Here is a 56,863-nt window from a genome sequence, read left to right on the forward strand (position 1 = left end):
CTCGAAGCCGCCATTTTCGGCGGCCGGGTTTTTCCAGGGCCCGGACTTAGGGCTCGTCACCAGACAGCGCCACCGTTAGCGCTGCCAGTCCGGCACCGGCGCCCTCCCTGATACCCGGTGCGCACCAGGTTCCCGTGAGGGCGATGGGCTGATTGTCGTGCAAGCCCCGAACGTGTGGGCAAATCCGGGCGTGGTTTTCGTGCGGTTTTCGGCAAGGGATTGAAGGGACAGCGTACTTTCTTTGAGCTTGCGTCTTCCTCCACGCATCCAATCCACATCCTGCACCGCGCCGGTGAAATCGCCGACGACACGGCGCCGCATGCCAGCCAGGGCGCGGAAACGGATGCTACCCGCAAACCGGACCGTCGGCGGCGATTCAGGATCATGGGGCATGCGCCAGGTGCCCGCTCGGGCCGTGGTGCGAAAGCGATCCCCTTTTGTTCCATATTTTGCTTGGCTGGCGCCCACGCTCGCGCTAGGTCTGGGGCGTGAAAGCCGAACCGCGCCTTGTTGCCGAAGACAGCCTGCTCCCCGAACCCTTCATTCGGTGGTTCGGGGCCAAGGGCTGGTCGCCGCGCGCGCATCAGTTGGAGCTCTTGGCCAATGCGCGGTCGGGCCGCTCGATGCTGCTGATCGCGCCGACCGGCGCCGGCAAGACGCTGGCCGGTTTCCTGCCTTCGCTCACGGAACTGGCCGAGCGGCCAAGGCATAAACCCGGCATGCGCCCTCGCGGCGTGCACACGCTTTACATCTCGCCGTTGAAGGCATTGGCCGTCGACATCGAGCGCAACCTCGGCAAGCCGGTGGAGGAGATCGGCTTGGCTGTCACGATCGAGACGCGCACCGGCGACACGCCCGCTCACAAGCGCCAGCGTCAGAAGCTGGCGCCGCCGGATATACTGCTCACCACGCCCGAGCAGCTGGCGCTGCTGATCGCGTCGAACGGCGCCGACCGTTTCTTCGAGGATTTGCGCTACATCGTGCTGGACGAGCTGCACTCGCTGGTGACCTCCAAGCGCGGCCATCTTTTGGCGCTGGGGCTGGCGAGACTGCGCAGCTTCGTGCCGGAGCTGACCGCCATCGGCCTTTCCGCCACCGTGGCCGAGCCGGACGAATTGCGCCGCTGGCTGGTGCCGCAGGTTGCTTTGGAGAATAGCGTCGAGCGCGTTCCCCCTCTCCGGTCTGCTCCGCAGACCACCTCTCCCCCACATTCGTGGGGGCGAGGAACCCAGGCTGGAGAAGCGCAGGCGTCGCGGCAGCGATTCCTCGCCCCTGCCGGAGGCGGGGGAGAGGTGGCTCGCCCGCAAGGCGAGACGGAGAGGGGGTATGGCGCCAACTCTCCTTCAACGACCACCGCCCCCATGGCCGGCCTCATCACCGTCGCCGGCGGCGCCAAGCCAAACATCTCGATCCTCGATTCGCGCGAGCGCGTGCCATGGTCGGGCCATTCGGCGCGCTACGCCATTCCCGAGGTCTACGAGGCGATCCGCCGCCACAAGATGACGCTGCTGTTCGTCAACACGCGCAGCCAGGCCGAACTCCTGTTCCAGGAACTGTGGCGGGCCAACGAGGACGCGCTGCCGATCGCGCTGCATCACGGCTCGCTGGAAGTGGGCCAGCGGCGGCGCGTCGAGAAGGCAATGGCCGACAACGCCTTGCGCGCCATCGTCGCCACCTCCACCCTGGATCTTGGCATCGACTGGGGCGATGTCGACCTTGTCGTGCATGTCGGCGCGCCGAAAGGCGCGAGCCGGCTTGCCCAGCGCATCGGCCGCGCCAACCACCGCATGGACGAGCCGTCGAAGGCCATCCTCATTCCGGCCAACCGCTTCGAGGTGCTGGAATGCCGGGCAGCCCTCGACGCCAATTATCTCGGTGCGCAGGACACGCCGCCGCTGCTGGCCGGCACGCTGGACGTGTTGGCGCAGCATGTTTTGGGTTCCGCCTGCGCGGCGCCCTTCGATGCCGACCAGCTCTATGCCGAGGTGTGCTCGGCCGCGCCCTACGCCGCGCTCGCGCGCGAGACCTTCGACCGTGTCGTCGATTTCGTCGCCACCGGCGGTTATGCGCTGAAGAGTTACGAGCGTTACGCCCGCATCCGTCGCACCAAGGAGGGACTGTGGCGGGTAACGCATCCGCGCATCGCTCAGCAATACCGCCTCAATGTCGGCACCATCGTCGAGATGCCGGAGCTCAACGTGCGCTATGTGCGCCAGGGTCGCGGCATGGCCGGGCGCGGCGGGCCGGTGCTTGGCAAGATCGAGGAATATTTCGCCGAGACGCTGCGGCCGGGCGACAATTTTCTGTTTGCCGGCAAAATATTGCGCTTCGAAGGCATCCGCGAAAGTGAGTGCATCGTCTCCAACGGCACCGGCGCCAACATCATCGTGCCGTCTTATGCCGGCGGCAAGTTCCCGCTTTCGACCTATCTGGCCGAGCAGGTGCGCGCCATGCTGGCCGACCCCGGGCGCTGGCAAAAACTGCCCGAGCAGGTGTCGGAGTGGCTGGGCATGCAGAAGCTGCGCTCGGTGCTGCCGAAACAGGGCGATCTTTTGGTCGAGACCTTTCCGAAGGGCAACCGCCACTACATGGTGTGTTACCCCTTCGAGGGCAGGCTGGCGCACCAGACGCTGGGCATGCTTTTGACGCGCCGGCTGGAACGCGCCAATGCGCGCCCGCTCGGCTTCGTCGCCACCGACTATTCGCTGGCCGTGTGGGCGCTGGACGACATGGGCGCGCTGTTCAAGGCAAGGCAGCCGTCGCTGGCCGAACTGTTCGACGAGGACATGCTGGGCGACGATCTCGACGCCTGGCTGAACGACAGCTGGATGCTGAAGCGCACCTTCCGCAACTGCGCCGTCATTGCCGGGCTGATCGAGAAGCGGTTTCCCGGCCAGGAGAAGAGCGGCCGCCAGGTGACGGTGTCGGCCGACCTGATCTATGATGTGCTGCGCAGCCACGAGCCGGACCACATCCTTTTGCAGGCGACCCGAACGGACGCCGCCGCCGGCCTGCTCGATGTCGCGAGGCTGGCCGACATGCTCTCGCGCATCCGCGGTCGAATCGTGCATAAGACGCTCGACCGCATCTCGCCTCTGGCCGTGCCGGTGATGCTGGAGATCGGCAAGGAGCCGGTCAATGGCGGCGCCAATGAATCGCTCTTGATGGAGGTGGCCGATCTGGTCGAGGAAGCGATGGGACCACGATGAATTTTTCCGCCGTGCGCGCATCGACAGCACCCGCCGCCGAGATGGTCGCCATCTCGGGCGAGCGTGCGCTGTGCGATCCGCGCGGTACCTTGTTCTTCCCCGACCTTGCCCTGCTCGCCGTCTCCGACCTGCATCTGGAAAAGGGCTCGTCCTTCGCCCGGCGCGGCAAGCTGATCCCGCCCTACGACACCGTCGCCACGCTGTCGCGCCTCGAGGCGGTGATCGAGGATTACCGGCCGAAGATCGTCGTCAGCCTGGGCGATTCCTTTCATGACGGTGAAGGCGCCGAACGCCTGCATCCCGATTTTCGCGCCCGGCTGGAAGGGCTGATGACCGGGCGCGACTGGTTCTGGATCGCCGGCAACCATGACCCGGAAGCGCCGGCCGACCTGCCCGGCGAGACTATACTGGAGCTGGCGGTCGGCGCCGTGCTGTTCCGCCACGAGCCGTCGAGGCAGCGCGTCGAAGGCGAGATCGCCGGCCATCTGCATCCCTGCGCGCGCATCGTGCAGCGCGGCCGCTCGGTGCGCCGCCGCTGCTTTGCCGGCGACGGCGGACGCATGATCATGCCTGCCTTCGGCGCCTATACCGGCTCGCTCAACGTACTCGACCCGGCCTATCGCGGCCTGTTCAACCGCGACGCGCTGATGGTCTATATGCTGGGCACTGACCGCATCTTCGCCATTTCCAGCGCCATGTTGCGGCCAGGGTAAGGTAGAGCGCTGGTTGGACGTGCCGCAGCCACGCCGGCTGCTATCGCCCAGCGGTTCATACGCCGCCCGCCTATGCCGGCCGCCGTTTCGCGTCCATCATGGTGATGACCCAGAGCACGAGCCCGGCCAGCGACAGGCCGCAGCCGACATAACCCGCCGAAGGGAAACCGTAGCCGGCGGAAATGGCGAGGCCGGCGAGCCAGGGGCCGAGGGCGTTGGCGACGTTGAAGGCGCTGTGGTTGGCGGCGGCAGCAAGCGTCTGCGCGTCGCGCGCGACATCCATCAGATAGGTCTGCAGCACGATAGCGAGGCCCGTTGTGCAGCCGACGAGAAAGACGACGAGCGAGATCGACCACAGCGCGCCGACCGAATAAGGGAAAGCGAAGAGGGCGGCAGCACTGGCGATCAAAAGCACCGTCGCCGTCGGCTTCAGCGCCTTGTCCGCGGCCCAGGCCGAAACCAGATTGCCCAGCGTCATGCCGACGCCGAACAGGCCGATCACCAGCGGAACCAGGCGCGGATCGACCTTGGTGACTGCGAGCAAGGTCGAAGCGGTGTAGGAGTAGACGGCGAAAAGCCCGCCGAAGCCGACGATGGCGGTTGCCAGCGTCAACAGCACCTGCCGGTTGCGGAAGGCGCCGAGTTCGCGCAGCGGGCTGGCGTCTTCGTCGGGCCTGTCGCGTGGTGCGAACAGGGCAACCATGATGAAGGTCGCCAGCGCCAGAAAGCCGGTCAGGGCAAAGCCCGCTTGCCAGCCGAATACCTGGCCGAGATAGGTCGCCGCCGGGACGCCGATGATCGTCGCCACTGTCAGGCCAAGCATGACGCGTGCGATGGCGGTGGTCCGTTCCTTCGGGCCAACCAGCGATGCCGCGACGAGTGCCGCGACGCCGAAATAGGCGCCGTGCGGCATGCCGCTGAGGAAACGCAGGACAAGCAGCCATTCATAGTTGGGCGCGAGCGCGGTCAGGCAGTTGGTTATGCCATAGGCGGCCATCAGGGCCATCAAGAGGGTGCGGCGCGGAACGCGGGCCGACAACACGGCAATGATCGGCGCGCCGACGACCACCCCCAGCGCATAGGCACTGATCGCGTGCGCCGCCTTCGGCTCATCGATGCCGAGCCCGGCCGCGATATAGGGCAGCAGGCTCATGGCCGCGAATTCGGTCGAGCCGATGGCGAAGCCGCCGATGGCGAGCGCCAGCATCACCAGCCAGGGCTGCACCGCCGGTTCGCCTTTGAGGATTGCTGCGTCGGACATCGGGCCGCTCCTGCGCTGCGTTGCGCAACGTTATGCTGCGCCGCAATATCGCCTTGCGCGTGGGAGGGCAATGCTGCCAGTGCCTTGGAGCGCATGGTGCAGAACCGCTGCTCTCGCCAGGCTGCTGCCGCTGCGTCGCCGGCGACGGCGGCGGCCGCGGCCGTGGCCGCACGATCATGTCAGCCTTCGACGCCTATACCGGCTCGCTCAACGTGTTCGACCCGGCCTAAGCGTCAGAATCTCATCGACAGGTGCGAGGCCTATGCCGACGCCATGGCCGATACGTTTTGCGCCTATCTGCACAAGTTGCAGCAAGGCTGAGTGAAAAGGCTGGCCCTTTGACAGCCCAGCCAGGCGATTGGGCAGCAACTCGCGTCGTTGCGACCGTGGCAAAAGGCCATGTGCCCGCGGCCTGGGGTCTCCAAGGCTTCGTTTGATCAATCCTTGCGGAAGATGAGCCTTCCGAGCCAGCCGGTGATCATGGCGAGGCTGATGGCGAACAGGCCGTAGAGGAAGGAATAGTCGTGCGCGGCGCGGAAGATCGATTGTTCGAAACCGGATTTGCGGATTTCCAGCTGCGCCGAACTTTCCTTCACGAAGACGCCGTTCTTGAACAGGAAGGCGCGCGCCTTGTGCGTGCCCACCGGCACGTTGGGGGCCAGTCGCACGGAGGCGCGGAACAGGTTCTGCGACAGGAACTGCACGCCGCCGACATTTTCGCTGTAGAGGCCGGTCGCGGTCTTGCGCTCGCGCAGCGCGGCGGTGAATTCCTCGATGGTGGCGGGGCTCTGGCCGGTATCGGCCGGCTGCATGAAGATGTTGTTGGCGCCGAGCGACAGCTGCTTGTAGCTGGCCGGTTCGGTGACGTCCTGGAACGGCCGCGTCGTGGCGATCGAATAGGAAACCGGCACGTTCTCGAAGGTTTCGGATTCGAGATTGATCCAGACGCCGAGCACACGATCCTTGCGCCGCACCACCACGGGGCGCGCCGGCCCTTCCAGCACCACGATGACGTCGTAGCGGCCCTGGCGCGCCACTTGCGCATCGGCGTCTTCCAGCGCGCCGAAAATGGTGAGGTCGGCGCCGCTGAAGCCGGCGGTGATCATCACCTTGTCGGTGGAAAGGCCGATCTGGATGCCTTCCTGATGCGGCGATTGCGCGGCCGTCGGCATTGCGGTGGCGAGCACCAGCGCCAGAGCAATTCCAGGAAAAGTGTGTAGCGCTTTTCCGCGTTTCCGTGAAAAACGGAAACGCTCCAGCAGCGCGGCCGGCGGGGCGAACCGCGCCATCAGATCAATCCCGCCCCGGTCAGCGAGTAGAGGTTTGGTGGCGTCACGAACAGGTCTATGGCCAGTCGGATCGCAACCGCCAGCACCAGCAGCGCGAGCAGGGCGCGCAGCTGTTCGCCGCGCAGCCGCTGGCCGGCCTTGGCGCCATATTGCGCGCCGGCGACGCCGCCCACCATCAACAGGAAAGCCAGCATCACATCCACCGTCTGGTTGGTGGTGGCGTGCACCAGCGTCGTGTAGGCCGATGTGAAGATGATCTGGAACAGCGAGGTGCCGATGACGACGTTGGTCGGCACCTTCAGGAGATAGATCAGCGCCGGCACCATGATGAAGCCGCCGCCGACACCCATGATGGACGACAGGAAGCCGATCGCCGCACCCAGCCCCAGCACCGGGATGATGCTGACGAACAGCTTCGAGGCGCGGAAGCGCACCTTCAGCGGCAGGCGGTGGATCCAGTTGTGCTGGCCGGATTTCTTCAACGTCGGCGCCGCACCGTTGTTGGTGGCCCGCAAGGCGTTGACGCTTTCGACCAGCATCAGCCCGCCGACGGTGCCAAGCAGGATCACGTAGAGCAGCGAGATGAACAGGTCGAGCTGGCCGATCGCCCGCAGCAGGCCGAACACATAGATACCGGCCGTCGAGCCGACGATACCGCCGGCCAACAGCACTCCGCCAAGCTTGAAGTCGAGCGTGCCGCGCTTCATGTGCGACAGCGCGCCGGAGAAGGAGGAGGCGATGACCTGGTTGGCGCCGGTGGCGACCGCGATCGCCGGCGGAATGTTGTAGAAGATCAAAAGCGGCGTGATCAGAAAACCGCCGCCGACCCCGAACATGCCCGACAGAAAGCCCACCGCTGCGCCCATGGCGAGCAGCACCACGATATTGACGGATATTTCCGCGATCGGGAGATAGATACCCACCCGTCAGTCTCGATCAATCCAGCGTTGCGGCGACAGAGCCTCTGCCCGTATAGCACCGAAAAGCTAATTCGTTCTTGCGTCGGCGCCGCGGCCGGGAAAACCCGCGCCACGGTGCCGAAACAAAAACCACTTCAATCAGTTGGCAGGCAATTTGATGGCAAGGGCGTCGCGCCGGCGACACCCGCCGTGCTATTTGCGCGCCAGCAGCGCCTTGACCAGCTTCTCGTCGACCGATCCCGTCGCCGGCAGGCCGTTGTCGGTCTGGAAAGCCATGATCGCCTTCTTGGTCCTGTCGCCCATGACACCGTCGGTACCGCCGGAATCATAGCCGTTCTTCGACAGGATGCGCTGGATGTTCTGCACCGCCTTCTTCATGTCGAGGCTTGCCATGGTCGTTGGCGCGTCCTGCCATGCGCTCGGCATGTCGGTGTTGTTGGCCTCGGCATCCAGCGCCTTCGGCTTCCACAGTTCGACGGTCTGACGGGCGCGTTCGAGCTGTTCGGGGCGCAGCGCCTTGGCGATCTCGTCGCGCTTGGCGGTGGCGTCCTTGTCGCCGGTCTTGGCCACCAGCCCGAACCATTTGTAGGACTCTTCCAGATTCTGCGGCATGCCGACGCCCTTGGCGGCGAGGATGCCGAGATTGAACTGGCTGTCCTTGACGCCGAGATCCGCAGCCTGTTGGAACCAGCGGGTCGCCGCCTCGTTGTCGGCGGCGCCGTCGGCGCCCATCGCGAACAGAACCGCCAGATTGTGCATGGCGCTGGCATTGCCCTTCTCGGCGGCGCGCCGGTACCATTCCTTCGACTTGGCGATGTCGCGGGTTACACCGATGCCCTTTTCGTAGAAATTGCCGATGCGGTATTCGGCGGGCGCGAAGCCGCGCTCGGCCGCCTCGCCATACCATTTGGCGGCGGCCACCATGTCTTCCTTGACGCCGCGCGCTTCCGCGTAACGCGAGCCGACTTCGAACAGGGCCTTGGCATCGCCGCCGACCGCTGCGTCACGCAAGGCGGTCGGGCCGATATTCTGCGGAACGTCGATCGCCGCAGTGACCGGAGCGGTTGTGTCGCCCACCGGAGGCAGGGCGCCGGTCTTGTCCGTGTCGGAGACGCCTGGACTGGACATGCCGGGCACATCGACCGTCGGCAAGGTGACCGGGGCCGCGATCAGCGCCGGCGTCGCGGGCTGCGCTTCGACGGATCTGGCGGCCGGCTCGGGCGTCGCGGGGTTTGATGCCGCTCCCTGCAGCATCGCGACATCGTCGGCCGCCTTCGGTTGCCCGAATTCCTGCTTGGCGATGACGCGAACCGATGCATCGTCCGGCATTGGCTTGGCGGCGATTTCGTTCGTCGGCGTCGCAAGGGTCGGAACCGCCGATGCGGTTTCGACCTGGCGTTCGATGGCGGGCAGTGGCGTGTCGTTGACCGCGACTTCCTTGGGATCGGACAGGAAGGCCTTGCCGAGCTGCAGCCCGGCCAGGGCCAGCATGATCGCGGCGGCGGCCATCAGGATCGGCTTGCGCCGCGCCTTGAGCAGATTGCCGAGGCGGAACGATTTGCCCGAGCCGGTCGCCGACGATTGATGCTTGAGTGTCTCGGCCTCGGCGGCCGCTGCCTGTGCTGCACGGCGCGCGGCGGCAATGAAATCGGCCTTCGAGGCGTCGGCGGGGGCTTGTCTGGCCGGCTGGCCGCGTTCGTCGCGCACCCGCTTCATGATCGCGCTGAGGTCGGGCGCACCCGAACCCGGTTCGAGCGGCCGGTTGACCAGCTTCGGCTCGAGCGGCTCGTCGAGATCGACGCTCGGCACCTCGACCGTCGGCGCGGCCGCCATCGGCTGCTGCTCGTCGTTCTCGCGGCGCATCTTGAAGGCGCGGGCGAGGCCGCCGAACATCGACCTGCCCTGGCCGGCGATTTCGGAATCGGGGGCGATGGCTTCGGAGCCCAAAGCGGCCCGAGCGGCTTCGACGGCCGCCTGTGCCGGGGTGCGCGTGGTGTCGCGCATCGTCGGTTCGACCGACAAGGGCAGCGGCTCGTCCATGTCGAGGGCCGGCGCATCCTGCACCGCGATCTTGGCGACCGGGGCCGGCAGGACGGCATCGCCGGTCTCCAGCGAGCCCAGGCGGTCGACGATCTTCAGCAGCGTGTCGTGGATCGCCTCGAAGGTCTTGATGTTGCGCTCGTCGGAGCGGCGGGTGAGCCCCTCCAGCGTCTTCAGGTCCTGCGCCAGGCCGGAGACGGCTACCGTGTCGCCATTGGTGGGCCCAAGCGCCCGCACCGCGTTTTCGGCCGCCTGTCTGGCGGTTTCGAGAATGGTGTCGCGGTTGGCGGTCAGCGATTCCTCGATCTTTTCGAGGCGCGGTCCGAGGTCGTCGAATTCGGGCAGCGGAGCGCCCGGGCGCGACAGATGCGTGGACAGGCCGGAGACCTGCGCCTCCAGGCTGCGGATCAGGTCGGGGTCGATGCCGGAAACCTGCGAAGACGACAATTCCAGCCGGCTCGAAATATCGTCGAGCCGATCTTCGAGGCTGCGGATCGCCTCCTTGCCGGCGCTCTCGGTGGCGCGGCTTTCAAGCCGCTGCGCCAGCGCGTTGAAGCGGGCGTCGATCGCTTCCATGATGCCGGAATTGTCCGGAGCGGCTTGCTGCGGCCGGCGCTCCAGCCGGTCGGCGACGTCGTCCAGTCGCCGCTCCATGTCGCGGAACAGCATGTTGCCCTGCTGCATCGCGTCGTCCTGCCGGCGCTCGATGATGCCGGAAAGCGTCTCGAAGCGCTGTTCGAGACCCTGGAAGAGGTGATCGAGCACTTCGCCGCGCGGGCGTTCGTCGGCGACCTCGTCGATCTGCCGCGCGAGCGCGGCGATGCGCTGCTCGATGCGTTCGAACGGCGCCGGGTCGAAGGCATTGGACTGCGCGGCCACCGTGGAGGCGACGATCGCCCGCGAGATTTCGTCCAGGCGTTCGTCGATCATGCCATAGATGTCGCCGCCACGGCGGCCTTGCTGGCTGGCGAAATGGTCGACGGCGCCGGCCAGAGCACGCACCTTCTCTTCGAGCGAGCGCAACGACAGCGATTCCGGCAGCTTGTTGACGGCGGCGTTGATCTGCTCGAGGCGTTCGGCCAGCGCGTCGGCGCCGTCGCCGCGCTTGCGGTCGTTGTCGTCATACCGGTTTTCGAAGGCCGACCAGCGACGGTCGAATTCCTGCCAGCGCCGGTCGACCGCCTGCACGCTGTCCTCGCGCGCCAGCGTGTCCAGCGCGCCCCTGACCTGCTCGAGTTCGAGCCGCAGCATGTTGACGCTCTTGTCGTCGCTCTTTTCGGCCAGCGTGCGGATGGCTCCCGACAGGCGTTCGAATTCGAAGCCGAGCTCGGCGTTGTCGCCGCCGCGCGGGGCCTGTTGGTAGACGCGTTCGATATCCTTGCGCAACGACTGGAATTCGCGCTGCAGCCCGGCGGTCATCTGCTGGCGCAATTCCTCGCGCAGGCCGCGCAGTTCTCCGGCGATCTTGCCGACCTGGGCGATACCGTCTTCCTGGCCGCGCATGCGTTCGAGGTCGCGCGCGATCGACTGGTAAGGCTGGTCGAAGCTCTGCGCGGGGCGCTGCCGGTAGGGACGGGGCTCTTCATAGGGGCGCTGATAACCGCGCGATCCTTCATACGGCCGCTGCGCATAGGCGGGCTCGCTGTAAGGGCGCTGGCTGGCGCGGGGCGATTCGTAAGGCTGGCCGTAGGGCTGGTTGCGGCCGTAGCGCGGCTCGTCATAGCGGGAGGCGGCGGGCTCTTCGCGATTGTGGTCGAGCCGCTGCTCCAACGCTTCCATCGAGCGGTTGAGTTCTTCCAACGTCGCATGGCGCCGGCGTTGCCGGCCGGCGTTCAACGTGTCGAGATAGGACCGCTTGCTGTTCATCGAACGCCCGTTCCGAATTTGGCTGGCCTTGGCCAACTGCTCCCTAACCCAGTCGGGACCCGAAGCCGCGGGGCGGCGGAAGGCGAACTTCCGGATTTTTGCCCGTGCTTCGGAGACCGTGAGCAAAGCGAGACTGGATAAACACGGATGACCGACAGCCGCACCTTTCCCCCAACGTGGTAAACAAGCCGTTAACCAAGCTTAAGAAGCTTCAGGATTCGTTGAGAAAAGCTTGCGCCCGTCGCCGTGCCGGCGCCGTTCTGGCGGGCCTACTTGCATTTCCAAAGCGATATCGCTATATCCTTTACGTAAACGTAAGGGGCGCGCGGATGCGTCTCTTGCGAATTTTTTTCGCAACCGCGTTCTGGAAGCAAAGCCCCCCGGCGCTTCCGCCACAGGCGACACCGGGCTTTAGGGCCGCGCGTCCCATCGGGGAATATCGATGACTGTTCAACTCACCACCGTCGGCGGGATCGCCGGCAACACCCAGGCCGCACCGAGCGAGGCGGACGACGAGCTGGTTCGCATCGGCGAGATGGCCAAGCAGTATGGCGTCACCTTGCGCACGCTGCGCTTCTATGAAGACAAGGGGCTCTTGAACCCGCATCGCGACGGCGCGACGCGTCTTTATACGCATCGCGACCGTGTGCGCCTGAAACTGATCCTGCTCGGACGCAAGGTCGGTTTCTCGCTGCGCGAGGTCAAGCAGATGATGGATCTGTACGATCCGACCGGCTCGAACACCAAGCAGCTTCGCCTGGCGCTCGACAAGTCGGAGAAGCAGATCCTGCGCCTGCAAAAGCAGCGCGCGCTGATCGATGACGCGATCAACGAGCTGAGCGGCGCCATGGGTTCCGTGCGCCAGATGATCGCCGAGCGCGCCGCGGCGACATCGACCGCGGCCAACTGAAACCGCACAATGCGGACGCCATGTCGTCTGCGATTGGCAAGACAAGATCAGGCGCGTCGCCAGTGGCGGCGCGCCTTTTTGTTGCCGAAAGCGGGTCGGCGGATCGTCAAAGTCGTTGCGCGCTTCCTTTACGGCAGCGAAAAATCATCCAAAAAAGCGGCCGGGCGCAAATATTGACGTTTACGCAAACGTCAATATTTGCTATCCGATCCTTACTATCGGCCCGGACGCCGCTCGGCGCGGGCCTGTCCCGTTGTTGCTTCAGTGGAGGAAGACGCAATGCCGATCTACCAGGCGCCCGTCCGTGACACCCTTTTCGTGCTGAACGAGGTGCTGGGCTACGAGCGGTACACCAATCTTCCCGGCTTTTCCGATGCATCCGGCGACGTGCTGGAAGCGATCCTCGCCGAAGGTGCAAGGCTCGCCGAAAACGTCATCCTGCCGACCAATCGCGTCGGCGACATGGAAGGCTGCGTCCGTCACGACGACGGCTCGGTGACGACGCCCAAGGGCTTCAAGGAAGCCTATCGCCAATATTGCGAAGGCGGCTGGATGGGGCTTGCCGCGCCGGTCGAGCATGGCGGCCAGGGCCTGCCCTATGCCGTGCACACCGCCGTCGCCGAATATATGGTCTCGGCCAATCTGGCGCTGCTGATGTATCCGGGGCTTACCCAGGGCGCGATCGCCGCCATTCTCACTCACGGCACCGACGAGCAGAAGACTGCCTTCGTGCCGAAGATGGTCGAGGGTGTGTGGACCGGTACGATGAACCTGACCGAGCCGCATTGCGGCACCGATCTCGGCCTGCTGCGCACCAAGGCCGTGCCGAACGGCGACGGCACCTACAAGATTTCCGGCCAGAAGATCTTCATCTCGGCCGGCGAGCACGACATGGCGGACAACATCGTCCATCTGGTGCTGGCCCGCATCGAGGGCGCGCCGGAAGGGGTGAAGGGCATTTCGCTGTTCATCGTGCCCAAGCTCAAGCTCGACGCCGCCGGCAATCCGGGCGAGCGCAACACGCTCTCCTGCGGCTCGATCGAGGAGAAGATGGGCATCCACGGCAATTCCACCTGCGTCATGAACTATGACGAGGCGGAAGGCGCCCTGCTGGGCGAGCCGAATGGCGGCCTCAGGGCAATGTTCACGATGATGAACGAAGCGCGCCTCGGCGTCGGCCTGCAGGGCCTGTCGCAGTCGGAGGTCGCCTATCAGAACGCGGTGGCCTATGCCAAGGACCGCCTGCAGGGCCGGTCGCTCACCGGCGTCAAGGCGCCGGAGAAGAAGGCCGACCCGATCATCGTCCATCCCGACATCCGCCGTTCTTTGATGACCATGCGTGCCTTCAACGAGGCCGGCCGCGCCTTCACGCTGTGGACGGCGCTGAAGTCCGACGTCGCGCACCGCTCGGGCGACGACAGCGACCGCCAGGCGGCCGACGACCACATGAGCCTGATGACGCCGATCGTGAAGGGCGTGCTCACCGACAAGGGCTTCGAACACGCCGTGATGGCGCAGCAGGTGTTCGGCGGCCATGGCTACATCGAAGAACACGGCATGAGCCAGTTCGTGCGCGATGCCCGCATCGCCATGATCTATGAAGGCGCCAACGGAATCCAGGCGCTCGACCTCGTCGGCCGCAAGCTCGGCGCCAATGGCGGCCGTGCCGTGCAGGCCTTCTTCAAGGAAGTCGGCGAGTTCTGCGAGGAGAACCGCGCCGACGAGAAGATGGCGCCGTACACCAAGGCGCTGAAGAAGGGTTTGAACGACCTGCAAGCGGCGACGATGTGGCTGATGCAGAACGGCATGAAGAACCCCGACAATGCCGGTGCCGCCTCGACCGACTTCCTGCATCTCTTCGGCCTGGTCGCGCTCGGCTATATGTGGGCCCAGATGGCCAAGACCGCGCAGGGCAAGCTTGCCGACGGCGCCAACGGATCGACATCTTTCTATGACAACAAGCTGGTGACGGGCCGCTACTTCATGGAGCGCGTCATGCCGGAGACCGCGGCGCATCTGGCGCGCCTTTCCTCTGGTGCGGAGACGATGATGGCCCTGCCGGCGGAGGCGTTCTGAGCAATGACATCCGGTCATCTGTTCACGATTGAACAAATGACCTATATCTCTATGGTGCGGTAAACAGGGAGCATTCCATGGCAACCAATCCCGCCGACGTCCTGTCGCTGCCGAAGCCCGCCTGGGCCGGCGAGGATGTCACCATGCTCTACGACATGGCGCGCCGCTTCATGGCGGACGAGATCGCGCCGCATTACGACGACTACGAGAAGAACGAGATCGTCGATCGTTCGGCCTGGGAAAAGGCCGGCGCCAACGGCCTGCTCTGCGCCTCCATGCCGGAGGAATATGGCGGTTCGGGCGGCACGTTCGCCCATGAGAGCGCCATCATCGAGGCGATGGGCCATGTCGGCGTCGACGGTTTCGGCATCGCCCTGCACAATTCGATCGTCGCTCCCTACATCCTCCACTACGGCTCGGAAGAGCAGAAGAAAAAGTGGCTGCCGAAGATGGCGAGCGGCGAACTGATCGGCGCCATCGCCATGACCGAGCCCGGCGCCGGCTCGGACCTGCAGGGTGTGAAAACCCGCGCCGAGAAGGACGGCAACCACTACCGCATCAACGGCTCCAAGACCTTCATCACCAACGGCCAGCATGCCAACCTCATCATCGTCGTCGCCAAGACCGATCCCGCCAAGGGAGCCAAGGGCACGTCGCTCATCGTGGTCGAAACCGACGAGGTCGAAGGGTTCAAGCGCGGCCGCAACCTCGACAAGATCGGCCTGAAGGCCAACGACACCTCGGAACTGTTCTTCGAGGACGTGCGTGTGCCGACGTCCAACCTGCTTGGTTCCGAGGAGGGGCAGGGCTTTATCCAGCTCATGCAGCAATTGCCGCAGGAGCGCCTGCAGATCGGCACCGGCGCGATTGCCATGGCCGAACGCGCGCTGGCGCTGACCATCGACTACGTCAAGGAACGCAAGGCCTTCGGCAAGGCGATCCTCGATTTCCAGAACACCCAGTTCAAGCTGGCCGAGCTGAAGACCGAGATCACCATCGGCCGTGTCTTCTACAATGATTGCGTTACCCGCCACGTTGCCGGCGGCCTCGATCCCGTCACCGCGTCGATGGCCAAGTACTGGTTGTCCGATCTGCAGGGCAAGGTCGTCGACGAATGCCTGCAATTGCACGGCGGCTATGGCTACATGAACGAATATCCCATCGCGCGCATGTGGCGCGACGCCCGAGTGCAACGCATCTATGGCGGCACCAACGAGATCATGAAGATGCTGATCTCCAGGAGTCTGTGAGGCATGGCCGAGTTCACCCTCCATTGTTTTGCGGAGAGCGGCAATTCCTACAAGGTCGCCTTGCTGCTTACGCTCTGCGGTGGTGACTGGAAGCCGGAACGCGTCGCCTTTTTCGGCGGCCAGACCCGCACGGCCGACTATCGCAAAGTCAATGTCATGGGCGAGGCGCCGGTGCTCAGGCATCATCGGCCCGACGGCGATTTCATCCTCAGCCAGTCCGGCGCCATCCTCATCTATCTGTCGCGCCGCTTTGGTAGGTATGGCCATGAGACCGAGGCCGAGGAATTCGAGATCCTGCGCTGGATTCTGTTCGACAACCACAAGCTGACCGGCAACACTGCCTCCGAGCGCTTCATGCGGTTCTTCCGCAAGAAGGTGGGCGATCCAGCCGCCGAATTCATTTATGCGCGCGCCAAGGATTCCTGGAAGATCCTCGACGCGCATCTGTCCGATCGCGACTGGGTCGCGGCACCGCGGCCGACCATCGCCGACATTTCGCTTTGCGGCTACCTGTTCTGGCCAGACCAGATCGATGTGAATTGGAACGATTATCCGGCCATCGCGCGCTGGCTCGACCGCATCCGCAACCTTCCCGGCTGGGCGCCTCCCGAGGCGCTTATGCCGTCGGGGTTGTGACGAGGTCGAGCTTGCGCGGAAAGCCGAGAACCAAAGGAGACTGAAATGGCCGACGCTTATGTCTTTGACGCCGTGCGCACGCCGCGCGGCAAGGGTAAGAAGGACGGATCGCTGCACGAAGTGCCGGCGGTGCGTCTCGGCGCGAAGGTGCTGGAAGCGCTGCGCGACCGCAACGGGCTCGACACCGGTTCGGTCGACGACATCATCTTCGGCTGCGTCGATCCTGTCGGCGAAGCCGGCTCGGTGATCCCGCGCGCCGCCGCCTTCGAGGCGGGCTACGACACCAAGGCGCCGGGCATGCAGCTGTCGCGTTTCTGCGCGTCCGGTCTCGATGCCATCAACCTGGGCGCGGCCAAGATCGCGCAGGGCGCCGACGACATCGTGATTGCCGGCGGCGTGGAATCGATGAGCCGCGTTGGCATGGGTGCCTCGGGCGGCGCCTGGTTCATGGACCCTTCGGTCGGCTTCCCTGGCTGGTTCGTGCCGCAAGGCATCTCGGCCGACCTGATCGCCACCAAGCATGGCTTCTCGCGCGACGACGTCGACGCCTATGCGGTGGAAAGCCAGAAGCGCGCGGCGAATGCCTGGCAGAAGGGCTACTTCAAGAACTCCGTCGTGCCGATCAAGGACCAGAACGGCCTGACCATCCTCGACCATGACGAGCATATGCGGCCCTCGACCGACATGCAGTCGCTGGCTTCGCTCAACCCGTCCTTCGTGATGCCCGGCGAAATGGGCGGTTTCGACGCGGTCGCCGTGCAGCGTTATCCGGAGCTGGAAGAGGTCAACCACGTCCACCACGCCGGCAATTCTTCCGGCATCGTCGACGGCGCCGCAGCCGTGCTGCTCGGTTCCAAGAAGGGCGGCAAGGCGATGGGCCTGAAGCCGCGCGCCCGCATCCGCGCCTTCGCCAATATCGGCTCGGAACCGGCGATCATGCTGACCGGCCCGGTCGACGTGACCGAGAAGCTGCTGGCGCGCGCCAAGATGAAGCTTTCGGACATCGACCTGTTCGAGCTCAACGAGGCCTTCGCCAGCGTCGTGCTGCGCTACATGCAGGCTTTCGACATTCCGCATGACAAGATCAACGTCAATGGCGGCGCCATCGCCATGGGCCATCCGCTCGGCGCCACCGGCGCCATGGTGTTCGGTACGGTGCTCGACGAACTGGAGCGCCGCAACCTCAACACCGCGCTGGTGACGTTGTGCATCGGCGCCGGCATGGGCACCGCGACGATCATCGAGCGCGTCTGATTTCGACCGGAAGGAGAAGACAATGACCTACAAGAACTTTTCGGTCGAGACCGACGCCGACGGCATCGCGCTCGTTACCTGGGATATGCCGGGCCGCTCCATGAACGTCTTCACCGAAGAGGTGATGCGTGAACTCAACGCCATCATCGACCAGGTGGTGGCGGACGCCGCGGTCAAGGGCGCGGTCATCACGTCCGGCAAGGACAGCTTCTCGGGCGGCGCTGACCTCACCATGCTGCAGCAGATGCTGGGCACCTTCGCCAAGGACAAGGTGACGGACAAGGAAAAGGCCACCAAGACGCTGTTCGAGAATGTCGGCTTCATGACCGGCCTGTTCCGCAAGCTGGAAACCTGCGGCAAGCCGTGGGTGTCGGCCATCAACGGCACCTGCATGGGCGGCGCCTTCGAAATGTCGCTGGCCTGCCATGGCCGCGTCGCCGCCGACACCGACAAGGTTAAGATGGCGCTTCCCGAAGTGAAGGTCGGCATCTTCCCGGGCGCCGGCGGCACGCAGCGCGTGCCGAGGCTCACCGACACGCAAGGCGCGCTGGAGATGCTGACCACCGGCAAGAACCTGACCGCTCAGAAGGCCAAGGCGATGGGCCTGATCCACGAAGTCGCCGAGCCGGCCAAGCTGGTCGAGACCGCCAAGGCGATGATCAGGAACGGCCTGAAGCCGGTGGCGCCATGGGACGAGAAGGGCTTCAAGCTGCCCGGCGGCCCGATCTATTCGGTCGCAGGCGCCAATCTGTGGCCGCCGGCCATCGCCATTCTGCGTCGCGAGACCTATGGCAATTACCCGGCCGCGATGGCGATCCTGAAATGCGTCTACGAAGGCCTGCTGGTGCCGTTCGACACCGCGCTGCGGATCGAGACGCGCTACTTCACCGAAATCCTGCAGAGCAAGGAAGCGGCGGCAATGATCCGCTCGCTGTTCGTGTCGCTGCAGGAGCTGAACAAGGGCGCGCGGCGGCCGGAAGGCGTGCCGGAGACGAAGTTCAAGAAGATCGGCGTCCTCGGCGCCGGCTTCATGGGCGCCGGCATCGCTTATGTCACCGCCAAGGCCGGTATCCCGGTCGTTCTGCTCGACCGCGACCTGCCGTCGGCCGAGAAGGGCAAGGCGCATTCGGACGCGCTGATTTCCGAGCAGGTCAAGAAAGGCCGCGCCAAGCCGGAAGAGAAGGACAAGCTGCTGTCGCTGATCACGCCGACCGCCGATTATGCCGACCTTGCCGGCTGCGATCTCGTCGTCGAGGCGGTGTTCGAGGATTCGGAAGTCAAGAAGGGCGCGACCGAGAAGGCCGAGGCCGCGCTGAAGTCGTCCGCGATCTTCGCTTCCAACACCTCGACCATTCCGATCTCGTCGCTGGCCAAGAACTCGGTGCGGCCGAAGAACTTCGTCGGCATCCACTTCTTCTCGCCCGTCGACAAGATGATGCTGGTCGAGATCATCCTCGGCAAGAAGACCGGCGACAAGGCCGTCGCCACGGCGATCGACTATGTGCGGGCGATCAAGAAGACGCCGATCGTCGTCAATGACACGCGCGGCTTCTACGTCAACCGTTGCGTGCTGCGTTACATGGCTGAAGCCTTCCAGATGCTGATCGAAGGCGTGCCGGGGGCGATGATCGAGAACGCCGCCAAGGCGGCCGGCATGCCGGTCGGCCCGCTGGCGCTGACCGACGAGACGGCGATCGACCTCGCCCAGAAGATCATGAAGCAGACCATTCGCGACCTCGGCGAAAAGGCCGTCGACAAGGAGCAGTTCGCGCTGATCAACACGCTGGTCGACAAGCATGAACGCCTCGGCCGCAAGAATGCCAAGGGCTTCTACGACTACCCGCCGAAGCCGGCTAAGAAAAAGCTGTGGCCGGGCCTCAAAGGTCTCTATCCGCAGCTCGATCCCGACAAGGTCGACTATGAGGAGCTCAAGCAGCGCCTTCTGGTGACGATCGCGCTGGAGGCCGCGCGCGTGATGGAGGAGGGCATCGTCACCGACCCGCGCGAAGCGGATGTCGGTTCGATCCTCGCCTTCGGCTTCGCGCCCTATACTGGCGGTGCGCTGTCCTACATCGACGGCATCGGCGCCAAGGCGTTCGTCAAGATCGCCAAGGGCCTGCAGAAGAAGTATGGCGCGCAGTTCAAGGCGCCGAAGCTGCTTCTCGACATGGCCGACAAGGGCGAAACCTTCTACCAGCGCTTCGACCCCTACGCGAAGGGCGAGGTCAAGAAGGCGGCATAAGTCGAAACATCGTTCCTCTCCCCGTTCACGGGGGGTGAAGAGCGCTCCACGAAGCGGACGAAAAGCCAAATGCTTGGCTTTTCGAGTGAAGAACGCCCGAAGCGATAGCGGAGGGCCCACTTGACAGGCAGGTGAGGGGCGACACCTGCCTTGCGATATTCCGGAGCCCCTCATCCGGCCCTTCGGGCCACCTTCTCCCCGTGAACGGGGAGAAGGAAGGGAAGTTTCATCATGTATGTATGGCCGCGTCTCGCACGCATGGCGCTGACGGCGAAATCGCGCGGTCCCTACAAGATGGGCGACGAAAGCCGACTGGGTTTCCGCTGCCTGCCGACCGATATCGACTTCAACGTGCATCTCAACAATGCCCGCTACATGATGCTGGCCGACCTCGGCCGCATCGACATCTTCATCCGCGCCGGCCTGATCGCGCTGGCGCGCAAGAAGGGCTGGGCGCCGATGCTGGGCGGCCTGCAGACCGTCTACGTGCGCGAGATCAGGCTATGGCGCCGCTTCGAAGTGGTGTCCTCGATCGAGACCTGGGAAGGCACGCAGGTACTCGGCTCGCATCGCTTCGTGCTCGACAATGGCGAGACCGCAGCGCTGATGAAGACGACCGCCGGCGTCTATGACCGCGCCGGCCGCCGCTTTATCGACATCCAGGAACTCACCGCCGCCCTCGGCTACGACATCAAGCCGCGCGCGCCGACGGCGGCCGAACAGGCTTTCATGGCCTCGCACCAGGGGCTGCGCGCCGCGGTGAAGAGCGGCGGGTGATCCAGCTGACCCCGTCCTTGGGATAAAAGGGGGATGGCAAGCCATCTCTTGCCATCTTGATGGCTGGGCGCGTTGCTCTATATTGAGACGATAGAGGAGGCGCCCATGGCCGAACCCCAACTTTCCGTGCGCAGCGCAAAGGCGCGCGATCTTGCCCACCGGCTGGCTCGCCGCGAACAGCGATCGATCGCGGATATCGTCGAACGCGCCTTGGAAGCTTACGAAGTGCGGGAGACGGGCCGCGAGCCGGCTGCCGCATTCTATACGCGACTTTCTTCCGATCATGGCACCGACATTGATCTGGACGCTGTGATCCGGAGCGGGCGCAAGCCTCATACAGGGCCCGACCTTTGATCTTTCTGGATACCAACGTGGTTTCGGAAACGTTGCGAAAGGCTCCGGACCCGGCCGTTGTCGCTTGGTTGACGCGCTTCGATGCCGAGATCGCCCTGCCAACGATTGTCATCGGTGAGATTGCTTTCGGCATCCGCAAGATTCGGCCCGATCAACGTGCGGATCGGCTGGAACAAGGTTTGTTGGAATGGCGCCGCCGTTTCGCCGGACGTATTTTCGGGCTGACCGAGGAAGCCGCCCTTGCCTATGGTGAAATCATGGGCGACGCCGTTTTGCGCGGGCGCGCAATGGCGGCGCCGGATGGCATGATTGCCGCGATTGCGCGCGTCAATGGCGGGCGCCTTGCGACACGCAATCTCAAGGATTTCGCGGATACCGGCCTCGATCTCGTCTCGCCCTGGGTATTTTGATACGCCTCTCACACTTGTTGTTGCATGATCGCGGCTTTCATCTGGACAGGGCGTCAAGCAGGAGCTAGAAGTCGAAAAGAGGTATTTTTTCCTGTTTGAACGGAGCCGGCCGTGCTCTCGCATGATCGTGTATGGGCCGCGATAGACGCCCTTGCGGAGCGTTATTCGCTGTCGGCCTCGGGTCTCGCCAAGCGCGCGGGCCTCGATTCCACGGCTTTCAACAAGTCGAAGCGGCAGTCGTCGGACGGGCGCCCGCGCTGGCCTTCCACCGAATCGCTGGCCAAGATCATCGAGGCCACCGGCGCCACGCTGAATGAGTTCATGGCGCTGGTCGAGAACAGGACGCCGGCCATGACCGGCTCCGGGCGTTCCTCGCAAAAAGCGGTGCCGCTGGTCGGTTTCGCGCAGGCCGGCGCGGGCGGCTATTTCGACGATGCCGGTTTCCCGGTCGGCCAGGGCTGGGACCTTGTCGAATTGCCGGCGCAATCGACCGATACGGCATACGCCCTGAAGGTCCAGGGCGATTCGATGCTGCCGCTTTACCGCAATGGCGACGTGCTGATCGTGGAACCGGGCGCCGTCGTGCGCCGGGGCGACCGCGTCGTTGTCAAGACCGGCTCCGGCGAGGTCATGGCCAAGGTTCTGGAGCGCCAGACGGCGGCGTTGATTTCGCTGCTCTCGCTCAATCCGGATCATCCCAACCGCGACATTGCCATGGTCGAGGTCGAGTGGGTGGCGCGGATCGTCTGGGCAAGCCAGTAGGCGCCGGCGTGAGGCTGATCCACGCCACCGCCGCCGTGCTTTTTCTGGGCGCAGCCGCGGCAGCTATCGTCGCAGGCGGGCGTATCGCCGACCATGGCACGAAGATCGCGATTTCATCGGAAGACATTCCGTCGCTCGATGCGTTGGGCGACGCGCCGACGGGCGATGGTAGTGCAGAAACCGGCGAACCCGTTGCCGAGACAAATCAGCAGCCCGCGGCCGCCGTCAAGGAAGGGAGTGGGCAGCAACCCGGCGAAGCCGCGGCTACACCACCTTCGCAACAGTCGGGACAGCCGGAAACATCGCCTCCGTCGCGTTCCATCGATCCGATGACGGCGCCGCCGCCGAGCGATACCGGGGCGCTGCAGCGGATCGAGCCGCGCGCGCCGCTGAGCAAGCTCTCGCTCGCGCTGCCACCCAAGCCCAAAATGCCGGACGAATGGAAAGGCACGCCGCTCTATCAGCCGGTTGCGCCGGCGGCCGGGCGCATCGACGCGAAAGGCTATTCGGTGGCGGTGTCGGGCATCGACATCGTCGCCGAGGACGAGACCTGCACCGACGAGGCCGGAAAGTCCTGGCCGTGCGGCTTGCGCGCGCGCTCGGCCTTCCGGGCGTTCCTCGGGCATCGCGCGGTGACCTGCACCGTACCGCCGGAAGGCGGGCGCGACCTGATCTCGGCCGATTGCCGCGTCGGCAAGGTTGATATCGGCCGGTGGCTGGTTTCGAACGGCTGGGCACGCGCCAGCGCCAGTGGTCGCTATGCGGAAGCCGGCAACAAGGCGCGAACCGAGAAGAAGGGCATTTTCGGCAAGGCACCGGATCTCGGCGGGTTGCCGCCGTCGCCGGCGCCGGTTTCAGCGCCGGCGACGGTACCGGACACGATCCTGGACGAAACCGGTGTCGCCGATCCGACGGCACCGGATGTTCGTCCTCCTGCCGGGCAGGTGCCCGGCGGCGATCCTACGCTGCGAGCTTTCCCGCCAGCGCCCGCGCAATGAGGTCGCGCGTCTCGGCGATGCCGTAGAGTTCGGCGAAGGAACCGAAGCGTGGGCCGCGCTCCTGGCCGATCAGCACCTGGTAGATCATCTGGAAGAAGGCGACCGACACGCCCGGCCCGCCTTCCGGGCTCTGCTTGGCATGATCCTGGTAGCGCTCGATGTGGCGCGCCACATTGAGGGTCGCGTTCTGGATCGCCTCGCCATTGGCGCCAGCCGGCAAGGCGCCGAGCGTATCCGACAGCTTGGCCAGCGCATCCTGTTCCACCTCGTCCGGCGCGCGGTAGACCTTGGTCGGTTTGACGAAGTCGTCGAAATAGCGGATCGCGTAGCCGGTCAGCCGGTCGAGCTCGGGATGGGTGGCGGCCGTCACACCCGGCGCATGGCGCGAGATGAAACCCCACAGCACATCCTTGTTCTGCGCGTTCGAGGCGCTGACCAGGTTGAGCAGCAGTGCGAAGGAGACCGGCATGTCGACGACAGGCGGGTTGCCGTCATGCATATGCCAGACCGGGTTGCCCAGCCGCTCCTTCCACTCCTGGCGCGGATAGGCGGCGAGGAAGGAATAGTACTCGTCCACCGCCTTCGGGATGACGTCGAAATAGAGCTTCTTGGCCTGGCGCGGGCGCTGGTACATATAGAGCCCGAGGCTCTCGGTCGGCGCATAGGTCAGCCATTCGTCGATGGTCAGCCCGTTGCCCTTCGACTTCGAGATCTTCTGGCCGTTCTCGTCCAGGAAGAGCTCGTACACGAAGTGCTCGGGCGCGCGGCCGCCGAGGATGTTGCAGATCTTGTCGTAGATGACGGCGTTGGTCTGGTGGTCCTTGCCGAACATCTCGAAATCGACGCCGAGTGCCGCCCAGCGCATGCCGAAATCCGGCTTCCACTGCAGCTTCACCTTGCCGCCGGTGATCGGCAGCGTCGTTTCCGTACCGTCCTCGTCGTTGAAGGTGATGGTGCCGGCCTTGGCGTCGACATGCTTCATCGGCACGTAGAGCACGCGGCCGCTGGTGGGCGAGATCGGCAGGAACGGGCTGTAGGTCGCCTGGCGTTCTTCGCCGAGCGTCGGCAGCATCACCTTCATGATGGCGTCGTATTTCTCCGCCGCGCGCAGCAGCACTTCGTCGAAGCGGCCGGACTTGTAGTAGTCCGTCGCGCTGGCGAACTCGTAGTCGAAGCCGAACGTGTCGAGGAAGCGGCGCAGCATCGCGTTGTTGTGATGGCCGAAGCTTTCGTAATCGCCGCCGAAGGGGTTCGGCACGACCGTCAACGGCATGTGCAGGTAGGGCTCGAGGGCTGCGCGGTCCGGCACGTTGTCCGGGATCTTGCGCATGCCGTCCATGTCGTCGGAGAAGCACAGCAGCTTGGTCTTGACCTTGCCTTGCGTCAGCACGTGGAAGGCGTGCCGCACCATGGTGGTGCGGGCCACCTCGCCGAACGTGCCGATATGCGGCAGGCCCGACGGGCCGTAGCCCGTCTCGAACAGCACTGTCTCGGGGAAGTCGCGGCCTTTATAACGCTCGACGATCTTTTTCGCTTCCTCGAACGGCCAGGCTTTGCTTTCGGCGGCCGCCGCGAGGAGTTCGGGATTGAGATCGATCGAGTTGGATATGGCCATTTCGTCTGCCTTGAAACAAGCCCGGCCACGCTGCCGGACGGCATGCTCTAGGCGCGCTGCACCGGAGCGTCAACGATTTCGGGCATTTTTCCTTGTTGCGGGCGGGTGGCGTTCCTAGCTTGGGAGGACCGACCCACCAACCCGAACGGAGAAACCATGCCCGGCCTGACCCCGCACGAAGCGCTGATCCATCTGATGGTGATCACCTCGGCTTCCGACCGCGACATGACCGACGTCGAGCTGGCACGGATTGGCGACGTCACCGGATCGTGGCCGGTGTTCGAGGACTTCAACCAGAGCCGCCTGATCTCGATCGCCCAACATTGCCAGCGCCTGTTGCACGAAAAGGACGGCTTGGACGGTGTTCTGGCCAAGGCCGCGGTGGCGCTGCCGGAAAGGCTGCACGACACCGCCTATGCCGCCGCCTTCGAGGTTGCGGCGGTCGATCTGGAAATGCGGCTGGAAGAGGTCCGTGTGTTGCAATTGATCCGCCGCGCGCTCGACCTCGACACGCTGACGGTTGCCGCCATCGAGCGTTCCGCCAAGGCGCGGCATCGGATGCTGACCTGATCGTCTAGTAGAAGCTGACCGGGAAATAGCGCAGGTAGAGTTCTGCGAAGGTGCCTTTGAGCGCGATCTGCTGCAGGGCGTAGTCGAGCGCTGTGGCAAGCGCCTGGTCTTCCGGCTTGACCGCGATGGCCAGCCCCGTGCCCAGATATTCAGGCGCCAGATAAGGCCCGCCGGCGAAGCGGCAGCAATCGGCAGCCTCCGATCCTGCCAGCCAGAAGCCGAGGCGCATGCCGTCGCCGAAGGCGGCATCGACCTTGCCGGCCTTGAGATCGGTGAGCAACGCTTCCTGGGTCGGGAAGGGGGCGATCGTCACCATGCCGAAATCTTCGCGCAGCATGCGTTCATGCGCCGAGCCCGTCACCACCCCGACACGCTTGCCCTTCAGTTTTTCATAGAGCGGCTCGGTGACGGTCTGCGCCTTGGGCATGATGAAGCGCGCCGGAAACTGCAGGTAGGAACGCGAGAACGCATATTGGCTGCGCGTCTCCTTGGTCACCGCGATACCGGCCATGATCGCTTCGCCATCGCCCTTGCGAAGGGCCGCGTCCAGTTCCGCCCAGGGCAGGGCCTGGATCTGGCATTTGTCGGCGACCGCAAGCTCGGCGCAGATGGCACGGGCGAGATCGACATGGAAACCGGAAAGCCGGCCGGCGGTGTCGAGGAAGTTGAACGGCGGAAAATCCGTGGTCGTCAGGAAGCGCAGGCGCGGCAACTGCGACAGATCCGGTTTCGGCAGGCGTTCATTGCCATCCCACAACATCGGCGGCTGCGGTTCGGCGGCGCGAACGGTGCCGGCGACGGGCAGCGTTGCCGTTACTAGCGCCAGTGCTGCGATCAGCCAGCGAAACGTCACGTCGGAACTCCCGGCAACAATGCTTGTCCGCTTTTCATATGAAACCGAGGCAACGACAATCCTTTTCCGCGAGGAATACGCTCATTTGAGTGCGCGCCGGCACGTCATTGGGCCGCCAGGCGGAAAAGATCGCGCTCGTCAGCTCCGCTCATCAAGACTCGAATACCGTCCGCAAGCACACAATTGCAACCATCAGTATAGTCTAATATGATCGGGTTGTGCCTCGGTTCGGTGCGTCTTGTGGTGTGCCCCATGTATCGTAGTCGGCTTTTCTTCCAGGAAGGAAGAAACCAGCGTCCTTTGGTCGACGCGATGGCGCGCCCGTCAGGCACTTTCGATTTTATTTCACGACAGCGATGCAGTCGCGCACAGCAAAGCGCGCGGCTGCCATCGGCACAATCTGCATAGGGGTGAACAAAGCAAATAATTCTGTTCGCGTTGATCGAACAGCAAGCTGGGGAGCTTGGGGGGAACATGCGGTCGATCGATTTCGAGGGCGGCGCTGCGGCGCCGTTCCCTGACGGGATGTTTGGGCAAACGGATGTCGCGATGGATCGCGATATTCATCTCGCCGAGGCCTTCTTTCCCGAACTCGCCGAATGGGGCGGCGTGTTGTCCAGATTGCGGATGCCGACCGATCTCGCCATCAGGATCGCCATCCGCGCCCGCCAAGAGGAAGGCGGCGATTTCGCCTCCGCGCTACTTGCTGCCGGCTTCTTTGAAGCGGGCATCATCGTGCAGGCGATCGCCGCGGAACTCGGCATCAAGGTGGCGACCGACATTGCCACGCAGCGGCTCGTCCTCAACGACGAACAGGCCCTGGCGCTGTTGCGACGCGACGATGCCCGCGCGGCGATCAGGCTGATCGAGCCCGACGGTGCCGTCTCCCTCCTGATCACGCCCCGGCACCTACGGCTCGAAGCCATGCGCAACTGGCTTTCCTTGCGGCCCACCTCCGCTGCCCGCCTGAAACTCGCCGATCCCCGGCTTTTGCGGGCTGCTGTTCTAGAAAGGGTCCGGCCCATCCTGACCAGGACCGCGGTCGCTGGCCTGTCCGACCGTTTCCCGGACATGTCCGCCCGCACGGTTTTGACCGGCTGGCAGGGCGTGGTTTTCGGTGGCGTCTCGATCGCGGTGCCGGTTGCTCTCATCCTGGCTTACGAACTTCTCCTGCTTGTCCTGCATATCCTGGCGACGATCTTCTTCTTCGGCTGCGTTTTGCTGCGGGTGACTGCGATGGCCGCCTTCAGGAAACCGGCCCCGGGCCGTTCGGATATCCCACGTCCCGGCGAGGACGCCCCAATCTTTTCGGTCCTTGTGGCGCTTTATGACGAGGCGGAAATGGTGCCCGATCTGCTGGCTGCCATGGATCGCCTCGAATGGCCGCGATCGCGCCTCGAAATCAAGCTGGTCTGCGAAGCCGACGATGTCGCGACACTGGCCGCGATCCGCCGGCATGGCCTGCCTGCCCATGTCGAAGTGGTCGAGGTGCCGCCGGTCGAGCCGCGCACGAAACCCAAGGCTCTGGCCTATGCTCTGCCGTTGTGCGCGGGTGAGTATGTCGCGCTCTACGATGCCGAGGACCAGCCACACCCAATGCAGCTCGCCGAAGCCTGGCAGCGGTTCCGCGCGGGCGGGCTGGATCTCGCCGTCGTCCAGGCTCCGCTGGAAATCTCGAACAAGGGTTCCGGCCCGATCGCCCTGATGTTCGGCTTCGAATATGCGGGCCTGTTTCGCGGCCTTCTGCCCTGGCTTGCAGGTTTGCGGGTGATGCTGCCGCTCGGCGGCACATCCAACCATTTCCGGCGGTCCGCGCTGGACGAAGTGGGCGGCTGGGACCCGTTCAACGTCACCGAGGATGCCGATCTCGGCTTGCGGCTGGCGCGCTTCGGTTATCGCGCGGAGACGATTTCCAGCCCGACCTACGAGGCGGCACCGCAATTATTCAGCGTCTGGCTGCCGCAGCGCAGCCGCTGGCTCAAGGGATGGGCGCATACCTGGCTGGTGCATATGCGCGAACCGATGGGACTGCTGCGTCAGGCAGGCCCTGCCTCCTTCCTGGTGGCGCAGGTGCTGTTTGCCGGCATGCTGATATCGGTGGTGATGCACCCCATACTTCTGGTCACGCTTCTCTGGAGCATGTTCCACATCCTGCAGGACAGTCCTGACAGTCCGTTGCGTTCGTTTCTGCTGACTGTCGACATCATCAACATCGTCGGCGGTTACCTGTCCTTCCTCCTGCTCGGCTGGCAGGCGTCGTCGCCACGCGAACGGAGCGATTTCTGGAAGGTGGTCCTGCTCACGCCGGTCTATTGGGTGATGATGTCGTGGGCCGGCTGGCGCGCGATTTGGAAGTTGTGGCGGCTGCCGCATCAATGGGAAAAGACCCATCACGAGCGGGCGGCCGCGCGGCAGTTCGCCGACGGCCAGCCCGCGCAAGCGTCTATTTGAGGCCGACGAAGGACGGACCTTCGCCAATGATCTTGCCGTCTTCCTTGCCGATCACGTCGAGGTCGCGGCCTTCATAGGGCAGTGCGCGCAGGATGCGGCGGATGACGGCCAGCCTGGCGCGGCGCTTGTCGTTGGCGCGCACGATGATCCAGGGTGCGTGGTTGGTGTGGGTGCGCCTGAACATTTCGTCACGCGCCTTGGTGTAGTCGTCCCACTTGTTCACGCCGGCGATGTCGATGGGCGAGAACTTCCAGTTCTTCAGCGGGCTGTGGCGGCGGTCGTAGAACCGGGCGAGCTGTGTCTCGCGTCCGATGTCGAGCCAGATCTTGAAGAAGTGGATGCCTTCATTGTGGATCATCTTCTCGAAATGCGGCACCTCGTCGAGGAAGTTCTCATGCTGCTCGGGCGTGCAGAACCCCATCACCGGCTCGACGCCGGCGCGGTTGTACCAGGAGCGGTCGAAGGAGGTGAGCGAACCGGCGGAGGGGAAATGGACGACATAGCGTTGGAAATACCATTGCCCCCTTTCGGTTTCGGTCGGTTTGGTCAAGGCCACGTTGTGGGCGCTGCGGGGATTGAGGAACTGGTGCAGCGCGAAGATCGTGCCGCCCTTGCCGGCGGCGTCGCGGCCCTCGAAAAGCGCCATCACGCGTTCGCCGCTCGCCTGCAGCCAGGCCTGCGCCTTCACCAGTTCGATCTGCAGGCTGACGAGCGTCTCGTCATACTCCTCGCTTTTGAGCTTCTTGTCATAAGGATAGCCGCCGGCGGTCAGCTTGTTGTCTTCGATCCAGGCGGGCAGCTGCGGGGCGTCGATGTCGAACACCCGTTCCTTGCCGCCCATCTTGACCTCCAGCGGTTCGGCGATCGGAATGCCGGCGGGCGGCGCAACCTTGTCTTTTTTCATCGATACGAACCTCTCCAACTTTCAAACTCATGCTATGGGGACGCATTAAAGGGGTCCAGCGGGAAGTTGGCATCGTGCCGCCCGGATGGATGGAGTGCATATGGCTGACGTGACGGGTGAGGATCGCCGTTCCGCGAATGGCGTTGTCGCAAGGTTCTGGGAGGGGCGCTGGCATCTTCTGGCCGGCCTGGCCGCGGTGCTGGTGGTTTATGATTTCGGCGGAGCCGCCTGGGCATTGCCGCTGGCCCTGGTGCTTGTGCTTGCCGCTGCCTTCGTGCCGACAATGCGCCCGCAGCGCGTGGCCGAAAAGGCGCGGGTGGTGGAGGCTGAGGGCTTGCAGCGGCTTTCAGGCGAATATCTGGCCGCGGCTGTCGCCGACCCGCTCATCATCTTCGACGGCGCCACCACCGTCGTGCATGCCAATGCGGCCGCCTTTGCAGCCTTTGGCGGCATGGCGCCCGGCCTGTCGCTGCCGCTGAAATTCCGCGCGCCGGAAATGCAGGCACTGCTCGACAGCGTCGTTTCCGGCAAGGTCGCCTCGGACGCCGTGGATTATGTCGAGAAGTTGCCGGTCGAACGCGTCTACCGGGTCAGCGCGTCCTCGGTCGGGCACGGCACCGAGCTTTACGTGCTGGTGTTCAAGGACCAGAGCGAGACGCGCCGCATCGACCGCATGCGCGCCGATTTCATCGCCAATGCCAGCCACGAGCTGCGCACCCCGCTGGCCTCGATCGCCGGCTTCATCGAGACGCTGCGCGGGCCTGCCCGCAATGACCCGGCGGCGCGCGAACAGTTTCTGCAGATCATGCAGAACCAGACCAGCCGCATGGCGCGCCTGATCGACGATCTCTTGTCCCTGTCGCGGCTGGAGATGAAGGCCTATCTGAAGCCGGGCGCGCGCGTCGATCTGCGCCAGACGCTGGAAAGCGTCATCGATTCCCTGGCGCCGCTGGCCAGGGACGGCGGGCTGGTCGTCGAACGCGACTTCGTCGAGGGCGCCCTCGATGTGCCGGGCGATCGCGACGAACTGTTCCAGGTGTTCGAGAACCTCCTGGAGAACGCCTGCAAATATGGCCAGTCGGGCGGACGGGTGCTGGTCACGGTAGCGCGCAGCACGGCGGGACCCGAGCCGACCGTCGACGTGACCATCCGGGATTTCGGGCCTGGCATCGCCGAGGAACACATTCCCCGCATCACCGAGCGCTTCTATCGTGTCGATGTCGAAACCAGTCGCGCCCAGAAGGGAACCGGCCTTGGTCTTTCCATCGTCAAGCACATCCTGACCCGCCATCACGCGCGCATCTCGATCCGCTCCGAGATCGGCAAAGGAGCGGCCTTCACGGTCCATTTGCCAGCAAACTAGATTTCGGCGGAAACGCATATTATGTCTGGGAAAAGCGTTTCGTCTTCCTGTCACATGGCTGGCGTATCAGCAGTCACTTGACGAGCGAATCGTCGCGTCGTTCCAGAAGGCCACGCCCATGCAGTCCGTGCACATTGTCAGCGCTTATGACGAGGAACTGAAGTTCCTGGCCAAGCGCATTGCCGCCATGGGCGGCCACGCGGAACGCATGGTGGAACAAGCCGTCGCCGCCCTGGTGAATGCCGATCCGGAACTCGCCCAGAAGGTGATCCGTGACGACATGGTGCTCGACGAAGGCCAGCGCGAGATCGACGACAAGGCCATCGTCATAATCGCCCGTCGCCAGCCGATGGCGACGGATTTGCGCGAGATCGTCGGCGCGATCCGCATCTCCGCCGATCTGGAGCGCGTGGGCGACCTCGGCAAGAACGTCGCCAAGCGGGTGATGGCGGTGACCGACGGGCGCGAGGCCACCAGCCTCTATCGCGGCCTGGAAGCGCTGGCCAATCTGGCGCTGACCCAGCTCAAGGAAGTGCTGGACGTCTATGCTTCGCGCGCCGTCGACAAAATCGGCTTCGTGCGCGACCGCGACGAGCAGATCGACGCCATGTACACCTCGCTGTTCCGCGAGCTTCTGACCTACATGATGGAAGATCCGCGCAACATCACGTCCTGCACGCATCTGTTGTTCTGCGCCAAGAATATCGAGCGCATCGGCGACCACGCCACCAACATCGCCGAGACCATCTATTATATCGTCACCGGCGAGCAGATGCCGGCAGAGCGGCCGAAGGAAGACAAGACCGATCGCGTCGTTATGCAGGCCGAACTCGCGCCGAAATGACGAATTCGCTCCGCGCGCGACACGCTTGCGTTGTGGCGGTCACGGGTTCACTCTGCTTCCAAGAATGAGGACTGGTCCCTTGGGAGGTGACGGTGGACCAAGTTCGCGCCTCCGCTGTTCAATCCCCCGCCGCCGGCATCGTCGCCTCGAGCGTCTACGTGGCCGGCAAGCGTGTGGCCGACATCCCGATCGAGGAAGCGGGCGAGTGGGCCCGCAAGGACGGCCATGTCGTCTGGATCGGCTTGCTCGAACCCGACCGTGAACTGCTCCGGCGCGTCCAGGCGCAGTTCAGCCTGCATGAATTGGCGATCGAGGACGCCGAGCACGCGCACCAGCGGCCGAAGCTGGAGCAATATGGCGACGCGCTGTTCATCGTCGCCCGCACGGCGCAACTGCTGGAGGGCCGCGTCACCTTCGGCGAGACGCATCTGTTCCTCGGCCAGGGTTATCTGGTCAGCGTGCGCCACGGCCCGTCAACCTCCTACGCCACCGTGCGCCAGCACTGGGAGAGTTGCCCGACCTCACTCGCCAAGGGTGAGGACTTCGTCCTCTACGCCATCCTCGACTTCATCGTGGACAATTATTTCCCCGTGCTGGAGCAGATCGAGGACGAGGTCGAGGCGATCGAGGATGGCGTGCTGGTCAAGCCGATGGACGCCAAGGCGATCGAGCGGCTCTATATGCTGCGGCGCGACCTGCTGCGCCTGCGCAACGCGGCGCTGCCGCTGGTGGAGGTCTGCCGCAGGCTGACCAGTTCCGAACTGCCGCAGATCCACACCTTCATGTATCCGCTGTTCCGCGACGTGACGGACCACATCCGCACCGTGCAGGAAAAGATCGACAGCCTGCGCGAAGTGCTGGCTTTCGCCTTCGAGGCCAGCCTGCTGGTCGGCCAGAGCCAGGAAACGGCGATCTCGAAGAAACTCGCCTCATGGGCCGCCATTCTGGCGGTGCCGACGGCATTTGCCGGCATTTACGGCATGAACTTCAACGACATGCCGGAACTGAAGATGCAATACGGCTATCCGGCCGTACTGGCAGCCATCGCCTCGATCTGCGCCTTTCTCTATTGGCGCTTCCGCAAGAATGGGTGGCTGTAAAAGAGGGCAGTAGGGAATAAGGGAATAAGGCAGTAGGGCAACAAATGAATGCCCTACTGCCTTATTCCCTTATTCCCTAGATTTACCGCGGCCGCCGGCGTTCCGAAGCGGGCTGGAAGGCAACGCGGGAATGATAGGAGCAATAAGGACCGCTTTCGCCGGCGTCGTTGCCGCAGAAGTGGAACTCCTCGGTCAGCGGGTCACCGTTCGGCCATTTGCAGGTGCGCTCGGTCAATTCGACGAGCTGCAGGCGACGGGAGATCGGCACCACCACGTTTTCGACCGGGCGCAGATACTGCCGTGCCACCGGCTCGGCGTCGAACTGCACCTGCAGGGCGGTAGCGCCGATCGAGGCGGTCACATGACGATGCGTGCTGGCGGCCCGCACCGTCGACTTGGTGGCTGTCGCGCCGCTGGAGGCGGCCTTCTTCTGGCGAGCCGGCGCAGCCGTTGTGCGACCGCGACCCGACAGCTTCAGGCGATGCACCTTGCCGATGACCGCATTGCGGCTCACTCCGCCGAGTTGGGCCGCGATCTGGCTCGCGCTCAGACCTTCCGACCACAGTTTTCTCAAGAGTTCGACTCGCTCGTCAGTCCAGTTCATAAGACTGCGCTCCTCTAAACCGCCCGGCACTTTCGGAATCCAAAACCAGTCCGGCTCTCGCCGGGCAGGCACCACATATACTGGGGTGATTAGATCCGCCGCACGAAATCTAGTTATTTCTCATTCACAATTACCGATGCGCTGACTCGGTGACAAGAGTCCCGGCGGCAACACGAATCGGATTTCGCAGTTTTCCCCAACTTGGCTGCATGCGACGCAACAGGTTGGGCCACGAGGGTTTGACAGGGTATCCTGAAAGACCTTTTCGTTGACTTCATGACCGAAAAACAGGATAAGCCGCACAGGGCCGCCGCTTGGGCGGCTTTTATTTTTCCGGTTCCGGAGCAGCATATAATGAGCGGTTCGGCGCTTTACGAGACCTTTGCTCGTGCACCCTTGGCTTTCGAGCGTGGGGAGGGTTCTTGGCTGGTGACGGACAAGGGCGAGCGATATCTCGATTTTGCCGCCGGCATCGCCGTCAACTCGCTCGGTCATGGCCATCCGCATCTGGTTTCGGCGCTGAAGGACCAGGCCGACAAGCTGTGGCACGTTTCCAATCTTTATGAGATTCCGGGACAGCGCCGGCTGGGCGAACGCCTGGTCGACGCGACCTTCGCCGACAAGGTGTTCTTCACCAATTCCGGTGCCGAGGCGCTGGAATGCGCGATCAAGACCGTACGTCGCTATCATTTCGTGACCGGCCATCCCGAGCGTTACCGTGTCATCACCTTCGAGGGCGCGTTCCACGGGCGTACGCTGGCGACCATCGCCGCCGGCGGTCAGTATAAATATCTTGAGGGCTTCGGCCCCAAGGTCGACGGTTTCGACCAGGTTCCCTTCGACGACATCGACGCCGCCGAGAAGCTGATCGGGCCGGAGACGGCGGCGATCTTGCTGGAGCCGCTGCAGGGCGAAGGCGGCATCCGTTCCTTCCCCGTTCAGTCGCTGAAGCGGCTGCGCCAGCTGTGCGACAAGCACGGCCTGCTTTTGATCTTCGACGAGGTCCAGTGCGGCATCGGCCGGACTGGCCGGCTGTTCGCCCATGAATGGGCCGGCGTCACGCCGGACCTGATGGCGATCGCCAAGGGCATTGGCGGCGGCTTCCCGATGGGCGCCTGTCTCGCCACCGACGAGGCCGCGCGCGGCATGACCGCCGGTGTCCACGGCACCACCTTCGGCGGCAATCCGCTGGCCATGGCGGTCGGCAATGCCGTTCTCGATGTCGTGCTGGCCGAAGGCTTCCTGGAGGAAGTCGGCCGTAAGGCGCTCTTGTTCAAGCAGGGCCTGGCTGCGATCGCCGACGAATATCCGGAAGTCATCGAAGGCATTCGCGGCGACGGGCTGATGCTCGGCATCAAGTGCTCGATGCCCAATGGCACGGTCAATGGCGCGCTGCGTGACCAGCATCTTCTCGCGGTGCCGGCAGGCGACAACGTCATCCGTCTGCTGCCGCCGCTGACCGTCACCGAGCCCGACATCCAGGAAGGGCTGAAGCGTATTCGCGGCGCTGCCAAGGGCCTGTCGGAAGCCGTCGCCGCGGCGGCCAAGTGATGCGGGCGATGTGATGAGCGTCCGGCATTTCACCGACCTTTCCACCGTTTCCGAAACCGATCTGCGCGCCATGCTGGATGACGCGGCGGTCCGCAAGGCCCGCCTGAAGGCCGGCGAGCGCTCCAAGCCGCTCGACGGCAAGGTGCTGGCGATGATCTTCGACAAGCCGTCGACGCGCACGCGCATCTCCTTCGATGTCGGCATGCGTCAGCTGGGCGGCGAGACCATCATGCTGACCGGCACCGAGATGCAGCTCGGCCGCTCGGAATCCATCGCCGACACCGCCAAGGTTTTGTCGCGTTATGTCGACGCAATCATGATCCGCACCACCGCGCATGAGCGGCTGATCGAGCTGACCGAGAACGCCACCGTTCCCGTCATCAATGGGCTGACCGACGAAACCCATCCCTGCCAGCTGATGGCCGACATCATGACGTTCGAGGAACATCGCGGGCCGGTCGCCGGCAAGACCTTCGCGTGGACCGGCGACGGCAACAATGTGCTGCATTCGCTGATCGAGGCCTCCGCCCGTTTCTCGTTCGACCTGAACGTCGCCGTGCCGGAGGGCAGCGAGCCGGAACCGAAGTTCGTCGACTGGGCCAAGGGCAATGGCGGCAAGATCCGTTTCACCCGTTCGGCCGAGGAAGCCGTCAACCTGGCCGACTGCATCGTCACCGACACCTGGGTGTCGATGGGGCAGGAACACAGGGCGCGCGGCCACAACGTCTTCGTGCCCTATCAGGTCAACGCCGCGCTGATGGCCAAGGCCAAGCCGGATGCCTTGTTCATGCATTGCCTGCCGGCCCATCGCGGCGACGAAGTCACCGACGAGGTCATCGACGGCCCGCACTCGGTGGTCTTCGACGAGGCCGAGAATCGGCTGCACGCTCAGAAGGCGGTGCTCGCCTGGTGCCTGGGCGCTTGATACTGGACTGCGTGATGCCTATCTCCCCGGCATCACGCAAATCGTTGGCGTTGGAAGGCATGTTCCCGGCCGGGAAGCAGTGCCGCGCCGGGGAGTTTTATTATGTTGGAAACCACGCAGTTGACTGAACGCGAACCCAAACTTGGCGAATTCGGCCACGCCGGCGACGACCATGTCGTGCCGTTCGAGGTCGGCGCGCTCGATGTGCGCGGCCGCGCCGTGCAACTTGGCCCGATGCTGGACGCCATCCTGTCGCGCCACGATTATCCGGAACCCGTCGCACGATTGCTGGCCGAGGCCTGCCTCGTGACGGTTCTGCTCGGCACGTCGCTGAAGTTCGAGGGCAAGTTCATCCTGCAGACCCGCACCGACGGGCCGGTGGACATGCTGGTCGCCGATTTCTCGACGCCGCATGCATTGCGCGCCTATGCCCGTTATGACGCCGACAGGCTGGCCGCGCTGACGGCGGCCGGCGACGTGGCGCCCGAAACCCTGCTGGGTTCCGGCGTGCTGGCACTGACCATCGACCAGGGTGAGTATACGCAGCGCTACCAGGGCATCGTCCAGCTCGACAACATCTCGCTGGAGGAAGCCGCGCGCACCTATTTCCGGCAGTCGGAACAGATCCCGACCGACCTCAGGCTCGCGGTGGCCAAGCAGATCCTGCCCGGCGGTCGTCAGCAGTGGCGCGCCGGCGGCGTGCTGGCGCAGTTCCTGCCCGAGGCACCGGAGCGCATGCGCGTGCCGGACCTTCCGGGCGGTGACGGCGATGTTGCCGAAGCCGTTCTGCAGCCGGTCGACAATTCGTGGCAGGAACTTCTGGCGCTTCTGGCGACGGTCGAGCCTGCCGAACTGATCGACCCGATGGTTGGAACCGAGCGGCTGCTCTACCGGCTGTTCCACGAGCATGGCGTGCGTGTGTTCGATGAGATCCACGTTGCCGACGATTGCTCGTGCTCGCCGGATAAGATCCGCGGCATTCTTGGCGGTTTTTCCGCCGAGGAGATCAAGGACAGCACCGAGGACGGCAGAATCCGCGTCGATTGCGAGTTCTGCTCGAAGCGCTACGACTTCGACCCGGCTGAGTTTGTCGCCGGGCAATAACACGAAGGACGGGGCGGGATTTCCCGCCCCGTTCCAGTTCGTCCTTCCGCTGGCTCGCTGACCGCCAAGCAGGAGACGTCCGGTTCCAGCCGCGAGCAGAAGCTGCGCGTCGTCGCGCGCAAATCCGGTAAGGGCGACCGCATCGATCTGGTGTTCATGGTGGGCCGGCCAGAAGGCGCCACGCGCAACGCCATCTGCCGCGTCATCGAAGATGCCGCGAGCTAGGCGCAAGCCAAAAAACAGTTCTCTTTGTTTTTCCAACACCCCGGAGACCGCCAGGTTTCCGGTTTTTTCGCAACGCGCCGAGGCTTGGAGCATCATTTCTCGTCGGTGTGGGTCTGCTTCAGCATATCCGCGAACAGGGCGTCCCATTCGGCCTCGTTCAGGCCGATCAGGCCGAGCGACCTGAGCAGGAACGCACCTTCGCCGGCCAGGAAGGCCAGGGCGATCTTCCTGTCCGCCGGTTTTGCCAGATCGAGGCCGGCGAGAAGGCTGTTGTACCAGTCACGGGTCTCGGCCACGCGCTCGGGCGCCTCCAAAAGGGCCGTCATCATGACGGCGGATCGCGAGTGCTCCGCCTCGTCCTCGTGTCTGGTGACCGAAAGATGAGCACGAATCCGCGAAGTCGGTGACGGTTCAGGCCCTGCTTCCTGCGTGACCTTGCTTTCGAACGCGTCAGCCCAGCGGGCGATCATCGCGCGGATCAGATTGTCCTTGGTGCCGAAGCAATATTGCACGCCGCTCTTGGTGATGCCCGCGGCTTTCGCCACGGCATCGAAGCTCAGCCCCGACGCTCCCATCTCGGTCACAATCGCTTCGGCGGCGTCAAGGACCTTGTCGCGGTCGATGCTGCGTGGTCGTCCGGACATCTTACCTCTTCCATTTCAATACGAACGTATTTATATAGCGGCACGCGGCGGGGCAAGCCCGCCAAGGTGAGTAGATTGAAGGAAGGTATCATGTCCCCGAGCAACCGCTGGCTGGTTCTCGCCATCGTGTCGAGCGCGCTGTTCCTGATCGTCATCGACATGACGGTGCTTTACACCGCGCTCCCCACGCTGACGCATGAGCTGAGGGCGACGGCGACCGAGAAACTCTGGATCATCAACGCTTATCCCCTTGTCGTCGCCGGTCTCCTGCCGGGCGTCGGTACTTTGGGCGATCGGCTCGGCCACAAGCGCATGTTCATGGCGGGACTTGTCGTGTTCGGCCTGGCTTCGCTGGGCGCCGCGTTCTCCCCGACGCCAGCCTGGCTGATCGCGGCGCGGGCGCTGCTCGCGGTCGGCGCTGCCATGATGATGCCCGCCACCCTGTCGCTGATCCGGCTGACTTTCATCGACGAGAAGGAACGGGCTTTCGCGATCGGCGTCTGGGCGGCCGTGGCCTCCGGCGGAGCCGCGTTCGGCCCGGTGGTCGGCGGCGCGCTGCTGGAGCATTTCTGGTGGGGATCGGTCTTCCTGATCAATGTGCCGGTGGTGATCGTCGCTCTGCTCGCCGGCGCGACCTTGCTGCCCAGCCGGCCGGGCAACAGCGATCACCCCTGGGATCTCGTCGGCTCCATTCAGGTGATGGTCGGGCTGGTGGGCCTGACCTACGCCATCAAGGAACTCGCCAAGCGCGATCCGTCATGGCTTGCCGCCGGCCTGGCTTTCGCCGTCGGTCTCCTCGCCATGGTCGTCTTCGTTCGCCGCCAACTCGCCAGCCGCTCGCCGCTGATCGACTTTTCGCTCTTCGCCAATCCGCGCTTTTCCGCCGGTGTCGCGACAGCCATGGTGGCGTCGGCGGCATTGATCGGCGTCGAGCTGGTGTTCAGCCAGCGCCTTCAGCTCGTGCTCGGCCTCTCGCCGCTGCAAGCCGGCCTCGTCATCCTGCCTATCCCTCTCGCGGCCTTCATCGCCGGTCCTGTCACCGGTCTGGCGCTACCCCGGATTGGCGCGGTGCGCGTGCTTTGGTCCTCGCTGCTTTTGGCCGGCGCAACACTCGCCGCCTATCTCATGGTGTATCGAGGTGAAACCTGGCTGTGGCTCACGGCGCTGTCGGCGATGGGCTTTGGCTTCGGCGCGGCAATGACGGCCGCATCCAGCGTCATCATGCTGTCGGCCCCCGAGGAGAGGGCCGGCATGGCGGCCTCCATCGAGGAAGTGTCCTTTGAACTTGGCGGCGCGCTCGGCATCGCCTTTCTCGGCAGCCTGATGTCGGCGCTCTACACATACGCGCTGGTGTTGCCCAACGGGATCGCCGCGCAGGCAGCCGACAGTCTGGACGAGGCACTGCTGATCGCCGAGAGGCTGGGGCCGACCGAAGCGACCGAACTCACACGGCTCGCGGGTGCCGCATTCGACCAGGCTTTTGTCGGCGTGATCGCCGCGGCAGCGGCGCTGCTGATCCTTGTCAGCCTGGTTATCTGGCGTCGGACCGCCACGGCGTGATGAGCGCTGCATCGAAGCTGCCTTTCTCTCCCCGTTTACGGGGAGAGATGCCCGGCAGGGCAGTGAGGGGCAGAGCCGGCTCCTGCCCGCTTGGTGCCGCCCCTCATCCGGCCCTTCGGGCCACCTTCTCCCCATGAACGGGGAGAAGGGGAAGCCGCTCTCCTAATTCACGACGCGCCTGGCATTCGGCAGGTCCAGCGAAAAGGCTGGGATGGCGATGTCGAACCGCTCGCCGCGCGCATTGCGCATGGTATAGTGCCCGACCATGATGCCGGACGGCGTCGAAAGCGGGCAACCGGACGTGTATTGATAGCTGTCGCCGGGGTTCAGCTCTGGCTGTTCGCCGACAACGCCGGCGCCGCGCACCTCTTCCACATGCCCGGTGCCGTCGGTGATATGCCAGTAGCGCGACAGCAATTGCACGAACTCGTCCGAACGGTTGTCGATCGTCACGCGGTAGCCCCAGAAATAGCGGCCCTCGGCCGGATCCGACCGGTCTTCAAGGTAGAACGGTTCCACCTCGACTCTGATATCTCGGGTAACGGCACTGTACATGGGCGACTCGCAGGACAACCAAGGCAAGTTTCCGTCCTCGATCCATCATGGTCAACCTTCTGTCATGTGCGCGACATGAAACGGTGATGGTGTGCCCCCGATGGCGGCCGGCCCGAGGATGATTCACGGACGCCTGACAAAGGGCTTCAGGCCGCGTTTCCGGGAGTGACCTGACTTCATGGACCTGACAACCGCAGCCGCCTCGCTCTCCGCCTTTCTGCTTCTCGTCAACTTGGTTTCCATTGCGCTCGCCTGGTCGCAACTGGAGCGTCGCCGCACGTTGCGACCGCCCGGTGAACAGGCGCCGCCGGTTTCGATCGTGGTGCCGGCGCGCGGCGTCGAGCCGTTCACCGCCGAGACGCTCGAACGCGCCTTCCGGCTCGACTGGCCCAGCTATGAATTGATTTTCTGCGTTGCCCATTCGGACGACGCCGTCGTGCCGGCGATCCGCGCCGCCATGGCGCGATTTCCGCATATACCGACGCGGCTACTCACCGGCGACGACCGCATCAGCGGCAATCCCAAACTCAACAATTGCGTCAAGGGCTGGGAGGCTGCGCATCACGACTGGGTGATCCTGGCGGATTCCAACGTGCTGATGCCGCGCGACTATATCCAGCAGATGATGGGTGCATGGCGCGCCGACAGCGGCCTCGTCTGCTCGACGCCGGTCGGCTCGCGCCCCGACGGTTTCTGGGCCGAGGTCGAATGCGCCTTCCTGAACACCTTGCAGGCGCGCTGGCAATACACCGGTGCCGCCGCCGGCCTTGGCTTCGCGCAGGGCAAGAGCATGCTGTGGTCGAAGCCGTTGCTTGATGCCAATGGCGGCATTTACGCGCTGGCCGCCGAGATCGCCGAGGACGCCGCCGCGACCAAGCTGGTCAACGGGCTCGGCCTCAAGGTCCATCTGGTCGCCTCGCCCTTCGAACAGCCGCTTGGCTATCGCACCCGTGAAGCCGTGTGGTCGCGCCAGGCCCGTTGGGCGCGGCTGCGGCGGGTCACCTTCCCGTTCTTTTTCGCGCCGGAAATCTGCGTCGGCGCGGCCATTCCGCTGCTGCTGGCACTGATCGCGGCGGCAAGCGCCGAGGTCAGCCTGTTCTGGACGACGCTCGCGGTGCTCGCGGCGGTCTATTTGCCCGAATATGCGCTGGCCGTGGCCAAGGGCTGGTATGCCTCGCCGCGGCTGATCCCCGCGATGATGGTTCGCGATGTCATGCTGCCGGCGGTGTGGCTGCGCGGCTGGGTCGGTGGCGCCATCGACTGGCGCGGCAACACCATGAACATCAGCACCAAATCCGACGAGCCCGAAGAGGTGCTCTCGGGCGCCTGATCTTCGCCGCCGTATCGTTCGCGTCCGCTTTGCGGCATGATCGGCTGCGAGGGAGGTGGGCGATGCTGACTGAGGAACGGTTCTGCAAGCTTGCGCTCGGCTTTCCCGAAGCCGTCCAAAGTGGTCATTTCGACGTGACGGATTTCCGCGTGCGCGGCAAGATATTCGCCACGCTGCGGCCGAAGGACGGCCGCGCCGTCGTCAAGCTCTCGCCCGACGAGCAACGCCTCCTGATGGAAACGGCCGCCGGCCAGTTCGAGCCGATCCCAGGCTCCTGGGGCCAGAGGGGCTGGACGCGCGTCGTTCTCGACATGGCGGACGAGGCAAGCGTCCGCCATGCCATGGCGATGGGCTGGCGCTCGGTCGCGCCGAAAACGTTGCTCCAGGCCGCCCCTTAACGAGGCGGCCCGAGCCAGCGCGGATCACGCCTTCGCCAGCGCCTGTTCGATGTCTTCCAGCAGGTCGTCGGTATCTTCCAGGCCGAGCGACAGCCGCAGCGTACCTTCGCCGATGCCGAGTTCGGCGCGCGCCTCGTCGGTGAGGTTCTTGTGCGTGGTTGTCGCCGGGTGCGTGATCAGGCTCTTGGCGTCGCCGAGATTGTTCGAGATCAGTACCACGTCAAGCGCGTTCTCGAAGGCGAAGGCCGACTTCTTGCCGCCCTTGAGGTCGAAGCAGATCAGCGTCGAGCCGCCCGTCATCTGCTTCTTGATGATATCGGCCTGCGGGTGGTCGGCGCGGCCGGGATAGATCAGCCGTCCGATCTTGGGGTGGCCGGCGAGGAAATCGGCGATCTTGCCGGCGGCCTCCGTCTGCTGGCGCACGCGCAGCGGCAGCGTCTCCAGGCCCTTCAGCAGCACCCAGGCATTGAAGGGCGAGAGGCTGGGGCCGGTGTGGCGGAAATAGTCGTGCAGGTTCTCGTCGATCCACTTCTTGTCGGACAGCACGATGCCGCCCAGGCAGCGGCCCTGGCCGTCGATGTGCTTGGTGGCCGAATAGACGACGATGTGCGCGCCGAGCTCCAGCGGCTTCTGCTGCAGCGGCGTGGCGAAGACGTTGTCGACCACCAGCCTGGCGCCGATCGAATTGGCGAGTTTTGCGACGGCGGCGATATCGACGACTTCCAGCGTCGGGTTGGTCGGGCTTTCCAGGAAGAACAGCTTGGTGTTCGGACGGACCGCCGCTTCCCAATTCTTGATGTCGGTGCCGTCGACCAGCGTCGCCTCGATGCCGTATTTCGGCGCCAGCGTCTCGACCACCCAGCGACAAGAGCCGAACAGCGCGCGCGCCGCCACGATGTGGTCGCCGGCCTTAAGACCGCAGAGTACCGCCGCCGTCACCGCCGCCATGCCGGATGCGGTGGCACGGGCATCTTCCGCGCCTTCCAGCGCACACATGCGCTTTTCGAACATGTCGACGGTGGGATTGGCATAGCGCGAATAGATGAAACCCGGCTCCTCGCCCTTGAAGCGGGCTTCGGCGCGCTCGGCGCTGTCATAGTGATAGCCCTGGGTGAGGAACATCGCCTCCGACATCTCGCCGAAGCCGGATCGCAGGGTACCAGCGTGGACGAGCTGGGTGGCGGGTTTCCAGTTGCGCTTCTTTTCGGTCATGGCTCCGTTCCGACACAAAAAAACCGGCCGCGAAGTCGCAACCGGTCCATATGGCCTTTCATGGCCCACGGTCCTTTAGCGACTTGTTTTACGTGGCTGCAAGCCGACCGGCAAATCACCACGGGATAAAGCCCCTTTAGACCCGGGCGCGGCTTGCGTCAATTGCCGGCTTCATTAAGAGCTTGGGTTGCCGGCATCACAGCCGCACCCGGGCATGGGCCAGCCGCCGCGGAGTTGAGATTGCGCAAGACAGGCATTCTTCCCGATCAGGACATTGCCGCGCTGTTCCAGGCAGGCGCGCTGAAGTCGCCGCGTCCGCTCGATGGCGACCAAATCCAGCCGGCGAGCCTCGACCTTCGCCTCGGCGAAAAGGCCTATCGCGTCCGCGCCTCGTTCCTGCCCGGCCCCAACAGCACCGTGGCTGCCAAGCTGGAGCGGCTGAAGCTGCATGAGATCGACCTCGCCGATGGTGCGGTGCTGGAGACTGGTTGCGTCTACATCGTGCCATTGCTCGAAAGCCTGGCATTGCCGGCCGACATCTCCGCCTCGACGAACCCGAAGAGCTCGACCGGCCGCCTCGACATCTTCACCCGCGTCATGACCGATCACGGCCAGGAATTCGACAAGGTCGCCGCCGGCTATCGCGGTCAGCTCTATCTCGAAGTCAGTCCGCGTACCTTCCCGATCGTTGTGCGCACCGGTTCGCGCCTGTCGCAAATCCGCTTCCGCACCGGCAAAGCCTTGTTATCGGAAGACGAACTGCACGCGCTGCACTGCGCCGAGACGCTGGTGGCAATCGACCCGCCCAATATTTCCGGCGGCGGCATCGCGCTGTCGATCGACCTCGCCGGCGACAAGGACGGCCTGGTCGGCTATCGCGGCAAGCATCACACCGGGCTGGTCGACGTCGACAAGCGCGCCGCACAGAATGTCGTCGACTTCTGGGAGCCGCTCTATCGCAGCGGCGCCGGCGAACTGGTGCTCGATCCCGACGAGTTCTACATCCTGGTCAGCCAGGAGGCGGTGCATGTGCCGCCGCTCTTTGCCGCCGAGATGACGCCGTTCGATCCGCTGGTGGGTGAGTTCCGCGTCCACTATGCCGGTTTCTTCGATCCCGGCTTCGGCCATTCCGGTGCCGGCGGCACCGGCAGCCGCGCGGTGCTTGAGGTGCGCAGCCACGAGGTGCCGTTCATCCTCGATCACGGCCAGATCGTCGGCCGGCTGGTTTACGAGCACATGCTGAAGCGGCCGAACGCGCTCTACGGCACCGATCTCGGCTCCAATTATCAGGCGCAGGGCCTGAAGCTTTCCAAGCATTTCCGCGCTGCACGCTGAATGGCCCAGCCGCGCTGAATGGCAAGTGCAGGTCGCATGGCGCGCTTGCCTGGGTCTCTTGGCCGTGCTTGGCTGTCAGACAAGGCCGTTGGGGCCGCAAACCCGAGGGGGAAAACAATGAAGATGTCCAGGTGGATCGTTTCGGCTGCGGCCGTGGCGATGTTGGCGGCCGGCGCAAGCACTGCCTTTGCGGCCGAAAAGATCAAGATCGGCACCGAAGGCGCCTATCCGCCCTTCAACACCATCACCTCCGACGGTAAGCTCGAAGGTTTCGACATCGATATCGCCAATGCACTCTGTGCCCAGATGAAGGCCGAGTGCGAGATCGTCACTCAGGATTGGGACGGCATGATCCCGGCGCTGCAGGCCAAGAAGTTCGACGCCATCATCGCCTCGATGAGCATCACCGAGGAACGCAAGCAGAAGGTCGCCTTCACCAACAAATATTACACCACGCCGCTGGCGGTGGTGGCGCTGAAGGATAGTTCGCTGGGCGGTACCGATGGCGCCGCCGTCGCCGGCAAGACGGTGGGTGCGCAGGCCTCCACCACCCAGGCCAACTATGCCCAGGACGTCTACGCCAAGGCCGGTGCCGACGTGAAACTCTATCCGACGCAGGAAGAGGCCGTGACCGATCTCGTCAACGGTCGCCTCGACGCTGTCCTCTCCGACAAGTTCGTGCTGGTCGACTGGATGAAGCACGGCTCGGCCAAGGACTGCTGCAAGATGATCGGCGACGTCAAGGGAACCGAAACCCAGGCCGGCATTGCCGTGCGCAAGGAAGACAATGAGCTGCGCGAGAAGCTCAATGCGGCGATCGACGCGATCGTCGCCGACGGCACCTACAAGAAGATCCAGGCGAAATATTTCGATTTCGACATCTATTGATCGGTTGAACGGGGCGGTGGCCCCGACCGGCTGTGTTTATGAAACGGGCGCCATCCGGCGCCCGTTTTTCATTTGGACGCTCCGAGTGCCAATCCGAAGCCCCCGGCTGGCGCTTCCTCGTTCCGGCTCGTCATGTTTGGCAGGGTGACGGCCGTTTTGGCCGGAGTTGGAGGAATTCAGGAATGCATATTTCGAAATGGCTGGTTTCGGCCGCTGCAGCGGCGATGCTCGTGATAGGCGGCGGCGCGGCATTTGCCGCCGAAAAGCTGAAGATCGCGACCGAGGGTGCCGCGCCGCCGTTCAGCACCGTGCTGGCCGACGGCACGCTGGCGGGCTTCGACGTCGACATTGCCAAGGCGCTGTGCGCCCAGATGAAGATCGAATGCGAGATCGTCGCGCAGGATTGGGACGGCATGATCCCGGCGCTGCAGGCCAAGAAGTTCGACGCCATCATTGCCTCGATGACCATCACCGAAGAGCGCAAGAAGCAAGTCGCCTTCACCAACAAATATTATGCGACGCCGCTGGCGCTCGCCGCCCTGAAGGATACGACATTGACCGGCACCGAGCCTTCGGCCCTGGCCGGAAAGACGCTGGGTGCGCAGGCCTCGACCACCCAGGCGACCTATGCCCAGGACGTCTACGCCAAGGCCGGTGCCGAGGTGAAACTCTACCCGACGCATGAGGATGCGGTGGCCGATCTGGTCAACGGCCGGCTCGACGCCATCATCACCGACAAGTTCGTTCTGGTCGACTGGGTCAAGAATGGCGGCGGCAAGGATTGCTGCAAGCTGGTGGGAGACGTGAAGGGCACCGAAGCGCAAATCGGCATCGCGATCCGCCAGGGCGAGGACGCGCTGCGTGAGCGGTTCAATGCGGCCATCGACGCGATCGTTGCCGATGGCGCCTACAAGAAGGTGCAGGCGAAGTATTTCGACTTCGACATCTATTGATGGTCACGGCGGCTGCTGTTAGTCGGCCTCGACCACGGGGAACGGGCGCCGCTGGCGCCCGTTTTCGTTTTCGCCCTAGAGCGCTTTCACCGTCACGTTCACCGGTTGCTCGATCTCCAGCGGATTGCGCAGTGGCAGGCCGAATTCCGGTGCCTCGATTTCGAAGACGTCGCCGTCCCGCGTCCTGATGCCATCCGCGAAGGACAGCGTGGCGGTGCCGAACATGTGCACATGCACGTCGCCCGGGCGCCGGAACAGTGCGTATTTGAAGTGATGGTGTTCGAGATTGGCGATTGCGTGGGACATGTTCGCCTCGCCGGACAGGAACGGCTTTTCCCATAGAGGCTTGCCGTCGCGCAGGATGCGCGAGGCGCCGCGGATGTCGACCGGCAGGTCGCCGATCAGGATTTCCGGGCCGAAAGACGCGTTCCTGAGTTTCGAATGGGCAAGATAGAGATAGTTGACCCGTTCCGTGACATGGTCGGAAAACTCGTTCGACAGGGCGAACCCGACGCGGAACGGCATGCCGTCGTCGCCGATGATGTAGATGCCGGCAACTTCCGGTTCCTCGCCGGCGTCCTCGGCGAAGGCTGGCGACAACAGTGCGGTGCCGGGCGCCACGGCCATGGTGCCGTTGCCCTTGTAGAACCATTCCGGCTGCACGCCCGCCTGTCCGGCGCCCGGTTTGCCGCCGTCGAGCCCCATGCGGAACATCTTCATGGAATCGGTCAGCTGTTCCTCGCCCTCGGCGTTGAGCTTCTTGTGCATGGCGTCGCGCGCCGCCGCTGAACCGAGATGCGTCAGGCCCGTGCCGGTGAGATGCAGATGCGCCGGGTCGGGATGGTTGATCGGCGATAGCAGCCGTCCCTTGCGGTAGAGCGCTTCAAGGTCGACCACATCGGCAAAGCCTTTCCGCTCGATCAGCGCTTCCAGGCCGGAGCCGGTGCGCGCCGCTTCCGTCGCCAGCGAGTAGACGCTGCGCGCGCCATTGACCACGCGGGCCTTGCCGCCGTCGCGGGCGACGACGCGGATGGTATCGCCTTCATCGAGGAACTGGGAGATCAACATGACGATCCTCTTTGCCTTGCCTGTCGCGGGGCATCGCGCCCGCAAATCTTTCCCCTCGCGGCTCCCGCATGGGCGCCGCGTTGAACCTTCTCATCCGGGTTTGGCCCGCGGTCAGCCTTGCTTGCCGAACTGTCCGGCAGGGGCTTCCGGCTTTCGGCCCGCGAGCGACATACCTGTCTTTCGCCTTGCCGCGGCGGTTTCAGGCCTTGTTCTTGTTGTAGACGTCGAAGACGACGGCGCCGAGCAGCACCAGCCCCTTCACCACCTGCTGCCAGTCGACATTGACGCCCATGATCGACATGCCGTTGTTCATCACACCCATGATGAAGCCGCCGACCACCGAACCCATGACCTGGCCGACGCCGCCCATCGCCGAGGCACCGCCGATGAACACCGCCGCGATTACGTCGAGCTCGCTGCCGAGGCCCGCCGCCGGCACAGCCTGGCCGAGGCGCGCGGCGATGATCAGTCCGCCCAGCGCCGACAGCACGCCCATGTTGATGAACACCATCAGGGTGAGCCGGTCGGTCTTGATGCCGGAGAGCTGTGCCGCCTTGGCGTTGCCGCCCATCGCATAGATGCGGCGGCCGATCGTCATCTTCTTGGTGACGAAGATGAACAGCGCGATCAGCACGGCCATCACCATCAGCACGATGGGCAGGCCCCTGTAGGTGGCGAACTGGAAGACGAGGAAGAGCACCAGCGCGCTCACCACCAGGGTCTTGATCGCGAACAGCGCGAAGGGTTCCGCCTCGTAGCCGTGCCGCTCGCGCGTGCGCCGCGCCGCCAGGCCGAAATAGGCGTAGGCCACGACGGCGATGATGCCAATCACCATGGTCGTCATGTGCAGGCTCAGGCCGCTGCCAACCACGGTCTTGCCGGCCGCGTTCACGATCGGCTCGACCAGGGTCAGCGGGCCGATAATGTCGGGAATGAAGCCGGAGGACAGCGCCTTGAAGCTGTCGGGCAACGGCCCCACCGACGAGCCGCCGCCAAGCAGCGCCTGGCACATGCCGCGAAACATCAGCATGCCGGCCAGCGTGACGATGAAGGACGGTATTCGGTGATAGGCGATCCAATAGCCTTGCGCCGCGCCGATGGCGCCGCCGATCAGCAGGCAGACCAGTGAGACTGCCAGCGGATTGCTGAGCAGGCCGAGCTGCCAGGTCACCATCATATTGGCGGCCAGCGCCCCGATGAAGCCGGCGACGGAACCGACGCTGAGGTCGATATGGCCGGCGACGATGACGAGCAGCATGCCCAGCGCCATCACGATGATGAAGGAGTTCTGCTGCACCAGATTGCTGAGATTGACCGGCTTGAACAGCGTGCCGGAGGTGGTGAACTGGAAGAAGATCATGATGGCGATCAACGCCAGCACCAGCCCGTAGTCGCGCAGGTTGTTGACAAGCGCGGAGACAGCGACGCGCTGGCCCGGCTGTACGTCTTCGGCGACGGTGCTCTTCGGTGCGGGGGCGCTGTCGGTGCTCATGATGCTTTTCCTTCTCCCCGTACGATCGCGCGCATGATCTTTTCCTGGCTGGCGTCGCTCGCCGCCATTTCGCCGACCATGCGCCCTTCGTTCATGACGTAGATGCGGTCGGTGATGCCGAGCAGTTCGGGCATCTCCGACGAGATAACGATGATCGCCTTACCCTCGGCGGCCAGCCGCGCGATGATCGTGTAGATTTCGTATTTGGCGCCGACATCGATGCCGCGCGTCGGCTCGTCCAGGATCAGCACTTCGGGGTTGGCGAACAGCCATTTCGACAACACAACCTTCTGCTGGTTGCCGCCCGAAAGGTTGCCCGTCATCTGATAGACGCTCGATGCCCGGATGTTGGTCTTGCCGCGATAGTCGTTGGCGACCGAAAGCTCGCGCAGGTCGTTGATGACGCCCTTTCTCGACACGCCGTCGAGATGGGCGAGAGTGATGTTGTGCTTGATGTGGTCGATGAGGTTGAGCCCGTAGGTCTTGCGGTCCTCGGTGACATAGGCAATGCCCTGTTCCACGGCGCGTCCCACCGAGGAAAGATCGACCGGCTTGCCGCGCAGCGACACCTCGCCGGTGATGCGCCGCCCATAGGAGCGGCCGAACAGGCTCATGGCGAATTCCGTGCGCCCGGCGCCCATCAGTCCGGCAATGCCCACCACCTCGCCCTTGCGGACATTGAGGTCGATGCCCTTGATCACCTGCCGCTCGGCATGGAGCGGATGGTAGACCGACCAGTTCTTGACCTCGAAGATCACCTCGCCGACCTGCGGTTCGCGCGGCGGATAGCGATCGTCGAGCGAGCGGCCCACCATCGAGGTGATGATGCGGTCTTCGCTGATGTCCTGCCGCGACAGCGTCTCGATGGTGCGCCCGTCGCGGATGATGGTGACATGGTCGGCGACCCGGTTCACCTCGTTGAGCTTGTGCGAGATGAGGATCGAGGTGATGCCTTGTCGCTTGAACTCGAGCAGCAGGTCGAGCAGCGCCTGGCTGTCCTTCTCCGACAGGCTGGCCGTCGGCTCGTCGAGGATCAGCAGTCGCACTTCCTTGCTGAGCGCCTTGGCGATTTCCACCAATTGCTGCTTGCCGACGCCGATATTGGTGATGAGGGTCTTGGGGTCCTCGGTGAGACCGACCTTCTTCAGCAAGGCGCGGGTGCGCGCTTCGTTGGCATTCCAGTCGATGATGCCGTAGCGGGCGTGTTCGTTGCCGAGAAAGATGTTTTCGGCGATCGACAGCATCGGCACCAGCGCAAGCTCCTGGTGGATGATGACGATGCCGAGGTTTTCGCTGTCGTGGATGCCTTTGAAATGGCACTCCTGGCCGCGATAGATGATCTTGCCGTCATAGGAGCCGGTTGGATAGACGCCGGACAGAACCTTCATCAGCGTCGACTTGCCGGCGCCGTTCTCGCCGACCACCGCGTGGATCTCGCCTTCCTCGACGCGCAGGTTGACGTTCGACAGCGCCTTGACGCCCGGGAACGTTTTGGTGATGTCGCGCATCTCCAGAATGGTCTGTGCCATCACGAAAACCTGGTTTGCCAGCGGGCGAAGCCGGGCGTGCCGCCTCTGCCGCATGATACCGAAGGGTGGAGTGTCTAAAAAGGGGGCTCCGCGCCTGGCGCGGAGCCCGAGGCAAGGACGAATTACTTCAGTTCTTCGGCCTTGATGTAGCCGGACTCGACGACCAGCTTCTCGTAGTTCGCCTTGTCGACCTCATGCGGCGTCAACAGGATCGAGGGAACGACCTTGACGTCGTTGTTGTAGGTCTTGGTGTCGAGGCCGTCCGGCTTGCCGCCCGACAGCACCTTGTCGACGAGCTGCACCGTCGACTTGGCCAATTCGCGCGTGTCCTTGAACACGGTCGAATACTGTTCGCCCGAGATGATCAGCTTGACCGAGGCGGTCTCGGCGTCCTGGCCGCTGACGATCGGCCAGGGCTGAGCGGCAGTGCCGTAGCCGACGGCGCGGAGCGAGGCGGTGATGCCGCGCGACAGGCCGTCATAGGGAGACAATACGCCGTCGACGCGGCTGCCGTCCGAGTAGTTGGCGGAGAGCAGGTTGTCCATGCGGGCCTGCGCGGTGGCGGCCAGCCAGCGCAGCGTGCCGACCTTGTCCATGCCCATCTGGCCCGACTTGACCTTGACAGTGCCGTTGTCGATCAGCGGCTGCAGCACCGACATGGCGCCGTTGTAGAAGAAGAAGGCATTGTTGTCGTCCGGCGAGCCGCCGAACAGCTCGACATTCCAGGGCTTGGTGTTGGGGAAACGCTCCTTGAGGCCCTTCACCAGCGAGTCGGCCTGGATCACGCCGACGCCGAAATTGTCGAAGGTGGTGTAGTAGTCGACATTCGGCGTCTTCTTGATCAGGCGGTCATAAGCGATGACGACAACGCCGGCGTCGTTGGCCTTCTGCAGTGCGTCACCCATGGTGGTGCCGTCGATCGAGGCGATGATCAGCGCTTTCGGACCCTTGGTGATTTCGTTTTCCAGCTGGCTCAGCTGGTTTGGAATGTCGTCCTGCGCATATTGCAGGTCGACGGTGTAGCCGAGCGCCTCGAGCTGCGACTTGACGGCATCGCCATCGTTGATCCAGCGCTGCGAGGTCTTGGTCGGCATCAGCACGCCGACAAGGCCCTTTTCCGCGGCCTGCGCCGAATAGCTCATGGCCGCGATGCCGACCGCGAGCGCGGCGACGAACGTCTTGATGATCTTCACGGTACTCTCTCCCTAGTTGATGAAAGCGGCGCCCGGCCTGTTTCGCCCGGCCACTCTCGCCGGGCGCATCGCGCCGACGAGCATATCGATCCTGCTAACCTCCCAATCGATCCTCGCCGTCCGGTTCCAACCGGCCCCGGTGGGTCGGTGAAGGTCGCGGCAGGCGTGGCGCGCGAAGGTTGTGTCTCTTTGCCATAACTGTCAAATTCGATCTTCGATGTTTGGTATATCGAATCTGATATGCGTACGGCCTTCGGGCCGTGCAGATGGGGTAGGACATGGTCGAGATCGGCAAGGCGTCAGTGGACACCCAGCGCAACAATGGCGAGCGCGGCGACGGTACCGCGCTTCTGCACAGTGGGCTCAGCTTGCGTCACATGCGCATGATCGTGGCGCTCGACGATCACGGCCGGGTCAGCGCGGCGGCGCAGGTCATGAACATTTCCCAGCCGGCCGCCTCGCGCATGATCGCCGAGATGGAGGCCATTCTCAACGTTCCCTTGTGCGAGCGCCTGCCGCGTGGCGTGGCGTTGACGCCTTATGGCAAGGCGCTGGTGCGGCGCGCGCGCATCATCCTGATCGAGATGCGCGAGACGGACCGGGAGATCGCCGAGCTCAAGGCCGGCAAGGGCGGCTCGGTGTTCCTCGGAGCAGTGACGGCGCCGGCGATCGAACTGGCCGTTCCGGCGATCCGCGAAATTCGCAAACTCTATCCGCGCATCGAGATCACCATGCAGGTCGAGACCAGCAACGTGCTGGCGCGGGAACTGATCGCCATGCGGCACGATTTCATCATCGCCCGCATCCCCGACGACCTCAATCCGCGCCTGTTCGAAAGTCGCGTCATCGGCATCGAAAAGGCTTGCCTGATCGTCCGGCGCGGTCATCCGCTGATGGGCAGGAAAGCGGTTCGCCTGGAAGAGACCGCCGGCTATGATTGGGTGTTCCAGTCCGGCAGCTCGCCGTTGCGGCAGGTGATGGAGGCGAATTTCCTCAACCGCAACATCCCGCTGCCCGAGCATATCTTCAACACCAGCTCGCTGCTTTTGACGCTGGTGATGGTTTCGCAGTCGGAGGCCATCGCACCGGTATCGGTCCAGGTGGCGAAGTTCATCCAGGGGGCGGACGGTCTCGCCGGCGCCATCGATGTCGTGCCGACCGATTTCGACATCGAGGTTAGGCCCTATTCGCTGATCACCATGAAGCAGCGCGTGCTCTCTCCCGCCGCCAAGATGCTCTACGATTTCATCCTCAAGGAAGTGAGCTGAAAGGTCTCGGCCCAAAGGGGCGCGAGCAGCCTGCCGCGACAAGCCGGTCGCCTTGTTGCATCGGGCGAGCATAGCTGGCATGAAAACGGGATGCGCGCTCATGCCCTTTGGATCATTGCCGTGATGTCGCTGGCCGCCTGTGCCGGCGGCCCGAAGCCGTCGGCGCCGGCAGGTGCCGATATCGCGATCATGGATGATCTGCCGATCAACGGCATCATCATGAGCCGGGTTTCCGCCGTCGTTTGCGCCAAGGGTCCCTTCGATACCGCGCCGCCGTCAACCGATGCGCTGAATGCCTTGAAGCAGCAGGCTGCGGCAATTAACGCCAATGGCATCTATCGCGTGAAATACGTCACGACAGGCTTGGTGGATCGCTGCATGGTACTGCCAGGGACCGGCGCGACTGGCATCGCCTATCGAAACGGACCCGCCGCCCAATAGGCCTGCAAGCCTGAAATCGCTCAGAATTTGTAAGCGAAGCCGATGGCAAGCGTGTTGGTGTTGACCTCGACCGAGCCATCGCCCGCGGGAGCGGAATAACCGACCTTGCCGAAGTCGGTGTATTTATATTCCGCGCGACCGACCCAATTGTTCGAGAACGCATATTCAGCGCCGGCGCCAAGCGTCCAGCCCGCACGGGTTTCGCTGGCGCTGGCAAAGGTGCCGCCGGCGTTGGAGACATTCACCTTGATGCCGCCAAGCGCCAGGCCGCCGGCACCGTAGATGAGCAGATTGTCCATTGCGTAGCCGACGCGCCCGCGTATGTCGCCGGTCCAGGTCACCTTGGTGTTGAGCGATTCCCCGGTTGCCGCATTGGTGGACGTGCCCTTGATCCCTGAATAGTTGATGTCGGCATCGATGCCGCCGACGAAATTGCCGTTCTGGATGTTCCAGCCGCCATAAAGGCCGCCAAATCCGCCATCGACGCTGCCGCTGATTTCGGCTGCGGGATTGGAAGGAAACGAATTGTCGGCGCGGCCCCAGCCATATCCGGCCTGGCCGCCGAGATAGGCGCCATTCCAGTCGAAAGTCGAGGCGACAGGAAGGTCCACAACCGCGTCAGCAGCAAACGCTCCGCTGATCGGCGTGGCGAGCAAGGCGAAAGCAATGAAGTAGCGCTTCATCGGATGCCCCTGTGCAGACGAGCGCATCCTACGTGCAACCATGCCGATTGGAAATAGCGGCGGCTTGCCGGATCACGCGGATTTCAACGCGGTGTTGCGCGGATACGACGGGAAGCACGGCGGAGACGTTCACCCTTCCCGGCGCCGAAACCACGAAATGAGCTGGAGCGGGGTAGCGGGCGCAGAGCCGAAATTCTTGTACCGTAAAATCAATGGCTAAGCACCGTTGGCCATGAGTTTGATGTCATGGATTGTGGCGCAAATCGTGTCACGAAATGACGTGGTCAACATAGCAAGCCTGCCCTCTCCGGAGTGCTTCAATGAAGGCTCTAGACATTAAGTTTATTTATGTTATTACATTACATAATTTTAACGCGGATAGCGTCTAGGGAAAGGGGCTACATCTCCATGAGGGTATTTCTGCTCACCGTATTTTCTTTAACCGCACCTATGGTGCCCGCCGCAGCCGCGGATATTTCTGCTTCCAGCGCCGGAGCTGCACCCAATACGGAGATCACCATAGGCCGCGATTGGAGCGGTTTTTATGCCGGCATCAACGGCGGGTGGGGCCAAAGTCACGATAATCGATCTGTGATCGGAGTGGGAACTGCCGCTGATTATGATGGAAATGGCGGGACCGTCGGCGGCCAGGTTGGCTACCGCTGGCAGATGGATGGCTGGGTGTCTGGGCTGGAAGGACAAGGCAACTGGGCTGACCTGTCGGGTAGTAGCGACAACCTCCTTGTTCCCGGCGGTATCGTTCGTTCCAAGACAAAGGCTTTTGGCTTGTTTACCGGACAGGTCGGTTACGCATGGAATGATTTCCTAGTCTATGTGAAAGGCGGTGCAGCTATCACGCGTCGCAACTATCAGTTTTTGGCTCCAGGCGGTGTTTTAGCCTCCGAAACAGGGGTCAAAACCCGTTTTGGCGGAACTGTGGGCGTTGGCACAGAATACGCGCTTAGCCAAAACTGGTCGCTTGGCGTCGAATACAATCGGATCTTTGAAACAGAGCGTGATGTGTCCTTCACGGTTCCCAAGGGTCCCAGCGTGCAAGGCTTCAAAACAGGCGGAGATACAGACCTTGTTCTGGCGCGGTTGAATTATAAATTCTGAAGTAAGCGGACATCGAAACAGTGCTGTTGCCTCCCTATTTACGTCTAAGCGTCGTAAATCGGGATTCGATTTGGCAAGGGTAGATGGTCGCAATATTGGGTCACATGTTGTGGCACAAATCGCGTCACAGGATGAGTTTTCATAAACCGCGCCTGGCCGTTGTATATGCGTTCGGCCTTGCCGCAGGCTCTGCCGGATCAATTATTTAGCTTTGATGATTTGGAGCGGGTAGCGGGAATCGAACCCGCGCGTTCAGCTTGGGAAGCTGACAGGCTACCATTACATCATACCCGCGCGCCGCCCAGTTAGCATGGCCGCCTCGGCTCGGGCAATCAGAAAGCGGCGGCTTGAAGCAAGTGCCGCGAGCGCGTATCTCACGCTCAGGGACTGCAACGGAGAAGAGCCTTGTCTGCACTGACCCGCTTTCTCGGCGACACGCCGCTCAAGATCCTGCTCAAGCTTGTCGTGGTGTCGTTCCTGGTCGGCATTGTCATGAGCGCCTTCGGCTGGTCGCCGTTCGACGTGCTCTATGGCATCCAAAATTTCTTCCTCGACCTGTGGCACATGGGCTTCCGCGCCATCGACCGTTTCGTCGGCTATATCCTTTTGGGTGCCGCGATCGTCGTGCCGGCCTTCATCATCCTGCGGCTGGCGAGCTATCGCAAATAACGCTCAGGCTACGGCCGCCGCTTCCTCGAACAGGATGGCGTGGCGGCCGGCCAACGCCGGCACGTCGGTGGAATAGCCGCCGCCGATGACACCGCACAGCGGTATGCCGCGCCGGCGGAAATGGCCGATCACTGCCCGTTCGCGCGCACGAATGCCGTCATCGCTGAGCGAGAGCCGGCCGAGCCGATCCTCGGCGTGCACGTCGACGCCGGCATTGTAGAAGACAAGGTCCCAGGGTCGCTGGCCGGAGATGACCGGCAGCAGGCCGTCCAGCCGGTCCAGATAGTCGCGGTCGCCGGTTCCGTCGGGCAAGGCGATGTCGAGGTCGGAAGCGATCTTGCGAACCGGGTAGTTGCGCTCGCCATGCACGGACAGGGTGAACACGCGCGGCTCGTCGCGCAGGATGTCGGCGGTGCCATCGCCCTGATGCACGTCGAGGTCGACCACTAGAACGTTGCCGACCCGGCCTTCGTCCAGCAATGTCAGCGCCGCCACCGCGACGTCGTTGAAGGTGCAGAAACCGGCGCCTTGCGCGCGGCGCGCATGATGGCTGCCGCCGGCGGCATTGCAGGCTATGCCATGTTCGAGCGCCAGCCGTGCGGCCAGAACGGTGCCAGCGGCCGCAAGCTGGGCACGCAACGACACCCGCGGGCCGACAGGAAAGCCGATCTCGCGTTCGATTTTCGCCGGCACCGCGCAGTCGATGACCTGATCGACATAGGTTGCGTCATGCGCGCATTTCAACCAGTTGGCTGACGCGGGCCGGGGCTGATGCAAGGCGCCCGGTAGAGCCAATCCACGCGCCGACAACGTCTCCATCAAAAGCGGATATTTGCTCATCGGGAAGCGGTGATTGACGGCGAAGCCGGCATCGTAGTCCGGATGGTGGACGATCTGCAGTGGCAAGCGGCGTATCCATAAACATGCGCCAGAGCGGGAATTTCGGTTGCCCGGTCCGGAATGTCAGTTGCGCGGTACAGCGAAATTGGGCCACATCGGCGACCCGTTCAAGAGGCCGCTGGGAGGCACCACTGGACCAGGCATCGTCAGCGACCGCGAGCCGGTCGTTCGTCGTCACCAACCGCTCGGTGCTCGCCATCGCGGTGCCGATGACGCTCGCCTATCTGACAACGCCTCTGCTCGGCTTGGTCGACACGGCGGTGGTCGGTCAGTTCGGCGATGCCGCCTTGCTTGGCGGCCTCGCCGCCGGCGCGCTGGTGTTCGACGTCGTCTTCACCACCTTCAATTTCCTGCGTTCCGGCACCACCGGTCTGGTCGCGCAGGCTTTCGGTCGCGGCGACACTGCCGAGGAGCAGGCGGTTTTCTGGCGTTCGGTGCTGATCGCCATCGTCGCCGGCGTCGTGCTGGCGGCACTTGCCCCGGTCGCCTCCGTTCTCGGCCAGAAATTCATGGGGGCTGAGCAGCGGGTCAACGAGGCGATGGATCTCTACAT

At 64.0% G+C, this 56,863-nt stretch carries 50 protein-coding genes, 1 tRNA gene and 1 riboswitch (1 of these 52 cut by a window edge); of the genes, 33 read left to right on the forward strand and 18 right to left on the reverse strand.

The features are described 5' to 3' along the window. Positions 1–488 precede the first annotated feature (488 nt). Complete coding sequence (locus AB4136_RS22440; RefSeq protein ID WP_024925944.1) at positions 489–3,209, forward strand: ligase-associated DNA damage response DEXH box helicase; 2,721 nt, start codon at positions 489–491, stop codon at positions 3,207–3,209. Between the two features lie 41 nt (positions 3,210–3,250). Beyond that, complete coding sequence (gene pdeM / locus AB4136_RS22445) at positions 3,251–3,922, forward strand: ligase-associated DNA damage response endonuclease PdeM (protein ID WP_244431220.1); 672 nt, start codon at positions 3,251–3,253, stop codon at positions 3,920–3,922. A gap of 70 nt (positions 3,923–3,992) precedes the next feature. On the opposite strand, the gene AB4136_RS22450 is transcribed toward pdeM, so the two are convergent. Then, positions 3,993–5,183, reverse strand: a complete 1,191-nt coding sequence (locus AB4136_RS22450; protein WP_024925946.1) for an MFS transporter — start codon at positions 5,181–5,183, stop codon at positions 3,993–3,995. Between the two features lie 32 nt (positions 5,184–5,215). Between AB4136_RS22450 and AB4136_RS22455 the strand changes: the two genes are divergently transcribed. Continuing rightward, a complete protein-coding gene (locus AB4136_RS22455; protein ID WP_024925947.1) occupies positions 5,216–5,413 on the forward strand; it encodes a hypothetical protein in 198 nt (65 codons plus the stop codon). Between the two features lie 207 nt (positions 5,414–5,620). Here the strand turns inward: AB4136_RS22455 and AB4136_RS22460 are convergent, their stop codons facing one another. The 3 genes from AB4136_RS22460 to AB4136_RS22470 form a co-directional block, all read right to left on the reverse strand. Further along, positions 5,621–6,472: a TIGR02186 family protein gene (locus AB4136_RS22460; RefSeq protein ID WP_024925948.1), complete on the reverse strand. Its 852-nt coding sequence runs from the start codon at positions 6,470–6,472 to the stop codon at positions 5,621–5,623. Continuing rightward, complete coding sequence (locus AB4136_RS22465) at positions 6,472–7,395, reverse strand: sulfite exporter TauE/SafE family protein (protein ID WP_024925949.1); 924 nt, start codon at positions 7,393–7,395, stop codon at positions 6,472–6,474. The genes AB4136_RS22460 and AB4136_RS22465 overlap by 1 nt, the downstream gene beginning before the upstream one ends. Before the next feature lie 189 nt (positions 7,396–7,584). Then, the gene (locus tag AB4136_RS22470) at positions 7,585–11,298 is read right to left on the reverse strand and encodes a peptidoglycan-binding protein (RefSeq protein WP_024925950.1); all 3,714 of its coding nucleotides are present in this window, start codon (positions 11,296–11,298) and stop codon (positions 7,585–7,587) included. A 442-nt stretch (positions 11,299–11,740) separates the two neighbouring features. Here AB4136_RS22470 and AB4136_RS22475 point away from each other — a divergent pair, with 442 nt between their 5' ends. The 11 genes from AB4136_RS22475 (at position 11,741) to AB4136_RS22525 (ending at position 22,967) form a co-directional block, all read left to right on the forward strand. Next, positions 11,741–12,208 (forward strand): MerR family transcriptional regulator, encoded by a 468-nt coding sequence (locus AB4136_RS22475; protein WP_024925951.1) that lies wholly within the window; start codon positions 11,741–11,743, stop codon positions 12,206–12,208. Between the two features lie 279 nt (positions 12,209–12,487). Next, a complete protein-coding gene (locus AB4136_RS22480) occupies positions 12,488–14,284 on the forward strand; it encodes an acyl-CoA dehydrogenase (protein WP_024925952.1) in 1,797 nt (598 codons plus the stop codon). Between the two features lie 77 nt (positions 14,285–14,361). Continuing rightward, entirely contained in the window at positions 14,362–15,534 is a 1,173-nt protein-coding gene (locus AB4136_RS22485; protein ID WP_024925953.1) for an acyl-CoA dehydrogenase family protein, read from the forward strand. A gap of 3 nt (positions 15,535–15,537) precedes the next feature. Next, positions 15,538–16,170 carry a glutathione S-transferase family protein gene (locus AB4136_RS22490; protein WP_137900282.1) on the forward strand — a complete coding sequence of 211 codons (633 nt, stop codon included), beginning with the start codon at positions 15,538–15,540 and terminating at the stop codon, positions 16,168–16,170. 45 nt (positions 16,171–16,215) lie between these two features. Then, positions 16,216–17,424 carry an acetyl-CoA C-acetyltransferase gene (locus tag AB4136_RS22495; RefSeq protein ID WP_137900281.1) on the forward strand — a complete coding sequence of 403 codons (1,209 nt, stop codon included), beginning with the start codon at positions 16,216–16,218 and terminating at the stop codon, positions 17,422–17,424. A gap of 22 nt (positions 17,425–17,446) precedes the next feature. After that, positions 17,447–19,666 (forward strand): 3-hydroxyacyl-CoA dehydrogenase NAD-binding domain-containing protein, encoded by a 2,220-nt coding sequence (locus AB4136_RS22500; protein ID WP_137900280.1) that lies wholly within the window; start codon positions 17,447–17,449, stop codon positions 19,664–19,666. A gap of 231 nt (positions 19,667–19,897) precedes the next feature. After that, positions 19,898–20,443: a thioesterase family protein gene (locus tag AB4136_RS22505; RefSeq protein ID WP_024925957.1), complete on the forward strand. Its 546-nt coding sequence runs from the start codon at positions 19,898–19,900 to the stop codon at positions 20,441–20,443. Between the two features lie 105 nt (positions 20,444–20,548). Further along, positions 20,549–20,797: a type II toxin-antitoxin system VapB family antitoxin gene (locus AB4136_RS22510; protein WP_024925958.1), complete on the forward strand. Its 249-nt coding sequence runs from the start codon at positions 20,549–20,551 to the stop codon at positions 20,795–20,797. After that, positions 20,794–21,207 (forward strand): type II toxin-antitoxin system VapC family toxin, encoded by a 414-nt coding sequence (locus AB4136_RS22515; RefSeq protein ID WP_024925959.1) that lies wholly within the window; start codon positions 20,794–20,796, stop codon positions 21,205–21,207. The genes AB4136_RS22510 and AB4136_RS22515 overlap by 4 nt, the downstream gene beginning before the upstream one ends. Positions 21,208–21,318: 111 nt before the next feature. Next, positions 21,319–21,969, forward strand: coding sequence for a S24 family peptidase (locus AB4136_RS22520; protein WP_024925960.1), 651 nt, complete (start codon positions 21,319–21,321; stop codon positions 21,967–21,969). Between the two features lie 8 nt (positions 21,970–21,977). Continuing rightward, positions 21,978–22,967, forward strand: coding sequence for a thermonuclease family protein (locus AB4136_RS22525; RefSeq protein WP_024925961.1), 990 nt, complete (start codon positions 21,978–21,980; stop codon positions 22,965–22,967). Here the strand turns inward: AB4136_RS22525 and AB4136_RS22530 are convergent. Beyond that, positions 22,930–24,582 carry a lysine--tRNA ligase gene (locus tag AB4136_RS22530; RefSeq protein WP_024925962.1) on the reverse strand — a complete coding sequence of 551 codons (1,653 nt, stop codon included), beginning with the start codon at positions 24,580–24,582 and terminating at the stop codon, positions 22,930–22,932. The genes AB4136_RS22525 and AB4136_RS22530 overlap by 38 nt on opposite strands. Before the next feature lie 156 nt (positions 24,583–24,738). On the opposite strand from AB4136_RS22530, the gene AB4136_RS22535 reads away from it, so the two are divergent. Next, complete coding sequence (locus AB4136_RS22535) at positions 24,739–25,152, forward strand: tellurite resistance TerB family protein (protein WP_024925963.1); 414 nt, start codon at positions 24,739–24,741, stop codon at positions 25,150–25,152. 4 nt (positions 25,153–25,156) lie between these two features. Here AB4136_RS22535 and AB4136_RS22540 read toward each other — a convergent pair whose 3' ends face one another. Further along, positions 25,157–26,005 (reverse strand): transporter substrate-binding domain-containing protein, encoded by an 849-nt coding sequence (locus AB4136_RS22540; RefSeq protein ID WP_024925964.1) that lies wholly within the window; start codon positions 26,003–26,005, stop codon positions 25,157–25,159. Between the two features lie 549 nt (positions 26,006–26,554). On the opposite strand from AB4136_RS22540, the gene AB4136_RS22545 reads away from it, so the two are divergent. Beyond that, on the forward strand, positions 26,555–28,456 hold the full coding sequence (locus tag AB4136_RS22545) for a glycosyltransferase family 2 protein (protein WP_065998145.1): 1,902 nt from the start codon (positions 26,555–26,557) through the stop codon (positions 28,454–28,456). On the opposite strand, the gene ppk2 is transcribed toward AB4136_RS22545, so the two are convergent. Further along, the gene (gene ppk2, locus AB4136_RS22550; protein WP_024925966.1) at positions 28,449–29,360 is read right to left on the reverse strand and encodes a polyphosphate kinase 2; all 912 of its coding nucleotides are present in this window, start codon (positions 29,358–29,360) and stop codon (positions 28,449–28,451) included. The two genes, AB4136_RS22545 and ppk2, sit on opposite strands and share 8 nt — an antisense overlap. A gap of 100 nt (positions 29,361–29,460) precedes the next feature. On the opposite strand from ppk2, the gene AB4136_RS22555 reads away from it, so the two are divergent. From AB4136_RS22555 to AB4136_RS22565, 3 genes are all read left to right on the forward strand, one after another. Continuing rightward, on the forward strand, positions 29,461–30,723 hold the full coding sequence (locus AB4136_RS22555) for an ATP-binding protein (RefSeq protein WP_024925967.1): 1,263 nt from the start codon (positions 29,461–29,463) through the stop codon (positions 30,721–30,723). Positions 30,724–30,841: 118 nt separating this feature from the next. Further along, positions 30,842–31,567: a phosphate signaling complex protein PhoU gene (gene phoU / locus AB4136_RS22560; RefSeq protein WP_024925968.1), complete on the forward strand. Its 726-nt coding sequence runs from the start codon at positions 30,842–30,844 to the stop codon at positions 31,565–31,567. Between the two features lie 92 nt (positions 31,568–31,659). Then, positions 31,660–32,667, forward strand: coding sequence for a magnesium and cobalt transport protein CorA (locus AB4136_RS22565; RefSeq protein ID WP_024925969.1), 1,008 nt, complete (start codon positions 31,660–31,662; stop codon positions 32,665–32,667). A gap of 82 nt (positions 32,668–32,749) precedes the next feature. Here the strand turns inward: AB4136_RS22565 and AB4136_RS22570 are convergent, their stop codons facing one another. Beyond that, entirely contained in the window at positions 32,750–33,271 is a 522-nt protein-coding gene (locus AB4136_RS22570; RefSeq protein ID WP_024925970.1) for a GcrA family cell cycle regulator, read from the reverse strand. Positions 33,272–33,625: 354 nt separating this feature from the next. Here AB4136_RS22570 and AB4136_RS22575 point away from each other — a divergent pair, with 354 nt between their 5' ends. The 3 genes from AB4136_RS22575 to AB4136_RS22585 all read left to right on the forward strand — a co-directional run bounded on the left by AB4136_RS22575 (position 33,626) and on the right by AB4136_RS22585 (position 36,851). After that, on the forward strand, positions 33,626–34,822 hold the full coding sequence (locus AB4136_RS22575; RefSeq protein WP_024925971.1) for an aspartate aminotransferase family protein: 1,197 nt from the start codon (positions 33,626–33,628) through the stop codon (positions 34,820–34,822). A gap of 13 nt (positions 34,823–34,835) precedes the next feature. Further along, entirely contained in the window at positions 34,836–35,747 is a 912-nt protein-coding gene (argF, locus tag AB4136_RS22580) for an ornithine carbamoyltransferase (RefSeq protein ID WP_024925972.1), read from the forward strand. 102 nt (positions 35,748–35,849) lie between these two features. Next, the gene (locus tag AB4136_RS22585) at positions 35,850–36,851 is read left to right on the forward strand and encodes an Hsp33 family molecular chaperone (protein WP_024925973.1); all 1,002 of its coding nucleotides are present in this window, start codon (positions 35,850–35,852) and stop codon (positions 36,849–36,851) included. Between the two features lie 317 nt (positions 36,852–37,168). Here the strand turns inward: AB4136_RS22585 and AB4136_RS22590 are convergent, their stop codons facing one another. Beyond that, the gene (locus tag AB4136_RS22590) at positions 37,169–37,720 is read right to left on the reverse strand and encodes a TetR/AcrR family transcriptional regulator (RefSeq protein WP_024925974.1); all 552 of its coding nucleotides are present in this window, start codon (positions 37,718–37,720) and stop codon (positions 37,169–37,171) included. Between the two features lie 90 nt (positions 37,721–37,810). Between AB4136_RS22590 and AB4136_RS22595 the strand changes: the two genes are divergently transcribed. Then, the gene (locus AB4136_RS22595) at positions 37,811–39,280 is read left to right on the forward strand and encodes an MFS transporter (RefSeq protein ID WP_024925975.1); all 1,470 of its coding nucleotides are present in this window, start codon (positions 37,811–37,813) and stop codon (positions 39,278–39,280) included. 162 nt (positions 39,281–39,442) lie between these two features. Here AB4136_RS22595 and apaG read toward each other — a convergent pair whose 3' ends face one another. Further along, positions 39,443–39,835, reverse strand: coding sequence for a Co2+/Mg2+ efflux protein ApaG (apaG, locus tag AB4136_RS22600; protein WP_024925976.1), 393 nt, complete (start codon positions 39,833–39,835; stop codon positions 39,443–39,445). Between the two features lie 178 nt (positions 39,836–40,013). Between apaG and AB4136_RS22605 the strand changes: the two genes are divergently transcribed. Beyond that, positions 40,014–41,165 (forward strand): glycosyltransferase, encoded by a 1,152-nt coding sequence (locus AB4136_RS22605; RefSeq protein WP_024925977.1) that lies wholly within the window; start codon positions 40,014–40,016, stop codon positions 41,163–41,165. 62 nt (positions 41,166–41,227) lie between these two features. Continuing rightward, positions 41,228–41,563: an MmcQ/YjbR family DNA-binding protein gene (locus tag AB4136_RS22610; protein WP_024925978.1), complete on the forward strand. Its 336-nt coding sequence runs from the start codon at positions 41,228–41,230 to the stop codon at positions 41,561–41,563. Between the two features lie 24 nt (positions 41,564–41,587). Here the strand turns inward: AB4136_RS22610 and AB4136_RS22615 are convergent, their stop codons facing one another. Beyond that, the gene (locus AB4136_RS22615; RefSeq protein ID WP_137900279.1) at positions 41,588–42,775 is read right to left on the reverse strand and encodes an O-succinylhomoserine sulfhydrylase; all 1,188 of its coding nucleotides are present in this window, start codon (positions 42,773–42,775) and stop codon (positions 41,588–41,590) included. Positions 42,776–42,830: 55 nt separating this feature from the next. After that, positions 42,831–42,907: riboswitch (SAM riboswitch) on the reverse strand. Between the two features lie 108 nt (positions 42,908–43,015). Here AB4136_RS22615 and AB4136_RS22620 point away from each other — a divergent pair. The 3 genes from AB4136_RS22620 (at position 43,016) to AB4136_RS22630 (ending at position 45,951) form a co-directional block, all read left to right on the forward strand. Beyond that, a complete protein-coding gene (locus AB4136_RS22620) occupies positions 43,016–44,110 on the forward strand; it encodes a 2'-deoxycytidine 5'-triphosphate deaminase (protein ID WP_024925980.1) in 1,095 nt (364 codons plus the stop codon). Positions 44,111–44,269: 159 nt separating this feature from the next. Then, positions 44,270–44,998, forward strand: a complete 729-nt coding sequence (locus tag AB4136_RS22625) for an ABC transporter substrate-binding protein (protein ID WP_373426407.1) — start codon at positions 44,270–44,272, stop codon at positions 44,996–44,998. A gap of 182 nt (positions 44,999–45,180) precedes the next feature. Continuing rightward, complete coding sequence (locus AB4136_RS22630; RefSeq protein ID WP_137900278.1) at positions 45,181–45,951, forward strand: transporter substrate-binding domain-containing protein; 771 nt, start codon at positions 45,181–45,183, stop codon at positions 45,949–45,951. A 75-nt stretch (positions 45,952–46,026) separates the two neighbouring features. Here the strand turns inward: AB4136_RS22630 and araD1 are convergent, their stop codons facing one another. The 4 genes from araD1 to chvE form a co-directional block, all read right to left on the reverse strand. Continuing rightward, positions 46,027–47,019 carry an AraD1 family protein gene (gene araD1 / locus AB4136_RS22635; protein ID WP_137900277.1) on the reverse strand — a complete coding sequence of 331 codons (993 nt, stop codon included), beginning with the start codon at positions 47,017–47,019 and terminating at the stop codon, positions 46,027–46,029. Between the two features lie 199 nt (positions 47,020–47,218). Beyond that, positions 47,219–48,511 (reverse strand): multiple monosaccharide ABC transporter permease, encoded by a 1,293-nt coding sequence (gene mmsB / locus AB4136_RS22640; RefSeq protein ID WP_024925984.1) that lies wholly within the window; start codon positions 48,509–48,511, stop codon positions 47,219–47,221. Further along, the gene (mmsA, locus tag AB4136_RS22645) at positions 48,508–50,040 is read right to left on the reverse strand and encodes a multiple monosaccharide ABC transporter ATP-binding protein (RefSeq protein ID WP_137900276.1); all 1,533 of its coding nucleotides are present in this window, start codon (positions 50,038–50,040) and stop codon (positions 48,508–48,510) included. Before mmsA ends, mmsB begins: the two co-directional genes overlap by 4 nt. 122 nt (positions 50,041–50,162) lie before the next feature. Then, a complete protein-coding gene (gene chvE / locus AB4136_RS22650; protein ID WP_024925986.1) occupies positions 50,163–51,233 on the reverse strand; it encodes a multiple monosaccharide ABC transporter substrate-binding protein in 1,071 nt (356 codons plus the stop codon). Between the two features lie 278 nt (positions 51,234–51,511). Between chvE and AB4136_RS22655 the strand changes: the two genes are divergently transcribed. Together AB4136_RS22655 and AB4136_RS22660 are read left to right on the forward strand one after the other, a co-directional pair. Then, a complete protein-coding gene (locus AB4136_RS22655; RefSeq protein ID WP_024925987.1) occupies positions 51,512–52,501 on the forward strand; it encodes a LysR family transcriptional regulator in 990 nt (329 codons plus the stop codon). Between the two features lie 123 nt (positions 52,502–52,624). Further along, positions 52,625–52,942 (forward strand): hypothetical protein, encoded by a 318-nt coding sequence (locus AB4136_RS22660; protein ID WP_139116506.1) that lies wholly within the window; start codon positions 52,625–52,627, stop codon positions 52,940–52,942. A gap of 20 nt (positions 52,943–52,962) precedes the next feature. Here AB4136_RS22660 and AB4136_RS22665 read toward each other — a convergent pair whose 3' ends face one another. Beyond that, positions 52,963–53,625 (reverse strand): outer membrane protein, encoded by a 663-nt coding sequence (locus AB4136_RS22665; RefSeq protein ID WP_024925989.1) that lies wholly within the window; start codon positions 53,623–53,625, stop codon positions 52,963–52,965. 408 nt (positions 53,626–54,033) lie between these two features. On the opposite strand from AB4136_RS22665, the gene AB4136_RS22670 reads away from it, so the two are divergent. Then, entirely contained in the window at positions 54,034–54,741 is a 708-nt protein-coding gene (locus AB4136_RS22670) for an outer membrane protein (RefSeq protein WP_024925990.1), read from the forward strand. Between the two features lie 220 nt (positions 54,742–54,961). Here AB4136_RS22670 and AB4136_RS22675 read toward each other — a convergent pair. Further along, positions 54,962–55,035: transfer RNA gene (locus tag AB4136_RS22675), tRNA-Gly, on the reverse strand. A gap of 111 nt (positions 55,036–55,146) precedes the next feature. Here AB4136_RS22675 and AB4136_RS22680 point away from each other — a divergent pair. Then, positions 55,147–55,410: a DUF6460 domain-containing protein gene (locus tag AB4136_RS22680; protein WP_024925991.1), complete on the forward strand. Its 264-nt coding sequence runs from the start codon at positions 55,147–55,149 to the stop codon at positions 55,408–55,410. A 3-nt stretch (positions 55,411–55,413) separates the two neighbouring features. Here the strand turns inward: AB4136_RS22680 and AB4136_RS22685 are convergent, their stop codons facing one another. Beyond that, a complete protein-coding gene (locus AB4136_RS22685) occupies positions 55,414–56,316 on the reverse strand; it encodes a histone deacetylase family protein (protein WP_024925992.1) in 903 nt (300 codons plus the stop codon). A gap of 125 nt (positions 56,317–56,441) precedes the next feature. On the opposite strand from AB4136_RS22685, the gene AB4136_RS22690 reads away from it, so the two are divergent. Then, a protein-coding gene (locus AB4136_RS22690) for an MATE family efflux transporter (RefSeq protein ID WP_024925993.1) crosses the window boundary here: on the forward strand, positions 56,442–56,863 show its start. 916 nt of this gene lie beyond the right edge of the window; 422 of the gene's 1,338 nt are visible here — the first part of the coding sequence; it begins with the start codon at positions 56,442–56,444; its stop codon lies off the right edge, out of view.

The organism is Mesorhizobium sp. 2RAF21, assembly GCF_052115345.1.
GTDB lineage: Bacteria > Pseudomonadota > Alphaproteobacteria > Rhizobiales > Rhizobiaceae > Mesorhizobium > Mesorhizobium terrae.

Excerpts from the sequence above, each read along its gene's own strand:
- pdeM (WP_244431220.1), top strand. The coding sequence starts at position 3,251 with ATGGTCGCCATCTCGGGCGAGCGTGCGCTGTGCGATCCGCGCGGTACC.
- AB4136_RS22450 (WP_024925946.1), bottom strand. The coding sequence starts at position 5,183 with ATGTCCGACGCAGCAATCCTCAAAGGCGAACCGGCGGTGCAGCCCTGG.
- AB4136_RS22455 (WP_024925947.1), top strand. The coding sequence starts at position 5,216 with ATGCTGCGCCGCAATATCGCCTTGCGCGTGGGAGGGCAATGCTGCCAG.
- AB4136_RS22460 (WP_024925948.1), bottom strand. The coding sequence starts at position 6,472 with ATGGCGCGGTTCGCCCCGCCGGCCGCGCTGCTGGAGCGTTTCCGTTTT.
- AB4136_RS22470 (WP_024925950.1), bottom strand. The coding sequence starts at position 11,298 with ATGAACAGCAAGCGGTCCTATCTCGACACGTTGAACGCCGGCCGGCAA.
- AB4136_RS22475 (WP_024925951.1), top strand. The coding sequence starts at position 11,741 with ATGACTGTTCAACTCACCACCGTCGGCGGGATCGCCGGCAACACCCAG.
- AB4136_RS22480 (WP_024925952.1), top strand. The coding sequence starts at position 12,488 with ATGCCGATCTACCAGGCGCCCGTCCGTGACACCCTTTTCGTGCTGAAC.
- AB4136_RS22485 (WP_024925953.1), top strand. The coding sequence starts at position 14,362 with ATGGCAACCAATCCCGCCGACGTCCTGTCGCTGCCGAAGCCCGCCTGG.
- AB4136_RS22490 (WP_137900282.1), top strand. The coding sequence starts at position 15,538 with ATGGCCGAGTTCACCCTCCATTGTTTTGCGGAGAGCGGCAATTCCTAC.
- AB4136_RS22495 (WP_137900281.1), top strand. The coding sequence starts at position 16,216 with ATGGCCGACGCTTATGTCTTTGACGCCGTGCGCACGCCGCGCGGCAAG.
- AB4136_RS22500 (WP_137900280.1), top strand. The coding sequence starts at position 17,447 with ATGACCTACAAGAACTTTTCGGTCGAGACCGACGCCGACGGCATCGCG.
- AB4136_RS22505 (WP_024925957.1), top strand. The coding sequence starts at position 19,898 with ATGTATGTATGGCCGCGTCTCGCACGCATGGCGCTGACGGCGAAATCG.
- AB4136_RS22510 (WP_024925958.1), top strand. The coding sequence starts at position 20,549 with ATGGCCGAACCCCAACTTTCCGTGCGCAGCGCAAAGGCGCGCGATCTT.
- AB4136_RS22530 (WP_024925962.1), bottom strand. The coding sequence starts at position 24,582 with ATGGCCATATCCAACTCGATCGATCTCAATCCCGAACTCCTCGCGGCG.
- AB4136_RS22535 (WP_024925963.1), top strand. The coding sequence starts at position 24,739 with ATGCCCGGCCTGACCCCGCACGAAGCGCTGATCCATCTGATGGTGATC.
- AB4136_RS22545 (WP_065998145.1), top strand. The coding sequence starts at position 26,555 with ATGGATCGCGATATTCATCTCGCCGAGGCCTTCTTTCCCGAACTCGCC.
- ppk2 (WP_024925966.1), bottom strand. The coding sequence starts at position 29,360 with ATGAAAAAAGACAAGGTTGCGCCGCCCGCCGGCATTCCGATCGCCGAA.
- AB4136_RS22555 (WP_024925967.1), top strand. The coding sequence starts at position 29,461 with ATGGCTGACGTGACGGGTGAGGATCGCCGTTCCGCGAATGGCGTTGTC.
- phoU (WP_024925968.1), top strand. The coding sequence starts at position 30,842 with ATGCAGTCCGTGCACATTGTCAGCGCTTATGACGAGGAACTGAAGTTC.
- AB4136_RS22570 (WP_024925970.1), bottom strand. The coding sequence starts at position 33,271 with ATGAACTGGACTGACGAGCGAGTCGAACTCTTGAGAAAACTGTGGTCG.
- AB4136_RS22575 (WP_024925971.1), top strand. The coding sequence starts at position 33,626 with ATGAGCGGTTCGGCGCTTTACGAGACCTTTGCTCGTGCACCCTTGGCT.
- argF (WP_024925972.1), top strand. The coding sequence starts at position 34,836 with ATGAGCGTCCGGCATTTCACCGACCTTTCCACCGTTTCCGAAACCGAT.
- AB4136_RS22585 (WP_024925973.1), top strand. The coding sequence starts at position 35,850 with ATGTTGGAAACCACGCAGTTGACTGAACGCGAACCCAAACTTGGCGAA.
- AB4136_RS22590 (WP_024925974.1), bottom strand. The coding sequence starts at position 37,720 with ATGTCCGGACGACCACGCAGCATCGACCGCGACAAGGTCCTTGACGCC.
- AB4136_RS22595 (WP_024925975.1), top strand. The coding sequence starts at position 37,811 with ATGTCCCCGAGCAACCGCTGGCTGGTTCTCGCCATCGTGTCGAGCGCG.
- apaG (WP_024925976.1), bottom strand. The coding sequence starts at position 39,835 with ATGTACAGTGCCGTTACCCGAGATATCAGAGTCGAGGTGGAACCGTTC.
- AB4136_RS22605 (WP_024925977.1), top strand. The coding sequence starts at position 40,014 with ATGGACCTGACAACCGCAGCCGCCTCGCTCTCCGCCTTTCTGCTTCTC.
- AB4136_RS22610 (WP_024925978.1), top strand. The coding sequence starts at position 41,228 with ATGCTGACTGAGGAACGGTTCTGCAAGCTTGCGCTCGGCTTTCCCGAA.
- AB4136_RS22615 (WP_137900279.1), bottom strand. The coding sequence starts at position 42,775 with ATGACCGAAAAGAAGCGCAACTGGAAACCCGCCACCCAGCTCGTCCAC.
- AB4136_RS22625 (WP_373426407.1), top strand. The coding sequence starts at position 44,270 with ATGTTGGCGGCCGGCGCAAGCACTGCCTTTGCGGCCGAAAAGATCAAG.
- AB4136_RS22630 (WP_137900278.1), top strand. The coding sequence starts at position 45,181 with ATGCATATTTCGAAATGGCTGGTTTCGGCCGCTGCAGCGGCGATGCTC.
- araD1 (WP_137900277.1), bottom strand. The coding sequence starts at position 47,019 with ATGTTGATCTCCCAGTTCCTCGATGAAGGCGATACCATCCGCGTCGTC.
- mmsB (WP_024925984.1), bottom strand. The coding sequence starts at position 48,511 with ATGAGCACCGACAGCGCCCCCGCACCGAAGAGCACCGTCGCCGAAGAC.
- mmsA (WP_137900276.1), bottom strand. The coding sequence starts at position 50,040 with ATGGCACAGACCATTCTGGAGATGCGCGACATCACCAAAACGTTCCCG.
- AB4136_RS22655 (WP_024925987.1), top strand. The coding sequence starts at position 51,512 with ATGGTCGAGATCGGCAAGGCGTCAGTGGACACCCAGCGCAACAATGGC.
- AB4136_RS22660 (WP_139116506.1), top strand. The coding sequence starts at position 52,625 with ATGTCGCTGGCCGCCTGTGCCGGCGGCCCGAAGCCGTCGGCGCCGGCA.
- AB4136_RS22665 (WP_024925989.1), bottom strand. The coding sequence starts at position 53,625 with ATGAAGCGCTACTTCATTGCTTTCGCCTTGCTCGCCACGCCGATCAGC.
- AB4136_RS22670 (WP_024925990.1), top strand. The coding sequence starts at position 54,034 with ATGAGGGTATTTCTGCTCACCGTATTTTCTTTAACCGCACCTATGGTG.